This is a genomic window from Sphingomonas montana, assembly GCF_001956315.1.
GTDB classification, from domain to species: domain Bacteria; phylum Pseudomonadota; class Alphaproteobacteria; order Sphingomonadales; family Sphingomonadaceae; genus Sphingomonas_R; species Sphingomonas_R montana.
In genome coordinates this window covers 112,616-168,134 of the sequence record NZ_KV887142.1, presented here as the reverse complement: position 1 = coordinate 168,134, position 55,519 = coordinate 112,616, and the positions used below count along the sequence as shown (strand labels likewise).

Annotated in this window: 55 protein-coding genes and 1 other RNA gene (1 of these 56 only partly in view); 28 read left to right on the top strand and 28 right to left on the bottom strand. The window is 68.0% G+C overall.

Annotated features, from left to right (window positions below; translation table 11 throughout):
• Positions 1-1,124: the 5' portion of an Rne/Rng family ribonuclease gene (locus BKY59_RS03460; protein WP_240499939.1), read on the bottom strand. The gene continues 1,891 nt to the left of window position 1, outside the view; the window shows 1,124 of its 3,015 coding nt (coding positions 1-1,124); its start codon is at positions 1,122-1,124; its stop codon lies off the left edge, out of view.
• A 512-nt stretch (positions 1,125-1,636) separates the two neighbouring features.
• Between BKY59_RS03460 and BKY59_RS03455 the strand changes: the two genes are divergently transcribed.
• Both BKY59_RS03455 and BKY59_RS03450 read left to right on the top strand, forming a co-directional pair.
• Positions 1,637-2,860, top strand: a complete 1,224-nt coding sequence (locus BKY59_RS03455; protein WP_076068694.1) for an N-acetylmuramoyl-L-alanine amidase — start codon at positions 1,637-1,639, stop codon at positions 2,858-2,860.
• A 147-nt stretch (positions 2,861-3,007) separates the two neighbouring features.
• Complete coding sequence (locus tag BKY59_RS03450) at positions 3,008-5,542, top strand: penicillin-binding protein 1A (RefSeq protein WP_076068693.1); 2,535 nt, start codon at positions 3,008-3,010, stop codon at positions 5,540-5,542.
• Positions 5,543-5,842: 300 nt separating this feature from the next.
• On the opposite strand, the gene BKY59_RS03445 is transcribed toward BKY59_RS03450, so the two are convergent.
• The gene (locus BKY59_RS03445; protein ID WP_083671846.1) at positions 5,843-7,300 is read right to left on the bottom strand and encodes a S41 family peptidase; all 1,458 of its coding nucleotides are present in this window, start codon (positions 7,298-7,300) and stop codon (positions 5,843-5,845) included.
• Between the two features lie 207 nt (positions 7,301-7,507).
• Between BKY59_RS03445 and prfB the strand changes: the two genes are divergently transcribed.
• The 3 genes from prfB (at position 7,508) to BKY59_RS03430 (ending at position 10,391) form a co-directional block, all read left to right on the top strand.
• The gene (prfB, locus tag BKY59_RS03440; RefSeq protein WP_076068692.1) at positions 7,508-8,635 is read left to right on the top strand and encodes a peptide chain release factor 2; all 1,128 of its coding nucleotides are present in this window, start codon (positions 7,508-7,510) and stop codon (positions 8,633-8,635) included.
• Positions 8,635-9,360 (top strand): class I SAM-dependent methyltransferase, encoded by a 726-nt coding sequence (locus tag BKY59_RS03435; protein WP_076068691.1) that lies wholly within the window; start codon positions 8,635-8,637, stop codon positions 9,358-9,360. Before prfB ends, BKY59_RS03435 begins: the two co-directional genes overlap by 1 nt.
• Positions 9,361-9,473: 113 nt before the next feature.
• Complete coding sequence (locus BKY59_RS03430) at positions 9,474-10,391, top strand: diguanylate cyclase domain-containing protein (RefSeq protein ID WP_240499938.1); 918 nt, start codon at positions 9,474-9,476, stop codon at positions 10,389-10,391.
• A gap of 303 nt (positions 10,392-10,694) precedes the next feature.
• Here BKY59_RS03430 and BKY59_RS03425 read toward each other — a convergent pair whose 3' ends face one another.
• Positions 10,695-11,063: a WYL domain-containing protein gene (locus BKY59_RS03425; protein ID WP_240499937.1), complete on the bottom strand. Its 369-nt coding sequence runs from the start codon at positions 11,061-11,063 to the stop codon at positions 10,695-10,697.
• Between the two features lie 122 nt (positions 11,064-11,185).
• Positions 11,186-12,814, bottom strand: a complete 1,629-nt coding sequence (locus tag BKY59_RS03420) for an alpha-D-glucose phosphate-specific phosphoglucomutase (RefSeq protein WP_076068690.1) — start codon at positions 12,812-12,814, stop codon at positions 11,186-11,188.
• 172 nt (positions 12,815-12,986) lie between these two features.
• On the opposite strand from BKY59_RS03420, the gene BKY59_RS03415 reads away from it, so the two are divergent.
• Complete coding sequence (locus tag BKY59_RS03415; protein WP_076068689.1) at positions 12,987-13,268, top strand: ETC complex I subunit; 282 nt, start codon at positions 12,987-12,989, stop codon at positions 13,266-13,268.
• Between the two features lie 357 nt (positions 13,269-13,625).
• On the opposite strand, the gene BKY59_RS03410 is transcribed toward BKY59_RS03415, so the two are convergent.
• Positions 13,626-14,231: a TIGR02466 family protein gene (locus BKY59_RS03410; RefSeq protein ID WP_076068688.1), complete on the bottom strand. Its 606-nt coding sequence runs from the start codon at positions 14,229-14,231 to the stop codon at positions 13,626-13,628.
• 380 nt (positions 14,232-14,611) lie between these two features.
• Between BKY59_RS03410 and BKY59_RS03405 the strand changes: the two genes are divergently transcribed.
• The 6 genes from BKY59_RS03405 to BKY59_RS03380 all read left to right on the top strand — a co-directional run bounded on the left by BKY59_RS03405 (position 14,612) and on the right by BKY59_RS03380 (position 21,872).
• A complete protein-coding gene (locus tag BKY59_RS03405; protein ID WP_076068687.1) occupies positions 14,612-15,709 on the top strand; it encodes a glycosyltransferase in 1,098 nt (365 codons plus the stop codon).
• A gap of 152 nt (positions 15,710-15,861) precedes the next feature.
• Complete coding sequence (gene uvrC / locus BKY59_RS03400) at positions 15,862-17,787, top strand: excinuclease ABC subunit UvrC (RefSeq protein ID WP_076068686.1); 1,926 nt, start codon at positions 15,862-15,864, stop codon at positions 17,785-17,787.
• 361 nt (positions 17,788-18,148) lie between these two features.
• Positions 18,149-18,961: a bifunctional DNA-formamidopyrimidine glycosylase/DNA-(apurinic or apyrimidinic site) lyase gene (mutM, locus tag BKY59_RS03395; protein WP_076068685.1), complete on the top strand. Its 813-nt coding sequence runs from the start codon at positions 18,149-18,151 to the stop codon at positions 18,959-18,961.
• 113 nt (positions 18,962-19,074) lie between these two features.
• Entirely contained in the window at positions 19,075-19,338 is a 264-nt protein-coding gene (gene rpsT / locus BKY59_RS03390; protein ID WP_076068684.1) for a 30S ribosomal protein S20, read from the top strand.
• A 487-nt stretch (positions 19,339-19,825) separates the two neighbouring features.
• Positions 19,826-21,235 (top strand): chromosomal replication initiator protein DnaA, encoded by a 1,410-nt coding sequence (gene dnaA / locus BKY59_RS03385; protein WP_076068683.1) that lies wholly within the window; start codon positions 19,826-19,828, stop codon positions 21,233-21,235.
• Between the two features lie 106 nt (positions 21,236-21,341).
• Positions 21,342-21,872 (top strand): P-loop nucleotide/nucleoside kinase family protein, encoded by a 531-nt coding sequence (locus BKY59_RS03380; protein ID WP_076068682.1) that lies wholly within the window; start codon positions 21,342-21,344, stop codon positions 21,870-21,872.
• 161 nt (positions 21,873-22,033) lie between these two features.
• On the opposite strand, the gene BKY59_RS03375 is transcribed toward BKY59_RS03380, so the two are convergent.
• From BKY59_RS03375 to ispH, 4 genes are all read right to left on the bottom strand, one after another.
• Positions 22,034-22,717, bottom strand: a complete 684-nt coding sequence (locus tag BKY59_RS03375; RefSeq protein ID WP_076068681.1) for a DUF4136 domain-containing protein — start codon at positions 22,715-22,717, stop codon at positions 22,034-22,036.
• 299 nt (positions 22,718-23,016) lie between these two features.
• The gene (rnhA, locus tag BKY59_RS03370; RefSeq protein ID WP_076068680.1) at positions 23,017-23,499 is read right to left on the bottom strand and encodes a ribonuclease HI; all 483 of its coding nucleotides are present in this window, start codon (positions 23,497-23,499) and stop codon (positions 23,017-23,019) included.
• Positions 23,496-24,458 carry a homoserine kinase gene (thrB, locus tag BKY59_RS03365; protein ID WP_076068679.1) on the bottom strand — a complete coding sequence of 321 codons (963 nt, stop codon included), beginning with the start codon at positions 24,456-24,458 and terminating at the stop codon, positions 23,496-23,498. The genes rnhA and thrB overlap by 4 nt, the downstream gene beginning before the upstream one ends.
• 45 nt (positions 24,459-24,503) lie before the next feature.
• Positions 24,504-25,511, bottom strand: coding sequence for a 4-hydroxy-3-methylbut-2-enyl diphosphate reductase (ispH, locus tag BKY59_RS03360; protein ID WP_076068678.1), 1,008 nt, complete (start codon positions 25,509-25,511; stop codon positions 24,504-24,506).
• A gap of 85 nt (positions 25,512-25,596) precedes the next feature.
• Here ispH and BKY59_RS03355 point away from each other — a divergent pair, with 85 nt between their 5' ends.
• On the top strand, positions 25,597-26,241 hold the full coding sequence (locus tag BKY59_RS03355) for a hypothetical protein (RefSeq protein ID WP_240499936.1): 645 nt from the start codon (positions 25,597-25,599) through the stop codon (positions 26,239-26,241).
• Positions 26,242-26,365: 124 nt separating this feature from the next.
• On the opposite strand, the gene BKY59_RS03350 is transcribed toward BKY59_RS03355, so the two are convergent.
• From BKY59_RS03350 to ku, 6 genes are all read right to left on the bottom strand, one after another.
• Complete coding sequence (locus BKY59_RS03350) at positions 26,366-27,118, bottom strand: 3'-5' exonuclease (protein WP_076068676.1); 753 nt, start codon at positions 27,116-27,118, stop codon at positions 26,366-26,368.
• Entirely contained in the window at positions 27,115-28,194 is a 1,080-nt protein-coding gene (dinB, locus tag BKY59_RS03345) for a DNA polymerase IV (RefSeq protein ID WP_076068675.1), read from the bottom strand. Before dinB ends, BKY59_RS03350 begins: the two co-directional genes overlap by 4 nt.
• The gene (locus BKY59_RS03340; RefSeq protein WP_076068674.1) at positions 28,191-29,123 is read right to left on the bottom strand and encodes a glutaminase; all 933 of its coding nucleotides are present in this window, start codon (positions 29,121-29,123) and stop codon (positions 28,191-28,193) included. Before BKY59_RS03340 ends, dinB begins: the two co-directional genes overlap by 4 nt.
• 199 nt (positions 29,124-29,322) lie before the next feature.
• Positions 29,323-31,542, bottom strand: a complete 2,220-nt coding sequence (locus BKY59_RS03335) for a putative bifunctional diguanylate cyclase/phosphodiesterase (RefSeq protein WP_165374789.1) — start codon at positions 31,540-31,542, stop codon at positions 29,323-29,325.
• 127 nt (positions 31,543-31,669) lie between these two features.
• The gene (gene ligD, locus BKY59_RS03330) at positions 31,670-34,168 is read right to left on the bottom strand and encodes a DNA ligase D (protein WP_076068673.1); all 2,499 of its coding nucleotides are present in this window, start codon (positions 34,166-34,168) and stop codon (positions 31,670-31,672) included.
• Position 34,169: 1 nt separating this feature from the next.
• Complete coding sequence (gene ku / locus BKY59_RS03325) at positions 34,170-35,081, bottom strand: non-homologous end joining protein Ku (protein ID WP_076068672.1); 912 nt, start codon at positions 35,079-35,081, stop codon at positions 34,170-34,172.
• Between the two features lie 136 nt (positions 35,082-35,217).
• Between ku and BKY59_RS03320 the strand changes: the two genes are divergently transcribed.
• From BKY59_RS03320 to BKY59_RS03280, 9 genes are all read left to right on the top strand, one after another.
• A complete protein-coding gene (locus tag BKY59_RS03320; protein WP_076068671.1) occupies positions 35,218-37,572 on the top strand; it encodes a hybrid sensor histidine kinase/response regulator in 2,355 nt (784 codons plus the stop codon).
• Complete coding sequence (locus BKY59_RS03315) at positions 37,572-38,036, top strand: chemotaxis protein CheW (RefSeq protein WP_076068670.1); 465 nt, start codon at positions 37,572-37,574, stop codon at positions 38,034-38,036. Before BKY59_RS03320 ends, BKY59_RS03315 begins: the two co-directional genes overlap by 1 nt.
• Positions 38,037-38,096: 60 nt before the next feature.
• Positions 38,097-38,462, top strand: coding sequence for a response regulator (locus tag BKY59_RS03310; protein WP_076068669.1), 366 nt, complete (start codon positions 38,097-38,099; stop codon positions 38,460-38,462).
• Between the two features lie 14 nt (positions 38,463-38,476).
• On the top strand, positions 38,477-39,634 hold the full coding sequence (locus tag BKY59_RS03305; protein ID WP_076068668.1) for a chemotaxis protein CheB: 1,158 nt from the start codon (positions 38,477-38,479) through the stop codon (positions 39,632-39,634).
• The gene (locus BKY59_RS03300) at positions 39,625-40,449 is read left to right on the top strand and encodes a CheR family methyltransferase (RefSeq protein WP_083671843.1); all 825 of its coding nucleotides are present in this window, start codon (positions 39,625-39,627) and stop codon (positions 40,447-40,449) included. The genes BKY59_RS03305 and BKY59_RS03300 overlap by 10 nt, the downstream gene beginning before the upstream one ends.
• 121 nt (positions 40,450-40,570) lie before the next feature.
• Complete coding sequence (locus BKY59_RS03295) at positions 40,571-41,266, top strand: N-acetylmuramoyl-L-alanine amidase (protein ID WP_076068666.1); 696 nt, start codon at positions 40,571-40,573, stop codon at positions 41,264-41,266.
• A gap of 8 nt (positions 41,267-41,274) precedes the next feature.
• An RNA gene (gene rnpB, locus BKY59_RS03290) (RNase P RNA component class A) lies at positions 41,275-41,645 on the top strand.
• Positions 41,646-41,697: 52 nt separating this feature from the next.
• Positions 41,698-42,237, top strand: a complete 540-nt coding sequence (locus BKY59_RS03285; protein WP_076068665.1) for a J domain-containing protein — start codon at positions 41,698-41,700, stop codon at positions 42,235-42,237.
• Entirely contained in the window at positions 42,234-42,584 is a 351-nt protein-coding gene (locus BKY59_RS03280; RefSeq protein WP_076068664.1) for a hypothetical protein, read from the top strand. Before BKY59_RS03285 ends, BKY59_RS03280 begins: the two co-directional genes overlap by 4 nt.
• 101 nt (positions 42,585-42,685) lie before the next feature.
• Here the strand turns inward: BKY59_RS03280 and BKY59_RS03275 are convergent, their stop codons facing one another.
• The 9 genes from BKY59_RS03275 to BKY59_RS18195 form a co-directional block, all read right to left on the bottom strand.
• Positions 42,686-43,099 (bottom strand): SufE family protein, encoded by a 414-nt coding sequence (locus BKY59_RS03275; RefSeq protein ID WP_076068663.1) that lies wholly within the window; start codon positions 43,097-43,099, stop codon positions 42,686-42,688.
• An 87-nt stretch (positions 43,100-43,186) separates the two neighbouring features.
• On the bottom strand, positions 43,187-43,420 hold the full coding sequence (locus BKY59_RS03270; protein ID WP_076068662.1) for a hypothetical protein: 234 nt from the start codon (positions 43,418-43,420) through the stop codon (positions 43,187-43,189).
• A gap of 26 nt (positions 43,421-43,446) precedes the next feature.
• Positions 43,447-43,704, bottom strand: coding sequence for a hypothetical protein (locus BKY59_RS03265; RefSeq protein WP_240499935.1), 258 nt, complete (start codon positions 43,702-43,704; stop codon positions 43,447-43,449).
• A gap of 51 nt (positions 43,705-43,755) precedes the next feature.
• Positions 43,756-44,040 carry a hypothetical protein gene (locus tag BKY59_RS03260; protein ID WP_076068660.1) on the bottom strand — a complete coding sequence of 95 codons (285 nt, stop codon included), beginning with the start codon at positions 44,038-44,040 and terminating at the stop codon, positions 43,756-43,758.
• A 34-nt stretch (positions 44,041-44,074) separates the two neighbouring features.
• Positions 44,075-44,365: a hypothetical protein gene (locus BKY59_RS03255; RefSeq protein ID WP_129586174.1), complete on the bottom strand. Its 291-nt coding sequence runs from the start codon at positions 44,363-44,365 to the stop codon at positions 44,075-44,077.
• Positions 44,366-44,403: 38 nt separating this feature from the next.
• Entirely contained in the window at positions 44,404-44,787 is a 384-nt protein-coding gene (pspC, locus tag BKY59_RS03250) for an envelope stress response membrane protein PspC (protein WP_076068658.1), read from the bottom strand.
• 29 nt (positions 44,788-44,816) lie between these two features.
• On the bottom strand, positions 44,817-45,131 hold the full coding sequence (pspB, locus tag BKY59_RS03245; RefSeq protein ID WP_076068715.1) for an envelope stress response membrane protein PspB: 315 nt from the start codon (positions 45,129-45,131) through the stop codon (positions 44,817-44,819).
• A gap of 4 nt (positions 45,132-45,135) precedes the next feature.
• Positions 45,136-45,807 carry a phage shock protein PspA gene (pspA, locus tag BKY59_RS03240; RefSeq protein ID WP_076068657.1) on the bottom strand — a complete coding sequence of 224 codons (672 nt, stop codon included), beginning with the start codon at positions 45,805-45,807 and terminating at the stop codon, positions 45,136-45,138.
• Between the two features lie 29 nt (positions 45,808-45,836).
• Complete coding sequence (locus BKY59_RS18195; protein ID WP_276205476.1) at positions 45,837-45,968, bottom strand: hypothetical protein; 132 nt, start codon at positions 45,966-45,968, stop codon at positions 45,837-45,839.
• Positions 45,969-46,150: 182 nt separating this feature from the next.
• On the opposite strand from BKY59_RS18195, the gene pspF reads away from it, so the two are divergent.
• From pspF to BKY59_RS03225, 3 genes are all read left to right on the top strand, one after another.
• Positions 46,151-47,173 (top strand): phage shock protein operon transcriptional activator, encoded by a 1,023-nt coding sequence (pspF, locus tag BKY59_RS03235; protein ID WP_076068656.1) that lies wholly within the window; start codon positions 46,151-46,153, stop codon positions 47,171-47,173.
• Positions 47,174-47,251: 78 nt separating this feature from the next.
• Positions 47,252-47,863 (top strand): superoxide dismutase, encoded by a 612-nt coding sequence (locus BKY59_RS03230; RefSeq protein WP_076068655.1) that lies wholly within the window; start codon positions 47,252-47,254, stop codon positions 47,861-47,863.
• 213 nt (positions 47,864-48,076) lie between these two features.
• Positions 48,077-48,316 (top strand): hypothetical protein, encoded by a 240-nt coding sequence (locus BKY59_RS03225; RefSeq protein ID WP_129586173.1) that lies wholly within the window; start codon positions 48,077-48,079, stop codon positions 48,314-48,316.
• Between the two features lie 25 nt (positions 48,317-48,341).
• Here the strand turns inward: BKY59_RS03225 and BKY59_RS03220 are convergent, their stop codons facing one another.
• The 4 genes from BKY59_RS03220 to BKY59_RS03205 form a co-directional block, all read right to left on the bottom strand.
• Complete coding sequence (locus BKY59_RS03220) at positions 48,342-48,971, bottom strand: septation protein A (protein ID WP_076068653.1); 630 nt, start codon at positions 48,969-48,971, stop codon at positions 48,342-48,344.
• Positions 48,968-49,918, bottom strand: coding sequence for a signal recognition particle-docking protein FtsY (gene ftsY / locus BKY59_RS03215; protein ID WP_076068652.1), 951 nt, complete (start codon positions 49,916-49,918; stop codon positions 48,968-48,970). The genes BKY59_RS03220 and ftsY overlap by 4 nt, the downstream gene beginning before the upstream one ends.
• Complete coding sequence (dapF, locus tag BKY59_RS03210; protein ID WP_076068651.1) at positions 49,915-50,721, bottom strand: diaminopimelate epimerase; 807 nt, start codon at positions 50,719-50,721, stop codon at positions 49,915-49,917. Before dapF ends, ftsY begins: the two co-directional genes overlap by 4 nt.
• 160 nt (positions 50,722-50,881) lie before the next feature.
• On the bottom strand, positions 50,882-52,411 hold the full coding sequence (locus tag BKY59_RS03205) for a putative bifunctional diguanylate cyclase/phosphodiesterase (RefSeq protein WP_240499934.1): 1,530 nt from the start codon (positions 52,409-52,411) through the stop codon (positions 50,882-50,884).
• A 334-nt stretch (positions 52,412-52,745) separates the two neighbouring features.
• Here BKY59_RS03205 and ffh point away from each other — a divergent pair, with 334 nt between their 5' ends.
• From ffh to rimM, 3 genes are all read left to right on the top strand, one after another.
• Positions 52,746-54,224, top strand: a complete 1,479-nt coding sequence (ffh, locus tag BKY59_RS03200) for a signal recognition particle protein (protein WP_076068650.1) — start codon at positions 52,746-52,748, stop codon at positions 54,222-54,224.
• Positions 54,225-54,393: 169 nt separating this feature from the next.
• Complete coding sequence (gene rpsP / locus BKY59_RS03195; RefSeq protein WP_076068649.1) at positions 54,394-54,840, top strand: 30S ribosomal protein S16; 447 nt, start codon at positions 54,394-54,396, stop codon at positions 54,838-54,840.
• A 102-nt stretch (positions 54,841-54,942) separates the two neighbouring features.
• Positions 54,943-55,422: a ribosome maturation factor RimM gene (rimM, locus tag BKY59_RS03190; protein ID WP_076068648.1), complete on the top strand. Its 480-nt coding sequence runs from the start codon at positions 54,943-54,945 to the stop codon at positions 55,420-55,422.
• Positions 55,423-55,519: the final 97 nt, after the last annotated feature.

The following is a 55,519-nucleotide window of genomic DNA, read 5'->3' as shown; positions in this document are numbered from 1 at the left end:
TTGATGACCAGATAGCCGCCGGACTTCAACTGGACGACCGGATTGTACATGGCCGAAAGCTGTTCCTCGACCCCGCCGCGCTGGAACAGCGGCACGGTGTCGATGTAGAGCTTCACCTTCTTCGCCGCGGCGGGCGAGAGCAGCTTCATATATTGGCGGGCCTGGCGGTAGCCTTCCTCGCCTTCCACGATCACCTCTTCGATGTCGCGGTTGTAGATGTCGCGGATCGCGCGCTTGATGAGGTCGCTGTCGCCGTAGACGAGTGCCGGCGCAGCGGACTTCAGCGTGTTCTCGCGGATCTCGTCCCACAGCCGGGCGAGATAGTCGAAGTCGCGCTTGATCTCGGTCCGGCTGCGCTGGAGGCCCGCAGTGCGGACGATGCAGCCCATGGTGGACGGCAGCGCCAGATCGGCCATGATCGACTTCAGCCGCTTGCGATCCGCACCGTTGGAGATCTTCCGGCTGATGCCGCCGCCGTGCGACGTGTTGGGCATCAGCACGCAATAGCGGCCGGCGAGCGACAGATAGGTGGTGAGTGCCGCGCCCTTGTTGCCGCGTTCTTCCTTCACGACCTGGACGAGCAGCACCTGACGGCGGCGGATGACGTCCTGGATCTTGTAGCGGTGGCGCAGGTTCGTGCGCTTCTCACGCAGATTGTCGACAGCATGATCGTCGCCCGCGCCGCCTTCGAGCGGGGTCGAGGCGGCGACGGGTTCGCCGTCCTCGTCCTCGTCATCGCTGTCATGGTCGGCGCGCGGGGCCGGCTCGTCGCCGTCCTCGTCGTCCAGATCGTCGTCGTCCTGGTCGTTCCCGCGCAGGCGCTCCTCCTCGGCGGCATGCTCGGCCTCTTCGGCGAGCAGCGCGTCGCGGTCTTCCTTCGGGATCTGGTAGTAATCCGGGTGGATTTCGGAGAAGGCGAGGAAACCGTGCCGGTTGCCGCCGTAATCGATGAACGCCGCCTGGAGCGACGGTTCGACCCGCGTTACCTTGGCGAGGTAGATATTACCCTTGAGCTGCTTGCGTTCCGCGGACTCGAAGTCGAATTCCTCGATCCGGTGTCCGTTGACCACGGCCACGCGGGTTTCTTCCCGGTGGCGCGCGTCGATCAGCATGCGCATTGTCATTGTGAAGTCTCCTGGCGCGCAGGGCCGGCGGGCAGGGCCGCGGCGGCGCGCAATCTAGTGGGCAGGCCGTCGGCACGGACAGGTCCGGCGCCGGCATCTGCGAAGGGGTATGGAATGCGTTCGTGCCGCAGCCATCGTCCCGGACCGACGCACAGCACCCGCAAGGGCGGCTGTCGGACAACGGGGCGGAATGGATCATCGAGCACGTCAACCTGGTCGGACGGGGCCGCACCGACATGGGCGCCCCAGCGGTCCGGGCGGGGCCCCGCGTCGGACGCGAGGCGCAGTCCGACCGAGCCACCCGCGTGCTAGCATCGCACGTCCCGCCGCACAAGCGATGCGGCACGTCGCGACTTTGTGGCGACACGATGGCAAACAGTACGTTAACCATTTCGGTTCACCATCGGGATAGGTCGGATGGCTAGGCGTGCTGCATGTTTTCCCGCAATTCCCATCGTAACGATTCGCGAATCGGCTGGACTTCGCGACGATCGCGGGGGCAGGATCGCGGCATGACCCTTTTTGCCGCCGTCGCTCTTGCGCTGCTGGCCCCGTCCACCGCCCCGGCCGCGACGATCAGTGCGGTCGACGTGGGGTATGACAGCCTGACGCTGCGGTTCGACGATGCCGTGGAAGGCGCACGGATGTTCCTGCTGGACGAGCCGCAGCGGATCGCGCTGGATATCGTCGGCGCGCGCGCGGCAAAGCTGCCGGCGGTGGCGACAGACGGCTTCGTCAGCCGCGCGCGCGGGGGGCAGCGGGATGCCGATACGGCGCGCGTGGTGTTCGACCTGGCGACGCCGACGATCGTGACCGACGCGGCGCTGGCGACGGACGGCCGGTCGCTGACGCTGTCGGTGGCCCCGGCCAGCAAACGCAGCTTTGCCGAAGCCGTGCGCGAACGGGCGCGCACGCTGTTCACGCAGGTCGGGTTCCGCAACGCGTCGCCCGCCACCGAGAACGGCGCGATCGTCGTGCCGCTGGAACCGGCGCGGCCCTATGTCCCCTATGCGGCACCGCCGATCCGCGGCGGACGGGGCACCAACCGACCGCTGGTGGTGATCGACCCGGGGCATGGCGGGCATGATCCCGGCGCGATCAGCGTCTATGGCGGGCGGAAGGAGAAGGACGCGGCGCTGGCCATCGCGCGCGCGATCCGCGACGCACTGGTCGCCACGGGCCGCGTGCGGGTGGCGCTGACCCGCGACGACGACCGGTTCCTGGTATTGCAGGAACGGCGCGAGATCGCCCGCCGGCTGAAGGCGGACCTGTTCATTTCGATCCACGCGGACAGCGCGCCGGCCGACTTGGCGCGTGGGGCGAGCATCTATACGCTGTCCGAAGTGGCGTCGGACCAGGTGGCGGCGCGGCTGGCGGCGCGCGAGAACCGGTCCGACGTGCTGAACGGCGTGAACCTGGGCAATGCACCGCCGGACGTATCGTCCATCCTGGTCGACCTGGCGCAGCGCGAGTCGATGAACATGTCGTCGAGTTTCGCGACGCTGATGCAGCGCGAGATGGCGCCCAGCGTGCCGTTCCGGTCGAGCTACCACCGGTTCGCGGCGTTCGCGGTGCTGAAGGCGCCCGACGTGCCGTCCGTGCTGCTCGAAACCGGGTATATGAGCAATATCGAGGATTCGAAGTTCCTGTTCTCGTCCGACGGGCGGGCGGCGATCGCGGATGGGGTGACGAGCGCGGTGACGGCGTACTTCGCGCGCCGGATGGCTTCGCGATAGGGTTTGGTCTGACCTTGGGGATCGTGCTGCTGATGCGGTCAGCCCCACCCCAACCCACTCGTTTGAAAGGGAAGGGGTTTTTTCGATGTTCCGGACGGGTCCGCTTCGTCTGGTAATGTACCCATCGCTCCCCTAGACCGGCGCGCGATGGACGAGACAGCGGAATCGATGCACGTGCGGTTGCGGCGTGGGCCGGGGCGGGTGCGGGGGCTGTTCGCGCGGCGCTGGGTGCGGGTGATCGCGGTGCTGCTGTTGCTGGCCGGTGTCGCGGCGGGCGGGTTCTGGATGCTGTTCGCGCGCGACCTGCCGTCGGCGGAGAGCCTGCTGGCCTATGAGCCGCCGCTGCCGACCAACGTGCGCGATATCAACGGGCAGCCGGTCTATGCGTTCGTGCGCGAGCGACGGGTCGAGCTGTCGTTCGACGAGTTTCCGAAGGTGCTGGTCGGCGCGTTCCTGTCGGCGGAGGACAAGACGTTCTTCGACCATGGCGGGATCGACTATCTGGCGTTCGGCAACGGCATATTCGAATATCTGACCAAGCTGGGGTCGGGCGAACGGGCGCGGGGCGGATCGACGATCACGCAGCAGGTGGCCAAGAACCTGCTGGTCGGCGACGAATATTCGCCGACGCGCAAGATCCGCGAGGCCATATTGGCGCGCCGGATCGAGGGCGTGCTGACCAAGCCGCAGATCCTCGAAATCTACCTGAACCAGATCTTCCTGGGGCGGAACGCCTATGGCGTGCAGTCCGCGGCGCGCGCCTATTTCGACAAGGATGTCGGCCAGCTGACCCTGCCGGAGGCGGCGTATCTGGCGGTGCTGCCGAAGGCACCCTCGACGCTGACGCCCGAACGGCATGCCGACCGGGCGCTGACCCGGCGCGGCTATGTGCTGCGCCAGATGCAGGCGAACGGATACATTACCGCGGCGCAGCGTGCGGCGGCGGATGCGGCGCCGCTCGGCACTGTCGCCAAGGCGCGCCCGCCCAAACGGCCGGCCGGCGGATATTTCCTGGAGGACGTCCGCCGGGACCTGATCGGCCGGTACGGCGAGAAATCCGACAGGGGGCCGTACAGCGTCTATGATGGCGGGCTGTGGGTGCGCACCTCGCTCGACCCCAAGGTGCAGAAGGCGGCGGAGGACGCGTTGCGCGACGGGCTGATGCGGTACGATGCCGGACGCGGATGGCGCGGTGCGATCGCGACGATCGACGCGGCCGAACTGGGCGAGGGCGGCGCATGGCGATCGGGACTGGTGCGCGCCAATGTGGGGGTCGGCTATGACGACTGGCGGTCCGCGGTGGTGCTGGACAAGGCCGGCAGCAGTGCCACGATCGGTTTCACGGACGGATCGACGGGCACGCTGCCCGCGTGGGGCGCGACCATGCCGCGCCGCGGGATCGGCGGCACGGCGTTCCGGTACATGAAGCCGGGCGACATCATCGCGGTGAAGCGGCAGGGTGCGGACTGGCTGTTGCGCAACGTGCCGGAGATTTCAGGCGCAATGGTGGCAGAGGACCCGCATACCGGCCGCGTGCTGGCGATGCAGGGCGGGTTCGACGAACGCGGCAACAGTTTCAACCGCGCGACGCAGGCGATGCGCCAGCCGGGGTCGAGCTTCAAGCCGTTCGTCTATGCCAGCGCGCTGGACGCTGGGATGACGCCGGCGTCGATGATCATGGATGCGCCGTTCTGCGTGTACCAGTCCGCGCGGCTGGGCAGGAAATGCTTCGTCAATTTCGGCGGCGCGCGGGGTGCGGGCCTGCAGACCATGCGCTGGGGCGTGGAACAGTCGCGCAACCTGATGACGGTGCGCGCGGCATCGCAGACCGGCATGAAGAAGGTGGTGGCGACCGCCAAGGCCATGGACATCGGCATCTACCCGGCGGTGCTGGCGATCTCGCTGGGCGCGGGCGACACGACGGTGGCCAAGCTGACCAACGCCTATGCGATGCTGGCCAACCAGGGGCGCGCGCTGAAACCCACGCTGATCGACCTGATCCAGGACCGGCACGGCAAGACGATCTTCCGCGCCGACATGCGGCCGTGCGAGCGGTGCAACATGAAGGACTGGGACGGCAAGCCGATGCCGCGCCCGCGGATGCGGACCAAGCAGGCGATGGACGCGATGACCGCGTACCAGACGGTGCATATCCTGGAAGGCGTGGTGCAGCGCGGGACCGCGACGACGCTGCGCGACCTGAACCGCCCGCTGTTCGGCAAGACGGGCACGTCGACCGGGCCGACCAACGTGTGGTTCGTGGGCGGATCGCAGGATCTGGTGGCGGGCGTATATATGGGGTTCGACAAGCCGCGGCCGATGGGCGGCTATGCCCAGGGCGGCACGCTGGCCGCGCCGATCTTCAAGCAGTTCGCAAGGCAAGCGATGGCGGACATGCCGGTCGTGCCGTTCAAGGCGCCGCCGGGAATCCGGATGGTGCGGATCGACCGGAAATCGGGGCGCAAGGTGTATGGCGCGTGGCCGACGAACGACCCGCTGGCGTCGGTGATCTGGGAAGCGTTCAAGCCTGAAAGCGAGCCACGCCGGTCGATCCGCCGTTCCTCGATCGTGGCACGCAACCGGCCGAAGCCGACGCCCGACGCGGCCGATGCCGTGATGCAGCGCCGGGCGCAGCGCGCACGCGATACGGATTTCCTGCAGCAGCAGGGCGGGATCTACTGAGGGCCGGGTCTTCGGTCGGTCGGTCGGTTCGGAGGGCAAGAAGCCCCTTTCCTTCATGGGAGGTGTTGGGGCGGGGCCGACCGCTTCAAGCTGGTGACGTTGGAGGTGTGGTGCTGTTGCCCCCACCCCAACCCCTCCCCCGAAGGAGAGGGGCCTAGGTCATGCCACGGACTTCAGGCTTGGTACGGTCGTCGGTCGAATTATCCGGAAAGGCCGGCCGGTAGTTCGCATCGGGCATGTTTTTCGGCGCGGTTGTCGGGGTTCTCCCTCCCCCGGTGGGGTAGGGCTTTCGGTCGTTTTCTAGAACAGCCCCGGAACCTCGCGCTGGGCGGCGGTGGGGGTCGATGGCATCAGCAGTTCCATGCCGCCGAGCGCGCGGCCGGACAGGCCGGCGGTGGCGGACGGGGTGGGGGAGATGGGGGTGCAGGGGCGCGCGGCGAGGAAGTCGAGCGCGCGGGCGACGCTCGATTCGCGTGGGTCGCCGAGCGGGAAGGCGAGGTCGTCGCCGGCGGCGCAGCTGGCCCCCACCGTGGCGGCCAGACCGTCGAAATAGGCGGCGGAGCGCGCGCTGTTCTGCACCGCGATCGCCACGACGCGCAGCCGATCGTCACAGGCCGGTCGATCCAGGGCGATCTGGCCGACTGGCTTGCCGAAGGTGTTGCCGCCGATCAGCGCGGACCGGCCGCGTAGATAGGGGGTGAAGGCGTTGACGACCAATTCGCTGGCCGATGCGGTGCCGCCGGTGCCGATGAACGCCACGCGGGTGGGCGCGATCGATTCGGGTTGCCGCTCAAAGAAGCGGACGATGTCGTTCGACGCCTTTTCGGGGCGGAAGCTGGTATAGCCCTGGACGTCACTGGTCGTGCGGTCGCGGCCGAGCAGATCGACCATCAGTTCGGCGATCGAGATCAGCCCGCCGCCATTGTAGCGAAGGTCGACGATGACGTCGGTGATGCCGTCGCGCCGGAACCCGGCGAAGGCGGCACGCAACGCGGGATCGGCGCTGGCAATGAAGGTGCGCAGATTGATGTAGCCGACACGCCGCCCGCCGTCGGTCAGCACCCGCGCGCCGTAGCGGCTGGAGACCGGCGGGATGTCATAGTCCGCTTTGGCAAGCGTCACGAGGCGCGTGCCGGCGGCATTGCGGATTCGGAGCGTGCGAGTGACGCCGACGCGGTCTTCGCCGAGCGCCACGGCGATCGGATCGGGACCGCCGAAGTTCAGATATTCGGGAATCGATCGCAGGGGCGTGTCGCTGCTGCCGATCGCCAGTATCTCGTCGCCGCGATCGATGCCGGCCGCGGCTGCGGGCGTGCCTTCGAAGGTTTCGTTGATGAAGACCTGCCGCCCGTCGCCCCCGACCGACAGGCGGATGCCGAAGCCCGCGCTGGCCCCGGAGGCGTAGAACGCATCCTCCTCCCTGATCGAGGTGAGGTAGGTGAAGAACCGGTCGCGGCGTTGCCCGCGCGCGGTGGCGGTGAGCGCATCGACATAGGTATCGACCGAGCCGAAGGGCGTGGGATCGAACGTGGTGGGCAGCGTTTCGGGAAACAGATACCATTCGCGCAACTGGGCGGCGGCCCAATCCTGCCGTTCGCGCAACGAGCAGCCCCCGCCGGTGCCGGCGACGGGTGGGGGGGTGGGGCCGGGCGTGGGGTTGGACGTCGCGATACCGCCGCCGTTGCCACCGGTGACGGGTGCGTTGCGTCCGCCGCCGCCGCCGCCGCAGGCCGAAAGCAGCGCGGCGACCGAAAGCATTCCCACCAGACGGCGACACCGCATTGCACATCCCCCAGACCCGGTGGCGAGCCTATCCTTTCCGCGGTGTTGCGCCAGTGCGAAAGCGGCATCGTGCAGGCGGCCGGGCGATGTCGCGGGTTGCGGAACCATGGGCGATTCCCCTATCTGCGGAAGATTGCGCGGACGAGCCCCATGCGGGCGCCGCGACCGTACCGGAGAACCGTCATGCGCGCCGAAGCGCAAGCCCACGCCGACCAGATCAACGCCGCATTGGCGTTGCTCCGCCGTTTCCTCGATTGGGACCGCGCGCTCCGCCGCCTGGAGGAGCTGAACAACCGCGTCGAGGACCCGACGCTGTGGAACGACCCGAAGGCCGCGCAGGAGGTGATGCGCGAACGCCGCCGGCTGGACGAAGCCGTCAACGCGACCCGCGCGATCGAGGGCGAGCTGGCCGACACGATCGAGCTGATCGATATGGCCGAGGGCGAAGGCGACGCCGCGATGGTGAACGACGGCATCGCCAGCCTGGGCGCGCTGGCCGAGCGGGCGGAGCGCGACAAGGTGACCGCGCTGCTGGCGGGTGAGGCGGACGGCAACAACAGCTATATCGAGGTGAACGCCGGCGCGGGCGGGACCGAGAGCCAGGACTGGGCGGGGATGCTGAGCCGCATGTACACGCGCTGGGCCGAGCGGCGGGGGCTGAAGGTCGAGCTGATCGACCATCATTCGGGCGAGCAGGCGGGCATCAAGTCCGCCACCATCCTGGTCAAGGGCGAGAATGCCTATGGCTATGCCAAGACCGAGAGCGGCGTTCACCGCCTGGTGCGGATCAGCCCGTATGACAGCGCGGCGCGGCGGCACACGAGCTTTGCCAGCGTCTGGGTGTATCCGGAGGTCGACGACGACATCGACATCGAGGTGCTGGACAAGGACCTGAAGATCGACACGTACCGCGCGTCGGGGTCCGGCGGACAGCATGTGAACACCACCGATTCCGCGGTGCGGATCACCCATCTGCCGACCGGGATCATTGTGGCGTGCCAGAACCAGCGCAGCCAGCACAAGAACAAGGCGGAGGCGCTGAAGCAGCTGAAGGCCCGGATGTACGAGCGCGAGCTGGCGATCCGCGAGGCGGCGGCCGACGAAGGCTATGCCGCCAAGACCGAGATCGGCTGGGGCCACCAGATCCGATCCTATGTCCTGCAACCCTATCAGCTGGTGAAGGACCTGCGCACCGGGGTGACGTCCACCGCGCCGGGCGACGTGCTGGACGGCGACCTGGACAAGTTCATGGCGGCCGCACTGTCGCAGCGCGTGACCGGCGAGGAAGTGGATGTGGAGGACGTCGAGTGATGCGCACGGCGATCGCGCTGTCGGGGCTGCTGATGGTGGCGGCGTGCGGGGCGGCCGCGCCCCCGGCCGCGCCGGACGCGAAGGTGAAGCCCGGGGCGTTCCCCGACGCGCACCGGCCTGTCGCGGCGATCGTATCCGACCGGTGGTCGAACGAGGAGGAGCGCGACCGGTTGCGCGAGGCGGACACGGTCATGGACTATTCCGGCGTGCGCAAGGGCATGACCGTGGCCGATATCGGCGCGGGCGAGGGATATTACACGATCCGGCTGGCGCAGCGGGTGGGGGCGGAAGGCCGCGTGCTGGCGGAGGATATCCAGCCGGCGACGCGCGACAAGCTGGCCGAGCGCGTGACGCGCGAGGCGCTGGACATGGTCAGCGTGAAGCTGGGCACGCCGGCCGATCCGAAGCTGCCCGAGAATAGTTTCGACCGGGTGTTCCTGGTTCACATGTATCACGAGATAGAAACGCCGTACGAGTTTCTGTGGCGATTGCGGCCGGCGTTGCGGGCGGGCGGGCGCGTGGTGGTGGTGGATGCCGACCGACTGACGCAGAACCACGGGACTCCGCCGGCACTGCTCGACTGCGAATTCGCGGCGGTGGGCTATGTCCGGGTCGAGCGGCGGGCAATGCCGTCGGCCGGCGGTTATCTGGCGATGTACGAGGCGCGCGGACCGCGGCCGGAACCGGGCGCGATCAAGGCGTGCGAGAGCGTTTCGGGCAGCTGACCGTAACGTCGCCGCGCCACCCGACGTTTTCGTTAACCCATCCGATCTAGTCTGCCGGGCGGTGGATGAAGTATCTCGGGGGCTGTCCGGCGGTGAGGGCTGATATTGGGGCAATGGGCGAACGGCCCGAGGCCAGTCTGATGTGCCGCGCGGCGGCGCTGGCCGGGTTCGGCGCGTGGGAATGCGACCTGGCCGACGACCGGCTGTCCTGGACGGACGCGGTGTACGACATGTTCGGGCTGTGCCCGTCGCGGCCGGCGGTGCGGGCCGAGATGATCGGACAATATAGCGAGGAATCACGCGAGCTGCTGGAACGGGTCCGCAGCGATGCGATCCGCCGCTGCCGCCCGATGCGGATCGACGCGGAGATCGTGCGTACGGACGGAGCGCGGCGGTGGCTGCGGCTGACCGGCGACGTGGTGGTCCGGGGTGGACGTGCGGTGCGGCTTTACGGGTTGAAACAGGACGTGACCGACGAACGCCTGCGATGGGACGCGATGCGCCGCATGGCGGAGCAGGACGCGCTGACCGGCCTTGCCAACCGGGCGCTGTTCCAGAACCGGTTCCTGGATACGGCGTCGGTGCGGCCGCTGGGGGCGCTGCTGTTGCTGGACCTGGACGGGTTCAAGCAGGTGAACGACCGGCTGGGCCACGACGCCGGCGATGCGTGCCTGCGCGCGGCGGCGGAACGGCTGGCGACCGGGTTCGCCGACGCGGAAATGGTGGCGCGGATCGGCGGCGACGAGTTCGCGGTGCTGCTGCATGCGGACGGAGCGGACGGGGACCGGCTGGAACGCCGGGTGGCGCGCTATCTGGCGGCGCTGGGCGTGCCGATCCCGTGGAACGGCCGGATGCTGGAGGTGCGCGGATCGATCGGCATCGCGCGGCCGGACGACCCGTGGCGCTACGATCCGGAAGCGGTCTTCGCCGCCGCCGACGCCGCGCTCTATGCCGTAAAGGCGGCGGGGCGGAACGGGTATCGTGTGGCGGAGCGGGGTGTCCCGGCGGAGCTGGGGCGGCAGCGGGCTTAGCGCCGGTTACCCGGCTCGAACCAAATGGGGTGGAGGAGCAAGTCTTTCGACACGATCATGGTCTGGCGTCAGGAGCGATCAGGTTTGACCGCCCGTCGTCGCGGACTTGATCCGGGATGACGGTGTGCTGAGCCGACTTCAATGTAACCAAATGCGCTTGGGGCTTTGCACTGCCTGCCGATGTTCCCTGCGGTGCCGTAGGGCGTCTCGACTGCGCTCGGGAAGCGCGGTTTTTCGGCGGGATCATCACGCCGGACGAGGCGCGACGATGGAACCGGCCTCGGCCTCACGTCGCTTGGACGGTCAGCCCGGCGTCGCCATCAGGATAACGGTGTCGGCATAGGCCGGGTTGTCGGCGTCGAAGGCGGGGTGGCGGGTGAAGGGGAAGGAAGTTAGCGCCAGGTCGGTCAGACCCGAGAGACGGAAGGCGCCGAGCTTGATGAGCTTGGGGCGCGCGCCGTCGCGTTCCAGCACGACCGCGTCAAGGATCGGATCGTCGTGCCGCGTGTAGAGGACGTGCGGCGCGATGCGGATCGACGTCTTGTTGTAGGTGGCCTGAAGGCAGAGCTTGCGCGCGATGGCGGTGGTGACGACCGGCGGGACCGGCGTGACGACGTCGTCGGGCACGACGGCCGCGGCGGGGGCGCGGAGAACGAGGCGGGGCTTTTCCATAGCCCTTTCCTGTACGGCAGGCGAGGCGATTTTGCACGCGGAAAGGCGTGCGGTCGCGGTTGGGACGCGGTCTTTCCAAGCTACCCCGCCCTCCCCCCGGTGGGGGGAGGGGGACGGTCGGGTCAGGTGATGACGTCGGGTTCGGTTCGGCCGGTGTGCGCCGTGATGCCGGCCAGCGCTTCTGCCGCAGCGATGAGCGGGGCGAGGGCGTCGGCGACGGCGTGGTCGAGCGTGCCGTCCGCCGGTTCGTAGCGTTCGAGATAGACGCGCAGCGTGGCGCCTTCGGTTCCGGTGCCGGAGAGCCGGAACACGATGCGCGATCCGCCATCGAACAGGATGCGGATACCCTGGTTGCGGCTGACCGATCCGTCCGTCGGATCGGTATAGGCGAAGTCGTCGGCGGTGGCGACGGTCAGGCCCTCGACGGTCGTTCCCGGCAGGGTGACGAGCCGCGCACGCAGCGCGGCCATCAGCGCGTCGGCACCGGCGGTGGGGACGCCTTCATAATCGTGACGCGCATAATAGTTGCGGCCGTGGCGCGCCCAATGGTCGTGGACGATGTCGGCCACGCTCTGCCCGCGGACGGCGAGGATGTTGAGCCATAGCAGCACCGCCCACAGCCCGTCCTTTTCGCGGACATGGTCGGAGCCGGTGCCGGCGCTTTCCTCGCCACAGAGGGTGACGAGGCCGGCGTCGAGCAGCGTGCCGAAGAATTTCCAGCCGGTGGGGGTTTCATAGGCGGGGATGCCGAGCGCGGCGGCGACGCGATCGGCCGCCTGGCTGGTGGGCATCGAGCGCGCGATCCCGGCGAGGCCCTTCGCATAGGCCGGCGCGAGGTGCGCGTTGGCGGCGAGCAGCGCGAGCGAATCGGACGGCGTGACGAAGATGTCGCGGCCGATGATGAGGTTGCGGTCGCCGTCGCCGTCCGACGCGGCGCCGAAATCGGGCGCGTCGGGGGCCATCATGCGCGCGTGGAGTTCGTGCGCGTGGACGAGGTTGGGATCGGGATGGTGCCCGCCGAAATCGGGCAGCGGCGTGCCGTTGACGACGGTGCCGGGGGCGGCGCCCAGCCGGCATTCGAGGATTTCGGTAGCGTAGGGGCCGGTGACCGCGTGCATCGCATCGAACGACAGCCGCGTGCCGGACGCGATCATCGCGCGGATCGCGCCGAAATCGAACAACGTCTCCATCAGATCGGCATAGTCCGTCACCGGATCGACGATACGGACGCGCATGGTGCCGACCCGCGTATCGCCGTCGCGGTCGAGATCGACGTCGGGGGTGTCCATCGTCAGGTAGCGGTCGATCGTCTTCGTGCGGGCAAAGATGGCGTCGGTGATCGCCTCGGGCGCAGGGCCGCCATTGCCGATATTATACTTGATCCCGAAATCCTCGTCCGGGCCGCCGGGATTGTGGCTGGCCGACAGAATGAGCCCGCCATAGGCGTGGTGCAGGCGGATCATGTGCGATGCGGCGGGCGTGGACAGGATGCCGCCGCGCCCGACGAGCACCGCGCCGAACCCGTTGGCGGCGGCCATGCGGATCGCGACCTGGATAACGTCGCGGTTGAAATAGCGCCCGTCGCCGCCGATCACGAGCGTCTTGCCGGCGAAGTCGGACAGGCTGTCGAACACCGACTGGATGAAATTCTGCGCATAATGCGGCTGGGCGAAGACGCGGACCTTCTTGCGCAGGCCGGACGTGCCGGGTTTCTGGTCGTCGAACGCTATGGTCTCTACGGTCTGGATCACGCGTGTTTCCCCCGAAAGCAGTGTCGCGGCAGGGGGTATGCGGATATCGGGGCGGTCGCAAGCCGCAGGAGCAGGGCGGCGGGACCGGGGGCGGGACGATATCGGCGGCCTTGACGCTGGAACGTCGGGCGGGGCATGGCCGTGCGCGACTATCGAGGCGATCGGACGGACCATGGGCAAGGCGCGGATCTACCAGCGGGCGAAGAGCAGCATGAGTTCGGGACGCGCGCGGACCGGGCAATGGGTGCTGGAACATGAACCGGCCGAACGCAAGGTGCCGGACCCGCTGACCGGCTGGGCCGGGTCGGGCGACACCAACGGGCAGATCAGCCTGACCTTTCCCACGCTGGAGGCCGCGCAGGCTTATGCGGCGCGGAATGGGCTGGAGACGACGATCATCCCGCTACAGCCGCGGAAGCTGAAGCTGCAGGCCTATTCGGATAATTTTCAGTAGGATCCGGGGCTCCGGACTGGTTTCGGTGGCTTTTTAGATCTGAGTTCCGTTTGGTTCGAGCCTGTCGAGAACTCCGCGCGGGGTTCTCGACAGGCTCGAACCAAACGGGGGTTTGTATTGTTTGCCGGTTCGGCTTTTGTGTCCGGGTCCCGTTTGATGCCTGTGAGGGCCAGGTAGTTTCCCCGGAGGTCTGTCTCGGGGTGTTGTTGGCTTCTCGGCTTCGCTCGAAGAGTCCCTCGACTTCGCTCGGGATGGGCGGTTTCTTGTGCTCAGGTTCCGTTCCCTGGCGAAGGCCGGGGACCTGTTTGAGTGTTTTGAGAACCGTTCGAGGTGCGCGAAACGTCGTGCGGTCTCCACTCACCGCCGGTAGTTGAAGCTCACGCTGATCCGTTCCGACTTCGCCGTCCCGGGGGCGACTTCGTGGCGGAGCCAGCTTTCCCAGAGGAAGATGCTGCCGGGTTCGGGCCGGGCGTAGACGAAGGTCTGGCTGTCCTCGGGCGCATTGTCGGTGCGTTGCGGGGCGGCCATCATCATGGGGAGGCGGGGGTCCTCCAGCTTCAGCGGGCCGGCGCCGGGCGGGACGGCGATGTAGACCGTGCCGGACACGACGCTGCCCGGATGGAGGTGGCCGCTGTGCATGCCGGCGGGTTTCAGGACGTTGACCCAGAGGCTGTCGAGTTTCAGCTTCCGCCCGCCGAGATCCATGAACGATTCGGTGGCGAAGCGCTGGACGTGGGCATCTAGCTTGCGTTTCAGGTCGGCGAAGGCGGGGTCGCGCATGGGCAGGTCGTCGAGCGAGGCGTAGCTGGTGTAGCCGGGATAGCCCTTCGCCTTGCACCAGGCGCGGCCGGCGCGATCGTCCTGCGCCAGTGTGCGGCAGCTGTGGTCGAGTTCCTCCAGGAGGTCCGCGTCGGCGAGGGCGCCTTCGTAGAAGCGCGTGGCGAAGAGGCTGCGTGTGGTCATTGCCAAGCTGGAAGCATGGCGCGGGGGGTGTGGGCAAGGGGTTTGGTTATTCCCGCCCCGTTTGGTTCGAGCTTGTCGACCAGGTTGAACGCTACCGCCAAACCCCGTCCATGCCGAGCGCAGTCGAGGCACGCTTCCCCGAGCGTAGCCGAGGGGTGATGTGGGCGTCTCGACTGCGGTCGAAGGGTCCTTCGACCTCGCTCGGGATGGACGGGGTTTAGGGGGGAGCGTTTGAAACTGTCTGGAAAGAACGTGGTGCGGCGTTCTCGACAGGCTCGAACCGAACGGGGTTGGTGTCGGGTTCGGGTTTCAGGCTTGGATCCCGCTGGCGTGCCGACCAAGCGATGCGGTAGGTGGAGGGATATTGCGGGGGGCATCCTTTGACCGAGCGGCCGATCAGTTTCTTCATCCATCATCAGGGGCGCGGGCATGCGAACCGGGCGCGGGCGATCATTTCGGAGATGAGCCCGGCGCGGCGGGTGACGGTGATGACGGCGAAGCCTTCGCTGTTCGACGGGTATGACCGGCCGATCAAGATCGTGGAACTGCCCGACATGATCGGCGCGCCGGTGCCGACGGCGGCGCTGTTCGCGGAGGCGACGCCGGATGTGATGCACTGCGTTCCGCTGGGCGTGGAGAAGACGCGGCGGACGATGCGGACGATCATCGATCATCTGGACGATGCGGACCCGACGCTGTTCGTGATCGATGTTTCGGCCGAGCTTGGGCTGCTCGCGCGGATCGCGAGCATGCCGGCGGTGACGGTCCGGATGCATGGCGACCGGATGGATCCGGGGCATCTGGGGGCGTATCAGGCGTGCGTCGGGATGCTGGCGCCCTATGACGCGGCGATCGAGCAGGACGATTATCCGGCCTGGGCGCGGGCGCGGACCTGCTACACCGGCGGGCTGTGCACCACGCTGGCGCCGGTGCCGGACAAGGCGGCGGCGCGGGTCAAGCTGGGGCTGGACCCGGCACAGGACATCATCGTCGTGCTGACCGGCGGGGGCGGGGCGGGGACGCCCTATGCGCCGCTGACGATGGCGGCGCGGGCGTTGCCCGATACGCTGTGGCTGGTGCTGGGGCCGGTGCACCGCGAGGGACACGAGACCGATTTCGGCAATCTGCGCGAACTGGGCTGGGTGCCGGACGTGACGGAGTATCTGGCGGCGGCGGACGTGGTGATCGCGTCGGCCGGCGACAATACGGTGCACGAGATCGCGCGGGTGGGGCGGCCTTATCTGTGCGCGCCGGAGTGGCGCTATTTCGACGAGCAGCTGCGGAAATCGGAGCGGCTGGGCGATGTGGGGGCGGCGGTGGCGTTGCCGAACTGGCCGGGGTCGAATGCGCGGTGGCGGGAGGTTGTGGCCGAGGCGCGGCGGCTGGATGTGGGGCGGTTGCAGGCTTTGTACGATCCGGGGGCGGCGCGGCGGGCGGCGGCGTATCTGGAGGGGATTTCCGATCGGTTGTGGGGTTAGGCTTGGTGGAGAAGCGGGATCCCGGATCAAGTCCGGGATGACGTTGGGATTCTTCATAGCCCCTCCCCTGCAGGAGAGGGGCTTCATGTGTTCCTGACCGGCACTTCCTCCCGGGGCTTCCCGTTTCGTGTCCTGGTCCCTAGATCGCGGGGGTGAGCGATACGACCAGCAGCACCGACCGTTTCAACGAGGAGAAATCCGCCTTTACCGTCCGGGGGAGCGATGCGCCCGATATCGAGGCGGGGGTGGCGGCGATCCGGAACGTGCTGGCGACGCTGCCGCTGCGGCCCGGCGTGTACCGGATGCAGGACGCCAAGGGCGACGTGCTGTATGTCGGCAAGGCGAAGGCGCTGAAGAACCGCGTCGGCAATTATGTGCAGGTGTCGCGCCTGCCCAAACGCATCGCGCGGATGGTGGCGCAGACGCGGTCGATGACGATCGTGACGACCAACACGGAGTCGGAGGCGCTGCTGCTGGAGGCGCAGCTGATCAAGCGGTATCGGCCGCCGTACAACGTCCTGCTGCGCGACGATAAGAGTTTCCCGTTCATCCTGCTGCGTGAGGATCATGCGTTTCCGCGGGTGCAGAAGCATCGTGGCGCGCGCCGTGCGGTCGGGCAATATTATGGGCCGTTCGCCAGTGCGGGGTCCGTCACGCGTACGTTGAACGCGTTGCAGAAGCTGTTTTTGCTCAGGTCCTGCACCGACAGTTTCTTCGCCAACCGGTCGCGGCCGTGCCTGCTGCACCAGATCAAACGCTGTTCCGCGCCGTGCGTCGACCGGATCGCCAAGGAGGACTATGCCGAGCTGGTGAGCGACGCGAAGGCGTTCCTGGGCGGCAAGTCGACGCAGGTGCAGAAGAAGCTGGGCGAGCAGATGTCGGTCGCTGCCGAGGCGATGGATTACGAGCTGGCGACAATTTTGCGCGACCGGTTGCGCGCGCTGACGTTCATCCAGGGGACGCAGGCAATCAATGCGGAGGGGATCGGCGACGCGGATGTCTTCGCGCTGGCCAACCGGTCGGGCGTGATGGGGATCCAGGCGTTCTTCATCCGCGGCGGGCAGAATTGGGGGCATCGCAGCTTCTTCCCCGCACACACGGCCGAGGTGCCGGAGGAGGAGGTGCTCGCCGGGTTCCTGATGCAGTTCTACGAGGAGGTGCCGCCGCCCAAGCTGGTGCTGCTCGACCGCGTGCTGCCGGAGGCGGTGCTGATCGAGGCGGCGCTGACCGAGAAGGCGGAGCGCAAGGTGCAGCTGAAGCAGCCACAGCGCGGCGACCAGGTGAAGCTGGTCGCGCAGGCGAGCCGCAACGCGATCGAGGCACTGGACCGGCGGCTGGCGGAGTCGACGACGCAGGGGAAGCTGCTGTCCGAGGTGGCCGACCTGTTCGAGCTTGAGGGGCCGCCGGGGCGCATCGAAGTGTACGACAACAGTCATATCATGGGCACCAACATGGTCGGCGCGATGATCGTCGCAGGGCCGGAGGGGTTCCGGAAGGGCGCGTACCGCAAGTTCAACATCAAGCGGCCGGAGACGGCGGCAGGCGACGATTTCGCGATGATGCGCGAGGTGCTGGAGCGCCGGTTCGCGCGGCTGGAGAAGGAGGACCCGGAGCGGACGAGCGGCGAGTGGCCGGACTTGTTGCTGATCGACGGCGGCAAGGGGCAGCTGTCGGCGGTGTGCGCGGTGCTGGAGGAAATGGGGGTGCAGGACGTGCCCGTCGTCGGGATCAGCAAGGGGCCGGACCGCAATGCGGGGCGCGAGCATTTCCACATGCCGGGCGGGCGCGAGTCGATGTTGCCGCTCAATTCGCCGGTGCTGTTCTTCCTGCAACGGCTGCGCGACGAAGCGCACCGCTTTGCGATCGGCGCGCACCGGGCGAAGCGGGCGAAGGCGTTCACGGCGAACCCGCTGGACGACGTGCCGGGGATCGGCCCGGCGCGGAAGAAGGCGCTGCTGATGCATTTCGGGACCGCCAAGGCGGTGCGCGCGGCGGCGCTGGAGGATCTGCAGCGCGCGCCGGGGGTGTCGGCGGCAATGGCGCGGGCGATCCATGACCATTTTCATGCCGGGGGGTGACTAAGCACCAGCCCGTTTGGTTCGAGCCTGTCGAGAACGCTGCGCTAAGTTCTCGACAGGCTCGAACCGAACGGGGTTTGGGGGTTGGGTCGGGTTCTCGACAGGCTCGAACCGAACGGGGGGGGTGCGGGCCTTCGAACTCCTGTCCTCCGAACTACCTCACGCCCCCCGTCCATCCCGAGCGCAGTCGGGGGCCTTTCCCCGAGCGTAGCCAAGGGGCGATGTGGGCTTCTCGGCTTCGCTCGAAGGGGCCCTCGACTTCGCTCGGGATGGACGGGTGTGGGGGGGTGACCGACCAGCGTGGTTTCGCAGATCCGGGGGCGCGCTTGCCGCGGGCGGTCCCCGACCATATCTCCGCACCATGCCAGAATTACCGGAAGTCGAGACGACCGTGCGGGGGTTGCGTCCTGTGCTCGAGGGGGCGCGGCTGACCCTGGTGGAGCCGCGCCGGGCGGATATCCGGCGGGCGATACCGGTCGACCTGCGGCAGCGGATGACGGGGGCGGTGGTGACCGCGCTGGGGCGGCGTGCCAAATACGGTCTGGTGAGCACGGACCGCGGCGATACGATGATCTTTCATCTGGGCATGTCGGGGCGCTGGCGGATCGATCCGGGCGAGGTGGGGAAGCATGACCATCTGGTGCTGGAAACCGATGCGAGGCGACGGCTGGCGCTGAACGACGCGCGGCGGTTCGGGTCGATCGACCTGGTGCGGACCGACGACGTGGAGGCCTTCCCGGCGTTCGCCGCGCTGGGGCCGGAGCCGCTGGGGGCGGCGTTCAATCGCGCCTACCTGAGTGCGAAGCTCGCCGGACGGGCAGGACCGATCAAGGCGTTGCTGCTCGATCAGCGGATCGTGGCGGGGCTGGGCAATATCTATGTGTGCGAGGCGCTGAACATGGCGGGGATCGCGCCGTCCAGTGCAGGCGGTTCGATCGGGCCGCGGCGGCTGGGGCGGTTGGTCGATGCGGTGCGCGCGGTGCTGCTGTCGGCGATCGACGCGGGCGGATCGACGTTGCGCGACTATGCGCAGCCGGACGGCAATCTGGGCTATTTCAGCACGCAGTTCCGGGTCTATGGCCGGACGGGTGACGCCTGCCCATGCGGGGGTGTGGTGGAACGCCGCGCGGAGGGCGGGCGATCGACCTTCTGGTGCCCCAAATGCCAGCGTTGAGGAACGCCGTTTCGGTTGACCGGTCCGGGGAATCGCAGTAGGGAACGCGCCTTCACGGTTCGGGCCTGCGCCTGCGCCGTTTAAATCATTTAGCCTGTCGAGGACTGATTTCTATGGCGAACACGCCACAAGCCAAGAAGCGTATCCGCCGCAATGAGCGTCGTGCCGAAATCAACGGCGCGCGCGTGAGCCGGATCCGGACGTTCGTGAAGAAGGTCGAACTGGCTCTGGCGACGGGCGACAAGGATGCAGCGGCAACGGCACTGCTGGCGGCTCAGCCGGAGATGATGCGCGGCGTGTCCAAGGGCGTGCTGCACAAGAACACCGTTTCGCGCAAGATTTCGCGCCTGACCAAGCGCGTCGCCGCGCTGGGCTAAGGCGTACGCATCGCTCTTGGGCGGTGTTAGCGGATGGTATGAAAAGACCCGGTGGCTACCAAGCCGCCGGGTTTTTTCGTGCGTCCGGAAAAGCGCGGATTACCGCGGTTCCTCGTTTGATTCGTTTGGAACAGACGGGCAACGGCTGCCGGAAAATCGTTGAACTGGAATGGCTTGCGAGGCATCGGACGCATTTCTGCGGGCTTTGGCTGTCAAACGGTTTATTTCCGTTCAGTGACATTTCCGGGGATTGATCGCGCCCCGCGCCTGTCCCTAGAAAGGGGTCTGCCGCGGGGCGACTCTCCGTTGGCGGCACACAGTCTTGGTGATCCGGACTCCGGTGGTGGCCGTTCGCGGCTTTCGCATCGGAAACGTGCGTCCTTCCGTCGGAAGGACGCAGGAGACCTTTCCGGACGGTGGATCGACAGGACTGACATGTCGCAGCCTTGGTGGCGCGGTGAATGGGGAGACGGGCGTGGCAGTTGCAATGGAGGCGATCGACGATGTTGCCGCGGGGATGTCCCCGGTCGAGGCCGCATGGATCGCCGTCCGCGATATGCTCCGCCGGTCGTTGGGTGCGCGCACGTTCGACGGCTGGCTGAAGCCGCTGGGGCTGGACGGATTCGACGACGTTGACGGCGTCGTCACGCTGGCCGCGCCGTCCGATTTCATGGCGAGCTGGGTCGCGACGCATTTTTCCGACCAGCTGCGCGCAGCGTGGCGCGCGGTGTTGCCGCATGTGACCGAAGTGCGCGTGGCGGCCCGCAGCGAGGCCGTCCGGCTGGCAAGTTTTGGCGCGGACACCCCGTCCGCGATCGAGCCGGTCGCCGCTGCTGCCGTCGCCGAGCCGGTGGTGGCGCCGCTGTCGCCGATCGGGACGCCGCTGGAAGCGCGCTACACCTTCGACAGCTTCGTGGTCGGCAAGGCCAACGAGGTCGCGTACAACGCGGCGCGGACGCTGGCGCTGGGTGGGCCGGTGACGTTCAACCCGCTGTTCCTGCATGGCGGCACCGGCCTCGGCAAGACGCACCTGATGCATGCGATCGGCCAGGATTATCTGGCGCGCCACCCGGATGCGCGCGTGATCTACATGTCCGCCGAAAAGTTCATGTTCGAATTCGTGTCCGCGATGCGCGCGAAGGATACGCTGTCGTTCAAGGCGCGGCTGCGGTCCGCCGACCTGCTGATGATCGACGACGTCCAGTTCATCGCGGGCAAGGATTCGACGCAGGAAGAATTCTTCCACACGATGAACGAGATCATCTCGGCCGGGCGCAGGCTCATCATCACTGCGGATCGCAGCCCGCAGGACCTGGAAGGGATCGAAAGCCGCATCCTGTCGCGGCTGGGCTGGGGCCTGGTGGCGGACGTGAACCCGGCCGATTTCGAGCTGCGGCTGAACATCATCGACAAAAAGCTGGAAGGCATGACCGGGGCCGCGGTGCCGGCCGATGTCGCGATGTTCCTGGCCAAGCGGATCAGCGCGAACGTCCGCGAGCTGGAAGGCGCGCTGAACCGTGTGGTGGCCTATGCCACGCTGCTCGGGCGGACGATCGACATGGATTTTGCGCAGGAGACGCTGTCCGACCTGTTGCGCGCTAACCAGCGTCGCATCACGATCGAGGAGATCCAGCGGCGTGTGTCGGATCATTATCGCATCCGCCAGACAGAGATGTCGAGCGCGCGCCGCGCGCGCGAGGTCGCGCGGCCGCGACAGGTGGCGATGTATCTGTCCAAGCAGCTGACGCCGCGTTCGCTGCCCGAGATCGGCCGGCGATTCGGCGGGCGCGATCATACGACCGTGATCCACGCGGTGAAGCAGATCGAGAAGCTGCGCGCGCAGGATGCCGAACTGGACGCCGACGTGCGGTTGCTGATCCGCCAGCTGGAAGGCTGAAGGCCCGCGCCGGCGTGTCTGCCGCGCGTCGGGGTGTCGGGTGTTGCGGATAGGGCGCGTCGCTCAGGCGGGGGACCGGCCCGGCCGACATGACGGCGGAGATTTGATGCTCATCGTTCTCAGCGGACTGCCCGGTACGGGCAAGACGACGATCGGAAAGGCGTTGGTCGTCAGATTGTCGGCGGCCTATGTTCGGGTCGACGAGATCGAACATGCGCTCCGGCACTATCCGGGATTTGCCGACGATGTCGGTGCCGCAGGTTATGCCGTCGCCTTTGCGGTTGCAGCGTCGAACCTGAAGCTTGGCAATCCGGTTGTCGCCGACGGCGTCAACCCCGTTCCCGAAAGCCGCGAGGGCTGGCGCGCGGTGGCGCGCGCCGTGGTGGGGGTACGTCTCGTCGAGGTGGAAGTCGTCTGTAGCGACGAAGCCGAACATCGGCGTCGGGTGGAGGGGCGTGCGCCGGACATACATGGTTTCACGCTGCCGACATGGGCGTCGGTGGTCTCGCACGACTATGTCCCGTGGACGGAACCTCGGCTCATCGTGGATACAGCAATTGTTAGTGTTTCGGACGCCGTCGCGCTGATCGAAACGCAACTGGTGGCGATGGCCGCGCAGGGCCAGACGTCGCGATAAGGCGACGCGTTGCGCGCGTCAGCGATCCGCCTCACTTCCGCTTGTGCCGAGCGTAGTCGAGGACCGGACTAGCGTCATCACCCTCTGCGGGACGCGGGCGATGCCAATGAAAAAGCCCCGGCCTTTCGGTCGGGGCTTTCGTTCTTGCCTGGCGCGGTGACTTAACGGCGACGGTCGCGGATGGTGGAGGGGCGGTTGTCCTCGGGGATGGTGATACGCACCTCCTCGCCCGAACGGCCGGGGAAGGCGGTGAACATCGCTTCGACCAGATTGGGGACGATGCGCGGCAGGCTGTCGGTGCGCGAGCGGGCCTTGGCCTTACCCTCGAACAGCCGTTCGCCATCGGCGGTGCGGCTGATCTGCATGTCGAGGAAGGTGGTGAAATAGGTGTAGCTCTGGACGTTGTTGTAGCCGCCACCGAAGAACGGATCGCCATAGCCGTAGAAGAAGGGCGAGCCGAACCCGTAGCGGCCATAGCCAAAGCGCCCGAAGCCGCCGAACCCGCCATAGCCGAATCCGCCGCCGAAGCCGGGGGTGGAGACGACCTTCTCGTTACCATTGTCCACGCCGTAGTCGAGCGAGACGACGAAGGTGGCGGCCGACGGCGTGGCGGCCGGACGATAGCCCTGGCGGGCCAGTTCCTGCGTCACGTAGCTGGCATACTGTGCGAATTCGAGGCCACCGCGCTTGTCCGGATCGAGCGCCTGGACGACGAAGCTCTGTCCCTGCGGCGCGGGCATGCGCTGGTAACGCGAAACGTCGGCCGCGAACGGCGTGGCACACGCGCTGAGCGCGAGCAGGGAGAGCGGAGCGGCGAGGGAGAGAATCGTGCGACGGAGCGACATGGGGTTCGACTTTCTGGCGGACGGAATTCTGGGCAGTTGACCGCCTATATGGGGCGGTTTGCCTGAATGACAATTGAACGTCCGGGCCAGGGCTTTCGTTGCCTCATGTCCGAAGGAGGTACGCGCGGGAGTGCGCACAGATGAGTTCTGGTTGACTCAATCCAGATCCGTCCATGCCGAGCGCAGTCGAGGCACTCCCCCGAGCGTAGCCGAGGGGTGCTGTCGGACGTCTCGGCCACGCTCAACGGGTCCCTCGACTGCGCTCGGGATGGACGGTTTAGTTTAAGCCCATGTCGCCGTTAGCGGCGGGCACCTAGCGCGGCGGTGGATGCCAGTATGTCGGCGCGTTCGTTGTCGGGATGGCCGGCATGGCCCTTGACCCATTTCCATTCGATCCAATGGCGGGCGGAGGCGGCGATCAGGTCCTGCCACAGGTCGGCATTCTTGACGGGTTGGCGCGCGGCGGTCTTCCATCCGTTTTTCTGCCAGCCCTTGATCCACTTGGTCAGGCCGTCCATCACGTAACGGCTGTCGGTGGAAAGGATGACGTGGCAGGGGCGGGTCAGCGCCTCCAGCCCGCGGATCGCGGCCATCAGTTCCATGCGGTTGTTGGTGGTCAGCACCTCTCCGCCGGACAATTCCTTCTCCTTGCCCGCCGCGCGGATGAGCGCGCCCCAGCCACCGGGGCCGGGATTGCCCTTGCAGGCGCCGTCGGTCGCGATTTCCACGGTCGTGAGCGCAGCGGGGTCGGTGGCCGAAAGCGCGGCGAGGTCGGTCGTCATAGCGGGAACAGGTCTTTCACAGGCAGATCGCGATAGGCGTCCATGCGGCGGACGAAGGCGGTGGGATCCTTGCGGGTGACCAGCGCGTCGCCGGGCGTGTTCAGCCAGTCCCACGCGCGGGTGAGCGCGAAGCGAAGCGATGCGCCGCGGGCCAGGATGGGGAGGGCCGCACGCTCGGCATCGGTCAGGCCGAAGGTCTCGGCATAGCCGGCCAGCAAGGCCGCCGCCCGGTCGCGGTGAAAGACGCTGCCGTCCGGATCGAAGCACCAGGCGGCGTGGGTGACCGCGACGTCGAGCGCGCGCAGATCGGTACAGGCGAAGTAGAAGTCGATCATCCCGGTGACCGCGTCGTCCAGCATCAGGACATTGTCCGGAAACAGATCGGCATGGATGGTGGAAACGGGCAGGGCGTGCGGCCAGTGCGCGTCGAGGAACGCACGTTCGTCGGCCACGCGCGCCGTCAGCCCGGGGATCACCCGATCGAGATCGTCGCCGCAGCGATCGGCCAGCGCGTTCCACCCCGCGATGCCCAGCGCGTTCGGGCGGCGGGGCGCAAAATCGCGCAGCGCGGCATGCAACGCGCCGAGTGCGGCCCCGGCGGCGCGCGCCTGCACCGCGGTGGGATGGGTGACCGACACGCCGGACAGGAACTCGATCAGACAGGCGGGGCGGCCGGCGACGGTCTGGACCTGCACCCCCGCCCGGTCGCGGATAGCACGCGGGACGGGCAGGCCGGCATCGGCGAGATGATCGAGTAGGGACAGGAAGAAGGGCAGGTCGGCCGCGTCGACGCGCCCTTCGTACAGCGTCAGGATGTAGCGGCCGGTGGTCGTGTCGACCAGGAAGTTGCTGTTCTCCACCCCTTCGGCAATGCCCTTTGCCGACAACAGCGTGCCGGCGGTGTAGCGGGCCAGCAGGGCTGCCATCTCCTCTGCGGAGACCTGGGTGAATACGGCCATGGCGGGTTCCGGTGCGTGAAGCGGAGCGGGTGTCAGGCGGGGGTGTCAGGCGGCTTCGAGGCTGCGCGGCAGCTTGAAGACCATCGTTTCCGCGACGCTCTCGACCTCGCGCTCCTCGATCGTGAAGCGGGTGGCGAGCCGGTCGACGACCTCGCGGACCAGCACCTCCGGGGCGGAAGCACCCGCGGTGATGCCGAGCGTGCGCACGCCGGCGAGCCATTCGAAATCGATCTCGGTCGCGCGCTGGATCAGTTTCGCCTTGGTGCCGCCGCGCGCCGCGACCTCCACCAGCCGCAGTGAATTGGACGAATTGGGCGCACCGATGACGAGCATGGCGTCGCACTGCGGCCCGATCGCCTTGACTGCGGCCTGGCGGTTGGACGTGGCGTAGCAGATATCCTCCCCCTTCGGGCCGAGGATCGACGGGAAGCGGTGGCGCAGGACGGCGATGACGTCCGCCGTATCGTCCACCGACAACGTCGTCTGCGTCAGGAACGCCAGATTGTCCGGGTCGGCCGGAACGAGCCGTTCGGCGTGGGCCGCGGTTTCGATCAGCGTCATGCCGCCGACGGGCACCTGGCCGAACGTGCCGATCGCCTCCGGATGACCGCCATGGCCGATGAACAGGATGTGCCGGCCCATTTCGACCAGCCGTTCCGCCTGGCGGTGGACCTTGGACACCAGCGGGCAGGTGGCGTCGAGATAATAGAGCCCGCGTGCCTCCGCGTCGGCGGGCACCGATTTCGGCACGCCGTGCGCGGAGAAGACGACCGGTACGCCGTCCGGCACCTCGTCCAGTTCCTCGATGAAGATCGCGCCCTTCGCCTTCAGCGAGTCCACGACATATTTGTTGTGGACGATTTCGTGGCGGACATAGACCGGGGCGCCATGTTTCTCGATTGCCAGTTCGACGATCCGGATCGCGCGATCCACGCCGGCGCAGAAACCGCGCGGGGCCGCGATCAGCAGCGCAAGCGCGGGACGCACCGGGGACGCATCGCCGCCGGCGGCAGATGTGGCGGCGGGCGTGGCGGGGGGAAACGGATCGGACATACCGCAGGCTTTACGCGATTGCTTGCCTGTCCGGAAGCCGGTTCCTATGATCCGCCCGTTCCCATCCGTGTTCCGGAGTGCCGCCTTGCGCCTGTTGACCCCCGTATTGATCGGCGCCGTCGCGGCCGTATCGCTCTCCGCCTGTTCGTCCGCGGGTGAATTCGACGAAACGGGTGGGGTGCGCATCACGCGGTCGGCCTGTCCGGCGGTGGCGGTGCCGACCTATACCGGTGACGTCACGCTGTTCGACCCGCCCGCCAGCCGCGATGCGCGCGCGATCGACGTGACCGCGACGATCACCAACCTGCAATCGACGTGCAGCGGGCCGACGGACCCGATCCGTACCAACGCGACGTTCGAAGTCCAGGCGCGGCGTGCCGTGGCCGGCCCGGCGCGCGACGTGACGCTGCCCTATTTCGCCACGGTCATGCGCGGCGGGACGACCGTGGTGTCCAAGCAGGTGCAGCAGGTGACGCTGCGGTTCGCGGAAGGCCAGTTGCGCGCGAGTGCCATGGGCAGCGCGGGCGCGACCGTGAACGCGGCCGCCGCGACGCTGCCGGCGGACATATTGGAAAAAGTGACGCGCCGCCGCAAGCCGACCGACGCCGACGCATCGATCGACCCGATGAACGATCCGGCGACGCGGGCGGCCGTGGCGCGCGCCAGCTTCGAACTGCTGATCGGGTTCCAGCTGAACGAGGAACAACTGCGGTACAACGCGACGCGGTAATGGGTCGCGTTCTTTTCCGTTTGTGCTGAGTAGGGGCTGAGCCTGTAGAGAACTCTGCGCGGGGTTCTCGACAGGCTCGAACCAAACGGATTTGGCTGCGGTTTCTGTACCGAGGCCACCAGCCCTAGAACAAGCTCGGCTGGTCCGGTTCGTCGACCGGGTCCGCCGCGCCGTCCCGCCGCCGCTGTTCGGTCTGGGCGGAGTAGCGGACGTCTTCGTCGCGGTCGGTGGTGAAGCGGGTCAGGGCGTCGGTGTCGAGCGCGGTCCAGGCGGTGCCGCGCAGGGGCCCGGCGGGGACGCGGGGGAGGAGGCCGGGGAGGGCGCTCCATTCAAGCAGCGTCGCGACGGACGTGGTCTGGAGCATGTCGCGCAGATGGTGCGCGGTGACGTAGGCGTCGGGAAAGGCGCGGTGGACGGGCAGGCCGCGGTTGCGGTCGAGGCCGGCCGGGTTGCGCCAGTAGCGCAGCACCTGGTTGGAGAAGGACGGGCTGCCCGGCCAGAGGCGGAGCGCGCATTTCCAGGTGCAGATCCAGCCGGCATTGCCGGTCAGCGGCGCCGTGCAGTAGCGTTGTTCAAACGTGGCGCGGTGGGCGGCCAGTGCGACCGCGTCGCTGCGCAGGACGGTCGGCGCGATGTCCGGCCACCGGGGGGCGTCCGCCACGTCGGCGTCGATGATGTGGTGGACGGCCTGCGTCACTGGCGGGATCGGGCGGCCGGGATTGACGAAATGCGCGCCGTCCTGACCGCCAACCCGCCAGACGCCGTCGTCGCCCAGCACGACGTCCTGCCAGCCGATTTCGCAGACCGCGTGCGCAGGCGGACGCGACCCGGTGGTTTCGAGATCCACGACGCGGACAAAGACGGGCGTGGTCGTCATAGCAGCAATCCCGTCTGGCTCGGCGGTTCGCGCGAACAGAGCGCCGACAGTGTCACGCCGAGCAGCCGGACGCCCTTGGGCACCGGCAGGAGATCACGCAGCAGCCCGCGCGCGGTTTCGTCCAGTACGGCGCGCGTCGCGACGGGCCGCATGCTGCTGCGTGCGCGAGTGATCTGGTGGAAATCGCCATATTTCACCTTCAGCGTCACCGTGCGGCCGGCGGCGTCGGACCGGGCGATCCGTTCCCAGACGGCGTCCAGTACGGGATCCAGCGCGGCGAACAGGCCGGCATCGTCGGCGATGTCGGCGGAAAAGGTGCGTTCCGCGCCGATCGACTTGCGGACGCGGTTGAACCGGACCGGGCGGTCGTCCAACCCCGCGGCGGCGCGCAGATAATAGTCCGCCGCCTTCCCGAACCGGGTGCGCAGCCAGTCGGCCGGCCGGGTCAGCAGGTCCGCACCGGTCAGGATGCCATGTTCGGTCATCTTGGCCGCGGTGACGGGGCCGATGCCGTGGAAGCGCCCGACCGGGAGGGCGGCGGCGAAGCGCGGGCCGGCGGACGGCGGAATGACGCAGATGCCGTCCGGCTTGTTATGGTCCGACGCGACCTTTGCCAGGAACTTGTTGTAGGATACGCCAGCCGAGGCGGTAAGGCCGGTCTCGGCGCGGATCGCGGCACGGATCGCCTCCGCTACGTCGCGCGCGGAGGGCACGCCGGTGACGTCGAGGTACGCCTCGTCCAGCGACAGCGGTTCGATCCGGTCGGTATGGCGGCGGAAGATGGCGTGGATCTGGTCGCTGACCGACTTGTAGACATCGAACCGCGGGCGGACGAACAGCAGGTCCGGGCATTTGCGGCGCGCGGTGACCGATGCCATGGCGGAGCGCACGCCGTAGCGCCGTGCCTCGTAACTGGCGGCGGCCACCACGCCGCGTTCGCGCGATCCGCCGACCGCGACGGGCTTGCCGCGCAGTGCCGGATCGTCGCGCTGTTCGACCGAGGCGTAGAAGGCATCCATGTCGACATGGATGATCTTGCGCGACAGGTCGGGCGCGTCCTCGGCGGGCGCGGTCATGCGTCCACCGGATCGAAGACGGACCAGCCGAGCGCGGACGACAGCCGTTCCAGCGCGAGCGTGCCGAGTTGCGAATTGCCCTGCGCGTTCAGCCCGGGCGACCAGACCGCGATCGACCCGCGGCCGGGCGCCACCGCCAATATGCCGCCCCCGACCCCGGACTTGCCCGGTATGCCGACCCGGAACGCGAAATCGCCCGACGCGTCATAATGGCCGCAGGTCAGCATGATCGCGTTGATGCGGCGCGCGCGCACCGGGGTGACGATGCGCCCCGCCCCGGGCGACCGGCCGCCGAGCATCAGGTAGCGCCCGGCCATGGCAAGTTGCCGGCAGCTCATGGCGATGGCGCACTGGTGGAAATAGGTGCCGAGCACCGCATCGACCGGCTGGCTGAGATTGCCGAAACTGCGGATGTAGTTGGCGAGTGCGGCGTTGCGGAACCCATGTTCCTGTTCGGACCGGGCGACGGTTTCGTCGATCACGATATCGTCGTCGTCGGCCAGCGCGCGGACGAAGCGCAGGATTTCACCGATCGCCTCGCGCGGGGAATGGCCGGCGAGGTGGACATCGGTGCAGACCAGCGCGCCGGCGTTGATGAACGGGTTGCGCGGGATGCCGGCCTCGCGTTCCAGCTGGACGATCGAATTGAACGCGCTGCCCGACGGTTCGCGGCCGACGCGCGACCAGAGCGCGTCGCCGACCTTGCCGAGCGCGAGCGTGAGCGCGAAGACCTTCGATATGCTCTGGATCGAGAAGGCGACGTCCGCATCGCCCGCGACGTGGCAGCTGCCGTCCGCGGTGCAGAGCGCGATCCCGAAGCAGGCCGGATCGACCGACCCGAGGCTGGGGATATAGTCGGCCACGCGTCCGCGATCCGGCGCGGCGCGCATTTCGGCGGCGATGCCGGCGAGGAGATCGTCGAGCGGCATGGGGGGCGCTAGCGCGCGACGGCTGTGGACCGAACCACAGCAAAACCCGTCCATGCCGAGCGTAGTCGAGGCACTTCCCCGAGCGTAGCCGAGGGGCGATGTTGACCGTCTCGGCTTCGCTCGACGGGTCCCTCGACTTCGCTCGGGATGGACGGTTTACGCATCATGACGGCGTTGATAGGCGCGCCGTCCGGCGGGGTCAAATCGGGAACAGAGTGTGGATCAGTGCGGGCCGGGTGCGGGCGGCGAAGCGCGCCAGTATGTCCGCGCCGGTCATCGGCCGGCCGTAGAGATAGCCCTGCCCCTCGTCGCAGCCGAGCGACAGCAGGACGCGTTCCTGCGGGCCGGTTTCGATCCCCTCCGCGATCACGGTCAGGTCGAGCCGGTGGCCGATCGCGATCACCCCTTCGACGATGGCGGCGCTATGCGGATCGGTGACGATGTCGGTGACGAAGGACCGGTCGATCTTCAGCCGGGACAGCGGGAAGTTCTTCAGCGTGGCCAACGAGGCGAAGCCGGTGCCGAAATCGTCGAAGGCGATCGCGACCCCGGCGGCATGCAGCGCGCGCAGCGGTTCGAGTTCACCGTCGTGACGCAGCGCGATCGTTTCGGTGATTTCCAGTTCCAGGTCGGTCGGCTGCAACCCATGCCGTTCCAGCGCGGAAAGGACGATATCCTCGAGGTTGCCGGCGCGAATCTGCGCTGCGAACAGGTTGACGCTGATCCGATCGATCGACAGCCCGGCGGCGCGCCAGTCCCGGATCCGTGCGCAGGCCTGGTCGATGACCCAGCAGCCGACCTCGAACGCGGCGGCATGCGTTTCGAGGAGCGGGAGGAAGGCGGCGGGGGGCAGCATGCCACGCTTGGGGTGACGCCAGCGGAGCAGCGCCTCCGTTCCGACCAGCCGCCCGCTGTGGAGCGCCACCTGCGGCTGGTACAGCAATTCCCATTCGCCATTGGCCATTGCGCGGCCGATTTCCATCTTGAACGCGCGGTTGGCGGCAAGATCGGCCCCCATGCCGGAATCGAAGATGCGGTAGGCGCGGCCGCCCTCATGCTTCGCGCGGAACAGCGCCAGATCGGCCCGGATCATGAGTTCGTCCGCGTCCGTCGCGTGGATCGGCGCGACGGCGATGCCGATGCTGACCCCGACCTGCAGATCATGCTGCGCGATGATGATCGGATCGCGCAGCGCCCGCAGGATCGCGCGGGCAACGTCGGTCGCGCGGACCAGCCCCGTATCGCCGGTGAGCAGCACGGCAAATTCGTCCCCGCCGATCCGCCCGAGTGACGCGTCGCCGGTGATCGCGGTCGTCAGGCGGACCGACAGGGCCTGGAGGAACGCATCGCCGACCGCATGGCCGAAGGCGTCGTTCACGGCCTTGAACATGTCGAGATCGAGCGCCAGCACGGTGGCCCGCCCCTGATCGGCCAGGCAGCGTTCGACGCATTCCATGAAACCGCGGCGGTTGAGCAGGCCGGTCAGTTCGTCATGATGCGCAAGATGCTGGAGCCGCGCCTCCCGCGCGCGGCGCGCCGAAATGTCCAGGATGTGCGCGCCGAAGCCCTGGCCTGATGGGCCGTTCCAGTAGGACAGCGTCATCTCGATCGGGAATTCACGGTCGTCGCGGTGCAGCGCCTGCACCTCCACCGTCTTGCCCGCCAGCGTGGGCACGCCGCCGCGGACCAGCCGGGCAAGGCCGACCTGATGCGCGTCGCGGAACCGTTCGGGCACGATCAGCATCAGGTTCCGGCCGATCGCCTCATGCGCGGGATGGCCGAAGATTGCCTCTGCCGCCGCATTCCAGAAGGTGATCCGCCCGTTATGGTCGGCGGTGATGACCGCCATCGTGGTGGTTTCGACGAAGCGTTGCCCGGCCGCCCCGGTCAGCCGGTTGCGCCGCGCATCCAGCGCGCCAGCCGCGATCGCCGCCAGCCGGACGAGCAGCGCGCGGGCATCGTCGGAAAAGTCCGCCCGCGGCGTGTGGTCAAGGATGCAGAAGCTGCCGACCGGCATCCCGTCGCGGTCCAGCAGCAGCGTGCCGGCATAGAAGCGCGTATTGCCGGGCGGCTGGACGAAAGGGTGCATGCGATACCGGTCGTCGGCCGAAAGATCCGGCACGACATGGACGGCGTTGCCGCCGCGCAGCGTGTCGTTGCAGAAGGAGAGGGTGCGGGGGATATTCCGTGCAGCCATCCCGAACCGGCCGATGAACACCTGTTCGTCATGTCCGAACACCGACACCATGCAGACGGGCACGGCCAGCAACTGCGCGCCGAGTGCTGCAAGTTGATCGAACACCGGTTCGATCGCGGTTCCGTTCAGATCATAAGACGCGAGCCGGTCCAGTCGGTCCAGCCCGTACGGCTGATCCGTAGGCAGTGCGAACAGGGTCGCCTTCGAGGTCAGGCTATTCATGGCTTCACGGTTGGGGGTATAGTCTTGCCAGAACATGAACGTTTGGATCGATGGTCTAAGCAGCGCCGCGTGGACGGCAAAGATAGTATGTTTCGGCAGGTTGGACGGGATCGACGGGCCGCCGTCATCAAGCGTCGGGCAGCGTCTGATCGACGATGCACCAGGTGGCCAGTGCGGGGGAGGCGGCGCGTTCCAGCAGTTCGGCCGCGTCCGCGATGGTGTAGCGCGCGGCGGTTTCGGTCGATTCCAGTTCGTCCCAACTGATCGGCGCGGCCACGGGGGCGTTGGCGCGCGCGCGTACGGCGTAGGGCAGGATCGCGGTCGCCCCGCGCTGGTTGCGGAGCCAGTCGAGGAAGATCCGGCCGGTGCGTTCGGACTTCTTCATGTTGGCGGTGAAACGCCTGGGATGGGCCTGCGCCAGCGCGCGGGCGAGGCGATCGGCGAAATCCTTGACCGCCGGCCATTCCGCGCTCGCATCGAGCGGCGCGACGACGTGGATACCCTTGCCACCGGACAGCAGCGGCCAGGTGACGAGCCCGAGGTCGGCCAGCGTATCGCGCACCGTAAGTGCCGCGGCGCGGACGTCGGCGAAGGCCAGCCCTTCGTCCGGGTCGAGATCGAACACCAGCCGGTCGGGGCGTTCGAGCGCGTCGATCCGCGACCCCCAGCCGTGAAACTCGATCGCACCCATCTGCACGCAGGCGACGACGCCGGCGGCATCCTCGACATAGAGATAGTCCTCCGTCCCGCCGTCCTTTTCGGGAATGGGGACGTGGCGGACATGATCGCCGAACGTGCCGGCATCATGTTTCTGGAAGAAGCAGTGCTTTGCCCGCCCCTGTGGACAGCGCACGAGGCTGACCGGGCGGCGGGCGGCGAAGGCGAGCATCGGATCGGCGAGCCGGGCGTAATAGTCCACGAGCTGGCCCTTGGTGATGTCCGATTCCGGGAAGACGATGCGGTCGGGATTGGTGAGCGTGATGCCGGCCGGCTTGTCGGATGCGGGCCTAGCCCTGGTGGTGCGCGCGACGGATATCGGGGTTTCGGCGATCACGTCGGCGGCGGCCTTGTCCTCGCGCAGGCCGAGGAAGCTGGAATGGCGCAGGACGCCGTCGCCGGTGACCTCCGCAAAGGCGACCTCCGCCACCAGCCGGGGGGTGACCCAGTGCGCGCCGCGGACGGCCGCCTTGGGGGCCGTCACGGTCGCCGTCTTGCGTTCGATCGGGCGGAGTTTGGCGAGCAAGGCGGCCATGGTGACGGCATCGAAACCGGTGCCGACTTTACCGGCGTAGCGCAGACCGTCCGGCCCGTGAACGCCGAGCAGGAGCGAGCGGAACCCGCGCGTCTTTTCGCTGGGCAGCCAGCCGACGATCACGAATTCCTGCCGGCGGGTGCATTTCACCTTCAGCCACGCCTGCGACCGTGCGCCGCGATAGGGGGCGTCGGCGCGTTTGGAGATGACGCCTTCGTAACCGGCGGCGCACAGGCTTTCGAACAGCGCTTCGCCCTTGGTCAGGATATGGTCGGCATAGTGGAGCGGGGCGGCGACCCCGTCGAACAGGTCGGCGAGTGCCGCCTTGCGTTCGATGTTGGGCAAGCCGGCCAGTTCGCGGCCGTCGCGTTCGAGCAGGTCGAACGCGAAGAAGGACAGCGGGGCGCCACCATCCTTGAGTGCGGCCTGGAGCGCCTGGAAGCTGGGGCGGCCGTCCTTGTCGAGCACCACGACCTCCCCGTCGATCAGCGCGCTGCCGGACAGTCGGGCGGCGGCGGTCACGATGGTCGCGAACCGATCGGACCAGTCGAGGCCGGTGCGGGTATAGGCCTTCGCCCGACCGTCGCCGACAGCGACCAGCACGCGGTAGCCGTCATATTTGACCTCGTGCAGCCAGTCCCTGCCGGCCGGGATCGCGTCGACCAGCGTGGCGAGCTGCACCGGGCGGAAGGCGGGCGGGGGGCCGGATGCGGGTTTCGTGGCGGTCTTCGGCTTGGCCTTGCGCGGTCTGGCGGATGCTTTTCCAGGTGCCTTGCCGGCCGGGGCGGCGGCGTCGGCAATCTCGGCCATCGTGCGGCCGGTGTCGATGCTGGTCAGTTCGGTGGCGACCAGATCGCGTGCCGGATCGGCCGCGGCGTCCTCGACCTTGCGGAGCAGCCAGTTGTCGCGCGTTTCGCGGCCGCGCGGCTTCATCCGGACGAGCAGCCATTCGCCGGTCATGCGTTCGCCGGCCAGCGTGAAGTGGAGATGGCCTTCCTCGATCGTGCGCGACGGATCCTTGCCCGGCACCGAGGCCCAGGTGCCGCGATCCCACAGCATCACCGTGCCGCCACCATATTCGCCGGCCGGGATCGTCCCTTCGAACGTGGCGTAGGACAGCGGATGATCCTCGGTCCGGACGGCGAGGCGCTTGTCGGCAGGGTCGAGGCTGGGGCCGCGCGTGACGGCCCAGCTTTTCAGCACGCCGTCCAGTTCCAGCCGGAAATCGAAATGCAGCCGGGTGGCGTCATGTTTCTGGACCATGAAGGTCCGGTCCTGCCCCGCCTTCGACCGGGCTACCTTGCCCGCCGGTTCGCGCGTCTTCGCAAAGTCGCGCTTCGCATTGTAGGACGTCAGCGGATCGGGCACGGCCATGTCAGGCGCGCTTGCGGGCGGGGGCCTTGCGGACGGGTTTCGCGTCCTTTCCGGCATCGGCATCGGCCTTTGCCGTAGTCTTGCGGGCCGGGGTCTTCTTCGCCGCGGGCTTTGCCGCGCCGCCGCTGCGATCGAGCGATTTCTTGAGCGCGGCCATCAGATCGACGACGTTGCTGCCCTTGGCCGGCGCGGCGTCCTCGCTCTCCTCGACGATCCGGGTCTCCTTGCTTTCCTTCTTGCGCTCGATCAGGTCGCGCAGCGCGTCGACATAGCGGTTGTGGAATTCGGTCGCGTCGAACGGCGCGGTCTTCTTGTCGATCAGCGTTGTCGCCAGGTCGAGCAGGTCGGGATCGGGCTTCGCATCGTCGATGTCGCGGAAATAGGACGCGGCCTTGTTCACCTCGTCGGTATAGCGCAGCGTTTCGAGCACCAGGCCGCGGCCGCAGGGTTTCAGGCTGATGACATATTCGCGGCCGCGCATCGCGAGCTGGCCAAGCCCGACCTTCTTGCGGGCGCGCAACGCCTCGCGCAGCACGATGAACGCTTCCTCGGCCAGATCGTCGGCGGGCACGACATAATAGGGCTTGTCGAAATAGATCGCGTCAATTTCGTGCGCATCGACGAACTGGGTCAGTTCGAGCGTCTTCTTGGACTCCAGCTTGACGCCCTCGATCTCCTCGTCATCGAGCAGGACATATTCGCCCTTCTTGTATTCGAACCCCTTGAGGATCTCATCCACGTCGACCGGGCCGATGCCGGGGACGATCTTTTCATATTTGATCCGCTTGCCCGACGGTTCGTGGATCTGGTGGAAGGCGACGGTCGCGCCGCTCTTGGTGGCGGAGTAGATCTCTACCGGGATCGAGACGAGCGCCAGCCTGATCTGACCCTGCCAATAGGCGCGTGCGGCCATCGTCCCGTTCCCCCGATACCGTTCCAGCCCCGATATAATCCGCGGCGGACGCGGCGGTTCCGTTGCATGACGGGCTAACGCCGCCTTAACCAGCGGCGTGGCAGAGCGTGGCCATGGGCACCGCGACGGACATGGCATGGACGAACTGCTGAACGATTTCGTCGCGGAAACGCGCGAGACGGCGCAGGCGATCGCAGGCGAGATCGTGCTGTGGGAAGCCGACCCGGCCGACCAGGCGCGGCTCGACAGCATTTTCCGGTTCATCCACACGGTGAAGGGCAGTTGCGGCTTTCTGGACCTGCCGCGGCTGGAACGGCTGAGTCATGCGGCCGAGGACGCGCTGTCCGCGGTGCGGGCCGGCCTGCGGACGCCGGACGCGCGGCTGGTGACGGCGGTGCTGGCGATCATCGACCGGATCGGCATGCTGGTCGATGCGATCGAGACCGGCGAGAGCGTTTCGGACCGGGACGACACCGCGCTGGTACAGGCCCTGTCGCTGATGGCCGATCCGGCCGCAGCCCGTCCGGATGCGGAACAGGCGGCGTACCCGGCGCCGGTGCGGACGATGGCGCGCAGCATCCGGGTGCCGATCGACCTGCTGGACCGGATGATGGCGGGCGTTTCGGACCTGGTGCTGGCGCGCAACGAATTGTCGCGCGGCCTGCGCGTGTCGGCGGAGGGCAGCGCCGTGATGGCCGGGTTCGAACGGCTGTCCGGATCGATCGCGGAGATGCGCGAGACGATCACCCGGACCCGGATGGCGCGGGTGGACCAGCTGTTTTCCGCGCTGCCCAGGCTGATCCGCGACGTGTCGGCGGAACTGGGCAAGCGCGTCGTCCTGCATATCGAGGGCGGCGACGTGGAGCTCGATCGCGAGATGATCGAGATGGTGCGCGACCCGCTGATCCATATCGTGCGCAACGCGGTGGACCATGGGATCGAGCCGCCGGCCGACCGCGTGCTGGCCGGCAAGCCGGCGGCGGGCGCCGTCCGGGTGGCGGCGCGGCAATCGGGCAACCAGATCCTGATCGAGATAAGCGACGACGGTCGCGGGATCGACCCGGACGCCCTGCTGCGCAAGGCGGTGGCGGCGGGCGTGGTGAGCCAGGCGGCGGCGGCGCGGATGGACCGCGATGCGGCGCTGGCGCTGATCTTCCGCGCCGGTTTCAGCACCGCGGAGCAGGTCAGTACCGTATCGGGGCGCGGCGTGGGGATGGACGTGGTGCATGCCAACGTCGAACGGATCGGCGGGCAGGTGACGATCGACAGCCAGCCGGGGCAGGGCTTGCACATCATCCTGCGCGTGCCGATGACGCTGACGATCATCCCCGCGCTGACCGTGTCGGTGGCGGGGCAGCCCTTCGCCATTCCACGATCGGTGATCGAGGAGATCCTGCGCGTGTCGGCCGCGTCCGTCCGGATCGAACGGGGGTGCGGGCTGACGACCGTGTCGATCCGCGGCGAACGCTTGCCGTTGGTCGGGCTTGCCGAGACGCTGGCCGGCGGGGCGGCCGGCGGGGCGGCCGGCGGGGGGGCGGGGGATTGCGATCCACCCATCCTGGTCGTGCTGCGGCCAGGCAATGGCGGGCGGTATGTGCTCGGTGTGGACGCCGCACACGACCATGAGGAACTGGTGGTGAAGCCGGCCGCGCCCGCGATCATGGCGATCGGTATCTATGGCGGGGTGACGATGCCCGACGACAACCGGCCGATGCTGCTGCTGGATGCCGCCGGGATCGCCGCGCGCACCGGGATCGACATCGCGACGGCCCCCGCCCCGATCGTGGCGGAGGCCGCGGTGCCGACCATCCCGACCCTGCTGTTCCGCGACCTGGACGGGGCGGAACGCGCGATTCGGCTGGGCGCGATTGAACGGATCGAGGAAGTGGCGGGCAGCGACTGCACGCTGATCGCGGGGCAGTTGCGGCTGAACCGCGACGGGGTGGTGGTGCCGCTGCTGTCGATGACCGGATCGGTAGCGGATCGGCCGAAGCTGCGCGTGCTGCGGATCAGCGACGGGACGGAACGGCTGGCCTATGCGATCGATCAGGTGATCGACATCGTCGACCTGGCCGAAGCGGTCGCACCCGCGCCGGACCCGGGGCTGGTGTGCGGCGTGGTGATGGTGGCGGACCGGCTGGTCGAACTGGTCGATCCCTACTGGATGTTCGCGGCGGTCGCGCGGGCGCAGGTGCCGGCCGGCGTCCGGCCGCTGGCGTTGCTGGTCGCGCGGGAGGACGGATGGATGCGCGCGTTCCTGCGCCCGATCGTGGAGGCGGCGGGATACCGCGTCGCCTTCGCCGGTGAAGACGGGGCGACGACGGCCAGGGCCACGGTCGTGATCGCGGACGGCAGCCTGCCGGATGCGGGGGGCGGCGACGCGGTCCGCCTGCGCCTGCGCCACGCGGCGACGGGCGATGCGGATATCTGGCGCTACGACCGGCAGGCGCTGGTCCGCGCGCTGGACGCGGCACGTGGGGGCGCACGGTGATGGATGGCCTGATGCTGATCGTGCGGATCGCCGGCGAGAGCGTGGCGTTGCCCGCCGAGACCGTCGAATCGGTCGTCGAGATCGAGGCGATGACCGCCGTGCCGCTGGCCCCGCCGCATGTCGTGGGGCTGGCCGCGTTGCGCAGCCGCGTCGTGACGATCGTCGATCCGCGTGCGGTGATGGACACGCTGACGGGAGTGCGTGGCGCGCCGGACATGCCCTTTTCCGCGGTGGTCGTCGCGATCGACGGACATCCTTACGGAATCGTCGTGGACGAGGTGTTGGACGTGCTGCCGGCGACGGGCAGCCCGAGCCCGTTGCAGGGCCGGGTCACGGGCGGGTGGTCCGCGATGATGCGCAGTTCGGTGATCGTCGAGGGCCGGCAATATCTGCTGATCGACCCGGCAGGCCTGGTGGCCGGGGGCAACGGGGACGTCCAGCCGACGGCGGCCGCCGTGAATTAACCCAATCGTTACCGACACTTCCTATTCATATCGGATCAATCCCATACCGAAGGCCATAGCATGAAGACGTGTCTCGTCGTGGACGATTCCAAGGTAATCCGGAAGGTCGCGCGGCATATATTGGAGACGCTGAACTTTCGCGTGGAAGAGGCGGGCGACGGGCAGGAGGCGCTGAACCGTTGCACCGTGGCGGCCCCGGACGTCGTGCTGCTCGACTGGAACATGCCGGTGATGAGCGGGATGGAGTTTCTGCGCGCGCTGGGCAACAGCGCGGTTTCGCCACGCCCGAAGGTCGTGTTCTGCACCACCGAAAACGGAATCGGCCATATCCGCGCGGCGATCGACGCCGGCGCGGACGAATATGTGATGAAGCCGTTCGACCGCGAGACGTTGCAGAGCAAGCTCAGCCTGGTCGGCGTGGCCTGACGCGGCGCGAACCGGTGGGATATGCGATCGACCAAGGCCAGGGGACGGCGACGGGCGACGCGGCGACAACCCGCGTCCTGATCGTCGACGATTCGATCGTGGCGCGGACGGTGTTCCAGCGGATGCTGGACGAACATCCGCGGTTCAGCGTGTGCGGCGTGGCGCGCGGCGTGGCGTCCGCGCTCGCGCTGCTGGCGGACATGACGGTCGATATCGTCCTGCTGGACGTCGAGATGCCCGGCATGGACGGCCTGACCGCGTTGCCGGCGATCCTGACGGCGGGGCGGGGCGCACATGTGGTGATCGTGTCGTCGTCGTGCGGCGAAGGTGCGGTCGCCAGCATGCGCGCGCTGGCGCTGGGCGCGTCGGACACCGTGCTGAAACCCGCGGCCGGGGACCTGGGCAGCGAATTTACCGGACGGCTGGCACAGCGGCTGCAGCGGTTGCCGCCGGTGCGGCATTTCGCGACGCCGACGACCGGCGATGTCGCGCCGGGGGAGCCCGTCGTGTCGCAGCGACGCGATCCGGTCGGTTGTATCGCGGTGGGGGCATCGACCGGGGGGCTGATCGCGCTGACCGCGCTGTTCGAGGGGCTGGACGCGCGCTGCACCGCGCCGATCCTGGTGACGCAGCATCTGCCGCCCGAATTCATGCCCTATTTCGCGGATCAGCTGAGCGAGATCGCCGGGCGGCGGGCGACCGTGGCGGAGGAGGGCGAAACGGTGTCGCCGGGCCAGGTGCTGGTCGCGCCCGGCACCGCGCACCTGACCCTGCTGCGCGACGGGGACGCGGTGCGGGTGCGGTACGACCGGCGGCCGTTGGCGTCGGCCTGTCTGCCGTCGGTCGACCCGATGCTGATCGCGGTGGCCGACGTGTTTGCGGCCAGCGGCATCGGCGTGATCCTGAGCGGGATGGGGCGCGACGGAGCCCATGGCGCGGCGCAGCTGGCGGCGGCGGGCGGCGAGATACTGGTCCAGGATGCAGGATCGGCGACGGTCTGGGGCATGCCGGGCACCGTCGCGCGGGCGCGACTGGCCGATGCGATCCTGCCGCCCGCCGCGATCGGCCGGCACATCGTCGCCCGGGCGCTCGCCTGTTCCGGCGCCCGCCCCGGCACCCAACCCGCCGCGACCGGGGCGGACGGGGCACGCGGGACCGCGGCATGGAGATGAGCCCCGTCAGCGCGCGGATGCTGGCCGGCATCCTGGAACAGCGCACCGGGCAGATGCTGTCCGACGGGCGGCACTGGCGGCTGGACATCGCACTGGACACGCTGATCCGGACGCACGGGTTCGGCAGCGCCGATGCGGTGGCGGCTGCGGTGGCGGGCGGGCGCGACCCCGCGCTGTCCGACGCGGTGGTCGAGGCGCTGCTGAACAACGAGACGAGTTTCTTCCGCGATCCGCTCAGTTTCGGCCTGCTGATCGACCGTGCCCTGCCGCAGGTGATGGCGGCGCGCCCGGACCGGACGCTGCGTATCTGGTCGGCCGGCTGTTCGACGGGGCAGGAAGCCTATTCGATCGCGATGGCGCTGGCCGGCATCGCGGCGCTGGACGATTGGCGGATCGACATAGTGGCGACCGACGTGTCGCAGGCGGCCATAAAGCAGGCGCGCGACGGCGAATATTCGCAGTTCGAGATCCAGCGCGGCCTGGCCGTGCGGCAGCTGGTCCGCTGGTTCGACGGCGAGGGCGACGTCTGGCGCGCGCGGCCCGAACTGCGCGCGCGGGTGCGGTTCCATACGCTCAGCGTGCTGGATGCGCCGCCGTTGCCGGCGCGGTTCGACATCATCCTGTGTCGCAACGTCCTGTTCTATTTCTCCGACGCGGTGCGGCGCCGCGCGTTCCAGCGACTGGCGCGGGCGGCCGCCCCGGACGCTTTCCTGCTGCTGGGGGCGGGCGAGACGGCGATCGACCAGACCGGTTATTTCACATCGGACGTCGACAATCGCGGGCTGTACCGCCCGGTGGATCACCGCGCGGCCTGACATGCGCGGCGCGTACCACTGTATTTCCCAAGCTACGGGGCGCGGGCACCGCAGGGCTTGACGTGCGCGGTGCGGGCGGGATGCTGTGACGTATCCGACGTCGCGATCCGAAGGCCGACCGATGACAGAGCCAATTTCCCGCCCGTCCCCCAATTTCGATGCGCGCGGCGCGCCGGTATCGATGCTCGTGCTGCATTACACCGGGATGGCGGATGCCGAATCGGCGATCGCGCGGCTGTGCGACCCGGCGGCAAAGGTGTCGGCCCATTATGTGCTGGACGAGGACGGCACGCTGTACCGGCTGGTCGATGAGGGCGACCGTGCGTGGCATGCCGGGCGGTCCCGGTGGCGGGGCATGGTGGACGTGAACGCGATCAGCATCGGGATCGAGATCGTCAATCCGGGCCATGAACATGGCTATCGCCCGTTCCCGGCGGCGCAGATGGACCGGCTGGTGCCGCTGGTCGGGGACATCGTCGAGCGGCATGGGATATTGCCGGTGAACGTCGTCGGCCATTCGGATATCGCGCCGGCGCGGAAGGAGGATCCGGGCGAGCTGTTCGACTGGCCGCGGCTAGCGCGGCACCGGCTGGCGGTGGCGCGGCCGAAGCTGGCGTTCCGCGATCCGCACTGGACGCCGGGCGGGTTCCTGGTGGCACTCGAACGGTTCGGGTACGACGTGGCGGACGGGCCGGCGGCGGTGCGCGCGTTCCAGCGGCGGTTCCGCCCTGAAACGGTGGACGGGGTGGCGGACGGCGAATGCCGGGCGATCCTGCTCGCGCTGCTGCTGGACTCGGGGACGGCGTTGCCGCAATAGCGGCCGCGTCAGAGGGCCGGGCGGCCGCCGGTGCATCCGTGCACGGGAGGAAAGTCCGGGCTCCAAGGAGCAACGGTGCCGGGTAACGCCCGGCGAGAGCGATCTTAGGGACAGTGCCACAGAAAACAGACCGCCCGCGCTTCGGCCGGGTCAGGGCGAAACGGTGCGGTAAGAGCGCACCGCGGACCGGGTAACCGGAACGGCACGGCAAACCCCACCGGGAGCAAGACCGAATAGGGACGGCATATGGGCTGCTTCGCCCCGTCGTCCGGGTTGGTCGCTGGAGGCCGCGGGTAACCGCGGTCCTAGAGGAATGGTCGCCCATCCGCCGCCTTCGGGCGGTGGTGGACAGAACCCGGCTTACAGGCCCTCTGGCACTTTATTCCGGCCCGGCCATGGTGGCGGGCCGTGCGCGAACCTAGGTTAGCGGGATGGCAGGGTCTCGATCGAACGACTGGGGCTTTCCCCGCTGGCGCAGCTATGGCGGCGAACGGGGTACGACCCAGGTAAGGATGTGCGACCGCGACGGGTGCGGCCGGGCAGGCGACCGACCCGCACCCAAATCTCCCAACAGCCCCGAACGCTGGTATTTCTGCGAGGAACATGCCGGCGAGTATAACCGCGGCTGGAATTATTTCGAAGGGCTGTCGGCGGAGGAAGCCGCCGCGCGCGAAAAGGCCGAGCGCGGCACTGCGTCGGGCTATGCCGAGGCGTCGCATTATGGCTGGGGCGGATCGGGCGACGGAACGCGGTCGCGCGACGAACTGCGCGCGCTGGAGGTGCTGGGGCTGGACCCGCATGTCGAGGCGGACGCGATCAAGACCGCGTGGCGGAAGCTTGCCAAGGCGAACCACCCGGATGTGAACCAGAACGACCCGGCGGCGGCCGAACGGTTCCAGGCTGTGCAGACCGCGTATGAAGTGCTGCGCGCGGCGGACGAACGGCGCGAGCAGGCGCAAGCCCGGCGATGAAAGACCATGTCCGCGCCGACTGGGCGTCGGCCGTGCTGGTATGCCGCAAGTGCAGCCGCAAGCTGGACGGCGGGTTCGGCCCGGACGGTGAAGCGTCGCTGGCCAAGGTGCTGCGCGCGGCACTCGGCGGCGGCAAGGGGCGCAAGGCCGCGTTCGGCGTGGTCGAGGTGGATTGCCTGAAGATATGCCCGAAGCGGGCGGTGGTCGTGGTGGACACGGCACGGCCGCGGGACTGGTTGCTGGTCGCGGCCGGGACCGACGTGGCGGCGGTGGTGGATCGGTTGCGTCCGGGCAGCGCGACGGTCGTCCCGACCGCGAGCCATTCCCCGGCGGAGGCCGGGGCCTAGGTGGAGCGCCGGCGTCCAGGCCCCGGCGTGTTCGCCGGGGGATCGTGCTTCGGCAGGGTGCTGGCGCAATTCGTGTTGCCCCCGGGGGGGGGCAGGGTGGCTCAGCCGCTGTAGCGTCCTGCGGTTTCGCGGATGAGGGCGATCATGTTGGGGATGCCCTGCGTGCGCTTCGACGTAAGTTGCTTGGTGAGGTTGAATGGTTTCAGCTCGTCCGCGATATCGAGCATGGCCACCTCGGACGGCTCTCGTCCGCGAATGGTCAGTAGCACGAGGGCGATGATACCCTTCGTCAATGCCGAGTTCGAATCCGCGAGGAAGCTCAGTTTTCCGTTCTGGTCCGTCGGGTAGACCCAGACTGATGACGAGCACCCCGGTACGAGCGTCTGATCCGTCTTGAGCGCTTCGGGCATCGGTTCGAGGGCTTCGCCCAACTCGATCAGCATGCGGTAGCGGTCGTCGCCTTCGAGGAAATCATATTCCTCCAGCGCATCGGACAAGGTGGCGGGTGCGGTCATGCCGGAGGCGGTATCAGAGCGGCGGCCGCAGTTCCATCGGTCAGAGCGTCCAACGGTCAGGATGTCCAGCGGGCGGCGACCCGGCGATCAGAGTTCGACGCCGGCCGCGATCGCTTCGAGCTTGCGGATCCGTTCGCGCAGGTCGGCCAGTTCGATGCGCGCGCCGGGCGACGGGGCAGCGACATCGCGGCGGCCCTCGATCTCCAGCCGCCGCAGGTCGAGCCAGCCGCGCCAGCCGATCAGGGCGGCATGGGTGGCGACGACGAGCGCCGCGAGCGCGGCCGTGGCGGCGATGATCCAGAGGTTCGCATCGGCGGTCATGGAATTGCTCCTGAACAAGAGGTCGGTCAGCGGTCCTTGAGGCGCAGCGCCTCGATCTCGCGGTCCAGTTTGGACGGGCCTTCGCCGTCGGTGGCGATGCGTTCCAGCACGACGACGCGTTCGCGCAGGCGGCGCACCTCGTCGGCCAGAAGCTGCGTATCGATGCGGTCCTGCGGTGCGGCGTCGTCCGCGGCGCGTTGCTGCGTCTGGTATTTCGCCTTCATCACCCCGGCGATGCACGCGATCATGACGATCAGCACCACCATCATTTGTCCGCCACCCATTGTCTTGGTCCTTCTATATTCGGTTCGGTCGATAGAGCCGGAAGCGGGCCTTCAGCGGAGCGATTCGATTTCGCGGCCGAGGCGCGCACCCTCGTCGGTGGCGATGCGTTCGAGGACCGCGATACGTTCCTCCAACCGCAGGACCTGCCCCTTCAGCCGGTCGTTCTCGCTGCCGAGCAGTTCGAATTTCTGTGCGGCATCCGGCAGGCCGCGATCGACCGTGTTTCCCCAGTCATCCGTGAGCGGGTAGCCGTGTTTCGCGCGGATCGCGGTCGTGACGACCCAGCCCACCATGCAGATCGCGATGAGCGCGAGGATGAAGATCTGTCTGTCCATGGGTTCCCCCTGTTCCCTGAAGTTCGCGCGGCGATCAGCGCAGCGCGTCGATTTCGCGCGCGGTGTGGGTCGCCGGATCGGTGGCGATGCGTTCGAGGACGGCGAGCCGTTCCTGGAGGCGCAGCGTGCGGTCGTTCTGGCGTTCGTTCTCCTGCGACAGCAGTTCGACCGCGCGCTGCGTATCGATCGCGGCCGATCCTTCGGCGCGAGCGGCCTTGCGGCGGCCGTAGAGCTGGATCAGCAGGGTCGCGATGACCCCCACCATCAGGCCGAGGAAGAAGCCGGCCTCGGGCGGCATGGGCGGCGGTACGGTGGTGAGCGGCATGTAAAGGATCCCTTTTGCGAGGGCTGGCTCGGTTCGGTTCAGCGCAGCGCGTCGATTTCGTTGGCGAGGCGGGTGTTCTGGCTGGTGACGTGCGTTTCAATGTCGGCCAGCCGGCGGTCGATATCGCGGAACCGGCTGCGCACGTCGCGGACCGATGCGCTGGGCTTGGCACGGACCTGTTGCCAGAATTTCTCTTCCTGCGGGTCGGCGGCGTAGAATTCGCGCGGCTTGTCGTCCGCCATCCAGCCGAGCACCAGATAGGCGACCGGCATGAGCGGGCCGAGCGCGAACAGCGTCAGCAGGACGGTGCCGACCCGGATCAGGGTGACGTCCACTCCGGTATAGTCGGCGAGCCCGGCGCAAACGCCCATGGCCTTCTTGTTGCGTTTGTCGAGGTAGAAGCTGGTGCGGCGGGCGGACATGGCGGGGTTCCTTTCGTGCGAAGGCGCGGTCAGGCGCGGCGGGGGCCGACGGGTTCGCGCGGGTCGCGCGGATCGCCGCGATAGTCGCGGGGGGCGTAGTCCCGGTCGGGTGCGGACTGGCTGGCGAGGCGGTAGTCGGGGTGATCGGCGGCGATGATCCGTTCGATCGTCGCCAGCCGGTCGTCGAGCCGGCGGGCGGTTTCGTACAGGTCGTCCATCAGGTTCTCGTCCTGGACGGTAAGCGTGCCCGACTGTTTCCAGCGCGTGATGTAGTGGAAGATCAGCCAGGGCAGCCCGATGAAGAGCATGCCCACGACGATGATGGGCAGCAGGATGTCCTCCATCATCTCAGCTCTCCCGCGCTTGCTGGCGCGCCTTCAGGGCTTCCAGCTCCGCATCGACGGCATCGGCCGAGCGCAGTTCGGCGATCTCCTCCTCCAGCGACTTGGGCGGGGCGCCCAGGGTGAGCGCATCGGCGCGGCCCTCGGCCCAGTCGACGCGACGTTCCAGCACCTCGAACCGCGAAAAGGCGTCCTCGGTCTTCTGGCCCGCATACATTTCGCGCATCCGGACGCGGTTGTTGGCGCTTTCCAGCCGGGCGGAGATGGCGTTCTGGCGGCTGCGCGCCTCGCGCAGCTTGCCCTGGAGCTTGGCGATGTCGCCCTCGGAGGCGCGAAGCGTGTCTTCCAGCATGCCGACCTCGGCCTGCAGCTGTTCCGACAGGTCGGTGGCCTTGCGCTTTTCGACCAGCGCCGCCTTGGCAAGATCCTCGCGGCCCTTGGACAGCGCGAGTTCGGCCTTTTCCGTCCAGTTTTCCTGGACCTGCGCCAGCTTTCCGATCTGGCGGCGCATCTCCTTCTGGTCGGCGATGGTGCGGGCGGCCGAGGCACGGACCTCGACCAGCGTCTCTTCCATTTCCAGGATAATCATGCGGATCATCTTGGCCGGATCCTCGGCCCGGTCGAGCAGGTCGGTCATGTTGGCGGCGATGATGTCGCGGGTGCGGGAGAAGATACCCATCGAGCGTTTTCCTTGGAGTTGTGAGGGGGTCAGTAGCGCAGTGCCGTAGCCCCCGCCGAATGCGCGGGTGCCGGCCCGACCGCCGCCGGGACGCAGGTCGCGGACAGCAGCAGCGCGCCGATGGCGGAAAGGATGGCATGCCTGGCATCGGACTGGAACATGGTCGTCTCCCTGAACCCGGTTACTGATGTCCCGGCGCTGATGGCCGGTGATGACAGCTACTTTGCATGGAGCGTGCCAGATGGGCGAAACCGCTTGGCAGGCCGGTTTTGCGGGCGGAGCGGGGGGGGAGAAGGGGTCAACGCGCTTGCGAACGGTTGGGAAATGACGCCATTATTTCGGCATGGAACGGACCAGCAGCTTCATCGGCGAATCATCGGTTTTCCTCGACACTGTGGAGCGGGCGAGCCGGGCGGCGGCGCTCGACCGGCCGGTGCTGGTGATTGGCGAGCGCGGCACGGGCAAGGAACTGATCGCGGAGCGGCTCCACCGGCTGTCGCAGCGCTGGTCGGGGCCGCTGGTCACGCTGAACTGTGCCGCGCTGCCCGAGACGCTGATCGAGGCGGAGCTGTTCGGGCATGAGGCGGGCGCGTTCACAGGCGCGACCAAGGCGCGGCCCGGGCGGTTCGAGGAGGCGCATGGCGGCACGCTGTTTCTGGACGAGCTGGCGACGCTGAGTTCGGGCGCGCAGGAGCGGTTGTTGCGCGCGGTGGAATATGGCGAGGTGAACCGGATCGGGTCGAACCGCGCGATCCGCGTCGACGTGCGGATCGTGGCGGCGACGAACGAGCATCTGCCGGCGCTGTGCGAGACGGGGCGGTTCCGTGCCGACCTGCTCGACCGGTTGTCGTTCGAGGTCATCACGCTGCCGCCGCTGCGCGCGCGGACAGGCGACGTACCGGTGCTGGCGGAGCATTTCGCCCGGCGGATGGCGGCGGAACTGGGCTGGACACACTGGCCGGGCTTTACCGATGCGGGAATGGCGGCGCTGGTGGCGCATCCGTGGCCGGGCAATGTCCGCGAACTGCGCAACGTGGTGGAGCGCGCGGTGTACCGCTGGGACGATCCGGAGCGCGCGGTCGATGCGATCCAGTTCGATCCGTTCGCCTCGCCCTGGGCTCCGGTGGGGCGCGAGGCCTGTTCGATCCCGAACACGCAGCGGGAGACGGCAGCGGCGGCGGTGGGGCGTGCGCCGACCGTCGAGGTCGTCAGCGACCTGCGCGGGGCAGTGGACGGGTATGAGAAGGCGATCATCGAGGCGGCGATGGCGCAGCACCGGTTCAACCAGCGCGCCACCGCCAAGGCGCTGGGGCTGAGTTACGACCAGTTGCGGCATTGCCTGAAGCGCCACGCGTTGCTGGGGTAGGGGGCTGCGATATAAGGGGCATCGTTCCGGCGCGCGCTGCGTTAGGAAGCGCGACGGAACCGTCCAAGGAGACAGACGATGGCGTTCGAACTTCCCCCGCTTCCCTATGACTATGCGGCGCTGGAGCCGACGATCGATGCGGAGACGATGAAGCTGCATCACGACAAGCATCACCAGGCCTATACCGACAAGCTGAACGAAGCGGTGGCCGCGGACGACGCGCTGGCGACCAAGTCGATCGAAGAGATCGTGTCGGGCATTTCCGCCTATCCCAAGGCCGTGCGCAACAATGGCGGCGGTTACTGGAACCACATCTTCTTCTGGGAGACGATGAAGGCAGGCGGCGGGCAGCCATCCGGCGCGCTGAAGGCGGCGATCGAAGAGACGTTCGGTTCGGTGGACGAGTTCAAGACCAAGTTCAACGCGGCAGGCGTCGCGCAGTTCGGGTCGGGCTGGGCCTGGCTGATCGTGGACGGCAGCGGCGCGTTGCAGATCACGTCGACGCCGAACCAGGACAACCCGCTGATGGACGTGGCCGAGGTGAAGGGCACGCCCGTGCTCGGCAACGACGTGTGGGAGCACGCCTATTATCTGAAGTACAACAACCGCCGGCCGGATTACCTGAAGGCCTGGTGGGACGTGGTCGACTGGGACAAGGCCGGGCAGCGGTACGAGGCTGCGAAGGGCTGAACTTACGGAGCGGGGTGATGGTGACATGCACCTGCCCCGCCTGAAGCGACCGAAGCCCTCTCCCGCGAAGACGGGAGAGGGCCTTTCTGTGTCCGTGGGTTCGGGGCCATGTGAACCTCAGCCTACAGCGGCGCACAGAGCGGGTTCACCTGGCAGGTCGCAAAGGCGTCTCACTCAATCAGGAGACGACGGATGCGCATCAGGACTTTCATCATGGCATTAGCCGCAATGATCCCGGCAGTGGCAGTCGTCGCGCCCGCGCAGGCCAAGGCGCAGTCGCGTTACGATCGCAGCGATCGCTATGATCGTGGCGACCGTTACGACCGGAACGACCGGCATTATGGTCGCAACGAGCGGCGCGGACGCGGTCGCTACTATAACCGGCATCGCAACGACCGGCACCATGGTCGGCCGTCGCATTCGCGTCGTGGCAACGCCCACCACAGGCGCTGAATGACGGCGCGGGCCGCCGCCCGCGTCAGCCCTGCGGCGGAATCGGCGGGTCCGATTCCGCCGTCTTCATGTCCAGCCCATGTTTCATCAGCAGCGGGATGTTGGCGAGCGCGAAGATCACGGTTGCGGGCATCGCGCCCCACAGTTTGTAGCCCAGCCAGAAATCGGTGCTGGTGTTGCGCCACATGATCTCGTTCGCGATCGCCAGTACGAGGAAGAACCAGGCCCAGTTGCGCGACAGCAGCGCCCAGCCGCGATCGCTGAGGCCCGGATAGGCGGCGCCCAGCACGACCTTCAGCGTCGGGCGGTTCGTCCAGAGGCCGAAGAACAGGATGGCGGCGACCATGACGTAGTAGATCGTCGGCTTGAGCTTGATGAACGTCTCGCTGTGCAGCCAGATGGTCAGGCCGCCGAACACCAGGACCATGAGGCCGGAGATCGCCAGCATCGGCGAAACCTTGCCGTGGAAGATGCGCGCGGCCAGCATCGCCGCGGCGGTCGCGATCATGAAGACCAGCGTGGCGAGGAAGATGTTCTTCGTCAGCACATTGGCCAGGAAGAAGACCGCGAGCGGCCCAAGGTCGAGCGCAAGACCGACGAGCGGACCGCGTTCCTTGGCGGCGGCCGGCGTGGCGGGGGGCGTAGCGCCGCTCATGCCGGATTCTTCGACGAGGCGAGCCGTTCGACGCCGGCGATGGCGCGCGCCACCTCCTGCGGATCGAACGGGCGAAGGTCCTCGATCGTCTCGCCCACCCCGATCGCGTGGATCGGCATGCCGTATTTTTCGGCCGCGGCGACCAGCGTGCCGCCGCGCGCGCTGCCGTCCAGCTTGGTCATGACGAGGCCGGTAACGCCGGCCGACGCGCCGAACACCTCGATCTGGTTGAGCGCATTCTGGCCGGTGGTGGCATCGAGCACCAGCACGACGTCATGCGGGGCCGCCGGGTTCAGGCGGCCCAGCACGCGGCGGATCTTGGACAGTTCGTCCATCAGCCCGGCCTTGTTCTGCAACCGGCCGGCGGTGTCGACGATCAGCACGTCGGTGCCGCGCGCGGTGCCCTGCTTCACGCCTTCGAACACCAGGCTGGCCGCGTCGCCGCCTTCCTTGCCGGAGATGATCGGGATGTTCAGCCGTTCGGCCCAGACCTTCAGCTGCCCGATCGCGGCGGCGCGGAACGTGTCGCCGGCGACCAGCATCACCTCGTAATCCTGTTCCTGCAGCAGGTGGGCGAGTTTGGCGATGGTCGTGGTCTTGCCGGAGCCGTTGACGCCGATGACCAGAATGACCTGCGGCCGGGGGAAGGCCTCGATCTCCAGCGGCTTGGCGACGGGGGTCAGGATGGCGGCGATCTCGTCGGCGACCACCTGCCGCACGCCGGCCTCGTCCAGCCCGCGTTCGTAGCGCGCGGAACCAAGCGTCGCGCGGATGCGGGCCGCGGTGGCGGGGCCGAGATCGGACGCGATCAGCGCCTCCTCGATCCCGTCGAGCGTCTCGGTATCGAGCGCGGCCTTGGTAAACAGGCCGGACAGGTTGTCGCCCAGCTTGTCCGACGTGCGACGGAAGCCGCCAATCAGCTTTTCGTGCCAGCTCGGTTCGGTCATGCGGTGAATTCCCCGGATAGCGTGCCGTCGAAGACGCGGACCGCAGCCCCCGTCATCGACAGGCGGCCATCGATATCGGCCAGGATGAGGTCGCCGCCGGGCAGGGTCAGCTGGACGCGGTCGTCCAGCAGCCCCAGTCGGCGGCCGGCGGCGAACGTCGCGCAGGCACCGGTGCCGCAGGCGCGCGTCAGGCCGGCCCCGCGTTCCCATGTCCGCATCCGGACATGGCCGCGATCGGTGGCGCTGGCGATGTTGACGTTGATCCGTTCCGGGAACAGCGGGTCCGTCTCGATCGTCGGACCGATCCGGTCGAGCGGGACGGCGTCGATATCGGCGACGAAGAAGACGAGGTGCGGATTGCCGACCGACAGCGCGACCGGCCGTTCCAGCATCTCCCAGGCGACGGGCAGCGCGGTGGTATCCATCGGATAGGCGATCGGGACGGCATCCCACGCGAAATCGGGCAGCCCCATATCGACCGCGGCGCCGCCGTCCGACAGCCGTGCGTCCAGCCGCCCGGCAGCGGTGACGACGGTGACGTCATGGCCCAGAAGGACGGGCACGCAGCGCGTCGCATTGCCACAGGCGGATACTTCCGACCCGTCCGCGTTGAAGATGCGCATGTCGATGCTGCCGGCGTCGGCATGGCCGGACAGCAGGATCAGCTGGTCGCAGCCGACCCCGGTGCGGCGATCGGCGATGGCGCGCACCCGCGCGGCATCGAGCGCGACCGGGGCAGCGCGACCGTCGATGACGACGAAGTCGTTGCCCAGCCCGTGCATCTTGGTGAAGCGGATCGTCATGCGCCGCGATCTAGGTGCGGGGGCAGGGGAAGTCCAACTTTCTCGGGGCAGGTGGCCGTGGCGGGCGCGCAGCCGAAGCATGACGACGTCTGATTGGACGATCGTGCCGAACCGTACGGGAGAACAGCTGCCTGGTCCGAAGTGGTCGTATCCGAGCGGGTCAGGCGGCGCGGGCGGTGCCGAGCAGCGAACGGTCGGCGAGCAGGCGGCGGACCTGCTGCACGTCGAGCGGGCGGCCATAGTGCCAGCCCTGCACCTTGTGACAGCCCAGCGCGCGCAGGCGGCCGGCGATCGCGGCGGTTTCGACGCCCTCGGCGGTGACCGGCACGGACAGGCTGTGGCCAAGCCGGGTGATCGCCTCGACGATCGCGGTGCATTCGGGATCGTCGGCCATCGCCATGACGAAGCTCTTGTCGATCTTGATCCGGTCGAACGGCAACGCGCGCAGATGGGCGAGACTGGAATAGCCGGTGCCGAAATCGTCGAGCGCGAGCCGGACGCCCTGGTTCTTAAGCGAGGCGACGATCGACTGGGCGAGCGCCAGATTGTCGAACAGCGACGTTTCGGTGATCTCGATTTCCAGCCGTTGCGGCGGGAAGTTAGTTTCGATCAGCAGTTTCAGGATCTTTTCCGCCAGCCACGGATCCTTCAGCTGGCCGGGGCTGATGTTGACCGACAGGGTAAGCCCCGGATCCCAGCTGGCGGCATGTTCGAACGCCTGCCGCATGATCGACATCGAAAGGTCGGAAACGAGCCCGGCTTCCTCCGCGATCGGAATGAACCGGTCTGGCAGCAGGATTCCATCGGTCGGATGATCCCAGCGGGCCAGCACTTCGAACCCGGCGAGCCGGCCGGTCGAAAGATCGATCTGCTGTTCATAATAGGGCACGATGCGGCCGGCGGGGATGGCGGTCCGCAGGCCGGCCTCGATCGCGTTGCGGACCGCGAGTTCGCGACCCATGCCGGCGTCGAACCAGCTTGCCGCGTCTCCGCCGGCCTTCTTCACCGCGGACAGCGCGATGTCGGCACGGCGCATGGCCGCATCGATCGTCATGTCGCCGGGTTCGGTGCGGGCGATGCCGATCGACACGGTGCGACGGATCGATTCGCGGCCGACTGCGAGCGGGCGCGTCAGGCGGGCCATGATCGCGGCGACCAGCCCGTCGACCGTGGCGGGGCGGCCGGCATCGAACGTCATCAGGCAGCAGAACTCGTCGCCGCCCAGCCGTGCGACGGTGGCCGACGGCGGGATCAGCGCGGTGAGCGCCTCGGCCATATCAACCAGCACCGCGTCGCCGGCCTCATGCCCCGGTCCTTCGTTGACGCTGCGGAAATTGTCGAGGTTCACGGTCAGGACGGCGATGCTGAGCCCGCGCCGTGCCGCGGTGATCATCGTGCCGCTCGCCACCTCGGCCAGCGTGCGGCGGTTGGCGAGGCCGGTCAGCGGATCGCGCGAGGCCAGCGTCTGGACCCGCGCCTCCAGCGTGCGGCACAGCCGGCTGTCGGCCAGGAGCCGGCGATGGCGGATCGCACCGAGCAGCGACAGCGCGATGTTGAGCAGCAGCGCGCAGAGCAGGACGGCGCGTGCATCGTCCGAACCGATCGCGGACGGCAAATGTTGCGACCCGATGCAGGCCAGCAGCACGATGATCCACAATCCCACGAGCAGCACGCCATGACCATCCGTCATGATCGCCTCGTCCGATCCAGCCGCAGGACCGAAGCGATCGGGTCGCGGCGTACGGCGGGAAATCGAAATTGCCATTTCCCGGCCCTGACACGCCATCGCTTTAGGATAGGTTAAGACCAGCGACGGGAGCGGCACGGTATGAGCCGGGTTGGCGACGGGTTTCACATTGTGTTTCGGTCGGTTGCGGGCTATGCCGCCACCGACCGTTCCATCCGGAACCGATGTGCAAGCACCCGCGGGTGCCCGCCGGCCAGCGAGTTTTCGCCCGCCGGCGCTTTGTGCGTTGGCCCGGACGGAACCGGATTTTGCCCCGGGCGGGGCGCGGGAGAAGCGAATGTTCGAGACCCTGAGCGACCGCCTGAGCGGTGTGTTCGACAAGCTGCGCGGCCGTGGTGCGCTGGCCGAGGCGGACGTGCGCGCGGCGATGCGCGAAGTGCGGATCGCACTGCTCGAAGCCGACGTCGCGTTGCCGGTGGTGCGCGAATTCGTCGACAAGGCGACGGAGCAGGCGGTCGGCCAGAACGTCCTGAAATCGGTGACGCCCGGGCAGCAGGTCGTCAAGATCGTCAATGACGCGCTGGTCGAGATGCTGGGTTCGGACCAGGTCGACCTGGAGCTGGACGTGGCGCCGCCCGCGGTGGTGATGATGGTCGGCCTGCAGGGGTCGGGCAAGACGACGACGACCGCCAAGATCGCCAAGCGGCTGACCGAGCGTGGCCGCAAGCGCGTGATGATGGCGTCGCTGGACGTCAACCGGCCGGCCGCGCAGGAACAGCTGGCGACGCTGGGCACGCAGACGTCGGTCGCGACGCTGCCGATCGTCGAGGGACAGCAGCCGGTCGATATCGCGCGGCGTGCGTTGCAGGCGGCCAAGCTGCAGGGTTTCGACGTCGTGATGCTCGATACGGCAGGGCGCCTGCATGTCGATCAGGCGTTGATGGACGAGATGAAGGCCGTGGCCGACATCGCCAAGCCGCAGGAGATCCTGCTGGTCGTCGATGCGCTGACCGGTCAGGACGCGGTCAACGTCGCGAAGAATTTCTCCGATCAGGTGCCGCTGACCGGCGTGGTGCTGACCCGCATGGACGGCGACGCGCGCGGCGGGGCCGCGTTGTCGATGCGTGCGGTGACGGGTCGGCCGATCAAGTTCGTCGGCACCGGCGAGAAGCTGGACGCACTGGAACTGTTCCATCCGGGCCGCGTCGCGGGGCGCATCCTGGGCATGGGCGACGTCGTGTCGCTGGTGGAACGCGCCGCCGAGACGATCAAGGAAGGCGAGGCCGAAGCGCTGGCCGCCAAGATGGCCAAGGGGCAGTTCGACCTGAACGACCTCAGGTCCCAGCTGGCGCAGATGCAGCGGATGGGCGGCATTTCCGGCCTGGCCGCGATGCTGCCCGGCGTAAAGCAGGTGAAGAACGCGATGGCCAATGGCCAGGCGGACGACAAGGTGCTGGTGCGAATGGACGCGATCATCTCGTCCATGACGATGAAGGAGCGCGTCAAGCCCGAGCTGCTGAACGCCAAGCGCAAGATCCGCGTCGCCAAGGGATCCGGCACCACGGTGCAGGACGTCAATAAGGTGCTCAAGATGCATCAGGACATGGCCACCGCCATGAAGAAGATCAAGAAGATGGGCGGGTTGAAGGGTCTTGGCGCACTGTTCGGCAAGGGCGGCATGGGGGCGGCGCTGGGCGGCATCGCCCCGGGCATGGGCGGCATGGGGGGCCCTGCCGGCGGTATGCCGGGCGGGCTGCCGGGGCTGGGCGGTCCGGGCAACCTGCCGGCCGGGTTCAACGGGTTCAAGAAGAAGTGAGCATCCGTCCCGTTCACCCCGGCGGATGCCGGGATTCCCCTCGGTGAAGGGGTAGCCCGTTACGGAGCGAGACCCCGGCTTTCGCCGCGGCGACGGCCCCGAGGTGGAGTGCATATCTCCAAACACAGTTTCAAGTTTCAGTTCAGAACATCAACGAAGGAAATACAGTATGTCCGTTTCGATCCGTCTGTCGCGCGGTGGCGCCAAGAAGCGTCCTTATTATCGTATCGTCGTCGCCAATTCGCGCGCGCCGCGCGACGGCCGCTTCATCGAGAAGATCGGCACCTACAACCCGCTGCTCGCCAAGGATGACGAGAAGCGCGTGATCCTGGACACCGAGCGTGCCAAGCACTGGCTGTCGATGGGTGCGCAGCCGACCGACCGCGTCGCCCGCTTCCTGGACGTCGCCGGCGTGAAGGAGCGCCCCGCGCGCACCAACCCCGACAAGGGCAAGCCGGGCGAGAAGGCCGTGGAGCGGGCCGAGGAGCGCGCGACCAAGGCCGCCGCCGCCGAGGCCGCCGCGAACGAAGCCAAGTCGGCGACCGATCCGGCCGAGGGCGCATCCGACGCCGCACCGAGCGAAGGTGCCGAGACCGCCGAGACGACCGGGGCCTGAGCCGGATCCTGCGACAATTGGGCGGCCCCGTGACGGGGTCGCCATCTCCGGACCCGTCCGCCGGCTTTCGCCGATGGGCGGGTTCCGCGTTTGGGGACCCTTATGACCGATCGTCCGATCACGCTGGCCGTCATCATCGGCGCGCACGGCATTGCCGGCGAAGTCCGGCTGAAGCTTTTCGCGGAAGACGTTGCGGGGCTGAAGGCGCATGCGTCGTTCAACGACGGCGCGCTGACGCTGAAGTCCTTGCGGCCGGGCGGGAACGGCGCGATCGCGCGGTTCGCCGAGATCGTCGACCGGAACGGGGCGGAGGCGATGCGCGGGACCGAACTGTCGGTGCCGCGGTCCGCGCTGCCGCCGTTGGCGCCGGGTGAATATTATCATGCGGACGTGATCGGCCTGCCCTGCGTCGATGCCGCGGGGGTGCCGATCGGCCATGTCGTGGCGATCGAGAATTTCGGGGCGGGCGACGTGATCGAGGTCGAGCGGCCGGACGGCAAACGCGCGATGATGCCGTTCAGCGAACCTGCGGCGGTGCTGGAGCCGGACCGCGTGGTGGTGGACGACGCGTTTCTGGTTTGAGGCTTGGTTGGCGGCAGCTGCCTTTTATTCGTCGCCCCGGACTTGATCCGGGGCCCCACTTCTTCTGCCGCGTGTCGAAAGGCAGCGGGACCCCGGG

What these genes read in the sequence shown, in the direction of transcription:
- BKY59_RS18195 (WP_276205476.1), bottom strand. Translation starts at nt 45,968, where the DNA reads ATGTTCCAGTCCGATGCCAGGCATGCCATCCTTTCCGCCATCGGCGCG.
- rnhA (WP_076068680.1), bottom strand. Translation starts at nt 23,499, where the DNA reads ATGACGACCGACCTCGCCGCGCTTTCGGCCACCGACCCCGCTGCGCTC.
- rpsT (WP_076068684.1), top strand. Translation starts at nt 19,075, where the DNA reads ATGGCGAACACGCCACAAGCCAAGAAGCGTATCCGCCGCAATGAGCGT.
- BKY59_RS03285 (WP_076068665.1), top strand. Translation starts at nt 41,698, where the DNA reads ATGGCAGGGTCTCGATCGAACGACTGGGGCTTTCCCCGCTGGCGCAGC.
- BKY59_RS03435 (WP_076068691.1), top strand. Translation starts at nt 8,635, where the DNA reads ATGCGCACGGCGATCGCGCTGTCGGGGCTGCTGATGGTGGCGGCGTGC.
- rpsP (WP_076068649.1), top strand. Translation starts at nt 54,394, where the DNA reads ATGTCCGTTTCGATCCGTCTGTCGCGCGGTGGCGCCAAGAAGCGTCCT.
- BKY59_RS03445 (WP_083671846.1), bottom strand. Translation starts at nt 7,300, where the DNA reads ATGCTTTCGGTCGCCGCGCTGCTTTCGGCCTGCGGCGGCGGCGGCGGC.
- ispH (WP_076068678.1), bottom strand. Translation starts at nt 25,511, where the DNA reads ATGTCCGATCCGTTTCCCCCCGCCACGCCCGCCGCCACATCTGCCGCC.
- ffh (WP_076068650.1), top strand. Translation starts at nt 52,746, where the DNA reads ATGTTCGAGACCCTGAGCGACCGCCTGAGCGGTGTGTTCGACAAGCTG.
- BKY59_RS03350 (WP_076068676.1), bottom strand. Translation starts at nt 27,118, where the DNA reads ATGACGACCACGCCCGTCTTTGTCCGCGTCGTGGATCTCGAAACCACC.
- BKY59_RS03220 (WP_076068653.1), bottom strand. Translation starts at nt 48,971, where the DNA reads ATGAGCGGCGCTACGCCCCCCGCCACGCCGGCCGCCGCCAAGGAACGC.
- ftsY (WP_076068652.1), bottom strand. Translation starts at nt 49,918, where the DNA reads ATGACCGAACCGAGCTGGCACGAAAAGCTGATTGGCGGCTTCCGTCGC.
- BKY59_RS03335 (WP_165374789.1), bottom strand. Translation starts at nt 31,542, where the DNA reads ATGAATAGCCTGACCTCGAAGGCGACCCTGTTCGCACTGCCTACGGAT.
- pspB (WP_076068715.1), bottom strand. Translation starts at nt 45,131, where the DNA reads ATGGAGGACATCCTGCTGCCCATCATCGTCGTGGGCATGCTCTTCATC.
- BKY59_RS03375 (WP_076068681.1), bottom strand. Translation starts at nt 22,717, where the DNA reads ATGTCGCTCCGTCGCACGATTCTCTCCCTCGCCGCTCCGCTCTCCCTG.
- BKY59_RS03430 (WP_240499938.1), top strand. Translation starts at nt 9,474, where the DNA reads ATGGGCGAACGGCCCGAGGCCAGTCTGATGTGCCGCGCGGCGGCGCTG.
- BKY59_RS03410 (WP_076068688.1), bottom strand. Translation starts at nt 14,231, where the DNA reads ATGACCACACGCAGCCTCTTCGCCACGCGCTTCTACGAAGGCGCCCTC.
- BKY59_RS03280 (WP_076068664.1), top strand. Translation starts at nt 42,234, where the DNA reads ATGAAAGACCATGTCCGCGCCGACTGGGCGTCGGCCGTGCTGGTATGC.
- BKY59_RS03230 (WP_076068655.1), top strand. Translation starts at nt 47,252, where the DNA reads ATGGCGTTCGAACTTCCCCCGCTTCCCTATGACTATGCGGCGCTGGAG.
- ligD (WP_076068673.1), bottom strand. Translation starts at nt 34,168, where the DNA reads ATGGCCGTGCCCGATCCGCTGACGTCCTACAATGCGAAGCGCGACTTT.
- BKY59_RS03310 (WP_076068669.1), top strand. Translation starts at nt 38,097, where the DNA reads ATGAAGACGTGTCTCGTCGTGGACGATTCCAAGGTAATCCGGAAGGTC.
- pspC (WP_076068658.1), bottom strand. Translation starts at nt 44,787, where the DNA reads ATGTCCGCCCGCCGCACCAGCTTCTACCTCGACAAACGCAACAAGAAG.
- BKY59_RS03295 (WP_076068666.1), top strand. Translation starts at nt 40,571, where the DNA reads ATGACAGAGCCAATTTCCCGCCCGTCCCCCAATTTCGATGCGCGCGGC.
- BKY59_RS03315 (WP_076068670.1), top strand. Translation starts at nt 37,572, where the DNA reads ATGGATGGCCTGATGCTGATCGTGCGGATCGCCGGCGAGAGCGTGGCG.
- BKY59_RS03320 (WP_076068671.1), top strand. Translation starts at nt 35,218, where the DNA reads ATGGACGAACTGCTGAACGATTTCGTCGCGGAAACGCGCGAGACGGCG.
- mutM (WP_076068685.1), top strand. Translation starts at nt 18,149, where the DNA reads ATGCCAGAATTACCGGAAGTCGAGACGACCGTGCGGGGGTTGCGTCCT.
- BKY59_RS03205 (WP_240499934.1), bottom strand. Translation starts at nt 52,411, where the DNA reads ATGACGGATGGTCATGGCGTGCTGCTCGTGGGATTGTGGATCATCGTG.
- BKY59_RS03225 (WP_129586173.1), top strand. Translation starts at nt 48,077, where the DNA reads ATGGCATTAGCCGCAATGATCCCGGCAGTGGCAGTCGTCGCGCCCGCG.
- BKY59_RS03255 (WP_129586174.1), bottom strand. Translation starts at nt 44,365, where the DNA reads ATGCCGCTCACCACCGTACCGCCGCCCATGCCGCCCGAGGCCGGCTTC.
- BKY59_RS03275 (WP_076068663.1), bottom strand. Translation starts at nt 43,099, where the DNA reads ATGACCGCACCCGCCACCTTGTCCGATGCGCTGGAGGAATATGATTTC.
- thrB (WP_076068679.1), bottom strand. Translation starts at nt 24,458, where the DNA reads ATGGCCGTATTCACCCAGGTCTCCGCAGAGGAGATGGCAGCCCTGCTG.
- BKY59_RS03270 (WP_076068662.1), bottom strand. Translation starts at nt 43,420, where the DNA reads ATGACCGCCGATGCGAACCTCTGGATCATCGCCGCCACGGCCGCGCTC.
- pspA (WP_076068657.1), bottom strand. Translation starts at nt 45,807, where the DNA reads ATGGGTATCTTCTCCCGCACCCGCGACATCATCGCCGCCAACATGACC.
- rimM (WP_076068648.1), top strand. Translation starts at nt 54,943, where the DNA reads ATGACCGATCGTCCGATCACGCTGGCCGTCATCATCGGCGCGCACGGC.
- dinB (WP_076068675.1), bottom strand. Translation starts at nt 28,194, where the DNA reads ATGACCGCGCCCGCCGAGGACGCGCCCGACCTGTCGCGCAAGATCATC.
- pspF (WP_076068656.1), top strand. Translation starts at nt 46,151, where the DNA reads ATGGAACGGACCAGCAGCTTCATCGGCGAATCATCGGTTTTCCTCGAC.
- BKY59_RS03415 (WP_076068689.1), top strand. Translation starts at nt 12,987, where the DNA reads ATGGGCAAGGCGCGGATCTACCAGCGGGCGAAGAGCAGCATGAGTTCG.
- BKY59_RS03265 (WP_240499935.1), bottom strand. Translation starts at nt 43,704, where the DNA reads ATGGGTGGCGGACAAATGATGGTGGTGCTGATCGTCATGATCGCGTGC.
- BKY59_RS03340 (WP_076068674.1), bottom strand. Translation starts at nt 29,123, where the DNA reads ATGCCGCTCGACGATCTCCTCGCCGGCATCGCCGCCGAAATGCGCGCC.
- BKY59_RS03455 (WP_076068694.1), top strand. Translation starts at nt 1,637, where the DNA reads ATGACCCTTTTTGCCGCCGTCGCTCTTGCGCTGCTGGCCCCGTCCACC.
- dnaA (WP_076068683.1), top strand. Translation starts at nt 19,826, where the DNA reads ATGGAGGCGATCGACGATGTTGCCGCGGGGATGTCCCCGGTCGAGGCC.
- prfB (WP_076068692.1), top strand. Translation starts at nt 7,508, where the DNA reads ATGCGCGCCGAAGCGCAAGCCCACGCCGACCAGATCAACGCCGCATTG.
- BKY59_RS03260 (WP_076068660.1), bottom strand. Translation starts at nt 44,040, where the DNA reads ATGGACAGACAGATCTTCATCCTCGCGCTCATCGCGATCTGCATGGTG.
- BKY59_RS03380 (WP_076068682.1), top strand. Translation starts at nt 21,342, where the DNA reads ATGCTCATCGTTCTCAGCGGACTGCCCGGTACGGGCAAGACGACGATC.
- ku (WP_076068672.1), bottom strand. Translation starts at nt 35,081, where the DNA reads ATGGCCGCACGCGCCTATTGGCAGGGTCAGATCAGGCTGGCGCTCGTC.
- BKY59_RS03425 (WP_240499937.1), bottom strand. Translation starts at nt 11,063, where the DNA reads ATGGAAAAGCCCCGCCTCGTTCTCCGCGCCCCCGCCGCGGCCGTCGTG.
- BKY59_RS03450 (WP_076068693.1), top strand. Translation starts at nt 3,008, where the DNA reads ATGGACGAGACAGCGGAATCGATGCACGTGCGGTTGCGGCGTGGGCCG.
- dapF (WP_076068651.1), bottom strand. Translation starts at nt 50,721, where the DNA reads ATGACGATCCGCTTCACCAAGATGCACGGGCTGGGCAACGACTTCGTC.
- BKY59_RS03300 (WP_083671843.1), top strand. Translation starts at nt 39,625, where the DNA reads ATGGAGATGAGCCCCGTCAGCGCGCGGATGCTGGCCGGCATCCTGGAA.